This is a genomic window from Streptomyces sp. NPDC046881 (genome assembly GCF_040645015.1).
Classification (GTDB): domain Bacteria; phylum Actinomycetota; class Actinomycetes; order Streptomycetales; family Streptomycetaceae; genus Streptomyces.
Genome location: NZ_JBEYXJ010000036.1, coordinates 1 through 57,075 on the forward strand (window position 1 = coordinate 1; position 57,075 = coordinate 57,075).

50 protein-coding genes and 2 pseudogenes (1 of these 52 only partly in view) are annotated in these 57,075 nt (G+C 72.9%); 8 read left to right on the plus strand and 44 right to left on the minus strand.

What is annotated here, in order from left to right; translation table 11 throughout:
* Positions 1-192: 192 nt before the first annotated feature.
* From ABZ923_RS19120 to ABZ923_RS19175, 12 genes and pseudogenes are all read right to left on the minus strand, one after another.
* Complete coding sequence (locus tag ABZ923_RS19120; protein WP_361473008.1) at positions 193-1,119, minus strand: glutaminase; 927 nt, start codon at positions 1,117-1,119, stop codon at positions 193-195.
* A 120-nt stretch (positions 1,120-1,239) separates the two neighbouring features.
* Positions 1,240-2,652, minus strand: a complete 1,413-nt coding sequence (gene aspA, locus ABZ923_RS19125; protein WP_361472844.1) for an aspartate ammonia-lyase — start codon at positions 2,650-2,652, stop codon at positions 1,240-1,242.
* Between the two features lie 128 nt (positions 2,653-2,780).
* A complete protein-coding gene (locus ABZ923_RS19130; protein WP_361472847.1) occupies positions 2,781-3,797 on the minus strand; it encodes an asparaginase in 1,017 nt (338 codons plus the stop codon).
* A 40-nt stretch (positions 3,798-3,837) separates the two neighbouring features.
* Positions 3,838-5,277: an amino acid permease gene (locus ABZ923_RS19135; RefSeq protein WP_361472850.1), complete on the minus strand. Its 1,440-nt coding sequence runs from the start codon at positions 5,275-5,277 to the stop codon at positions 3,838-3,840.
* Positions 5,274-5,951 (minus strand): FadR/GntR family transcriptional regulator, encoded by a 678-nt coding sequence (locus tag ABZ923_RS19140; RefSeq protein WP_361473011.1) that lies wholly within the window; start codon positions 5,949-5,951, stop codon positions 5,274-5,276. Before ABZ923_RS19140 ends, ABZ923_RS19135 begins: the two co-directional genes overlap by 4 nt.
* Before the next feature lie 172 nt (positions 5,952-6,123).
* A complete protein-coding gene (locus ABZ923_RS19145; protein WP_361472853.1) occupies positions 6,124-6,960 on the minus strand; it encodes an undecaprenyl-diphosphate phosphatase in 837 nt (278 codons plus the stop codon).
* Positions 6,961-7,035: 75 nt separating this feature from the next.
* A complete protein-coding gene (gene crcB / locus ABZ923_RS19150; protein ID WP_361472856.1) occupies positions 7,036-7,410 on the minus strand; it encodes a fluoride efflux transporter CrcB in 375 nt (124 codons plus the stop codon).
* Positions 7,407-7,787, minus strand: a complete 381-nt coding sequence (locus tag ABZ923_RS19155; protein ID WP_361472859.1) for a DUF190 domain-containing protein — start codon at positions 7,785-7,787, stop codon at positions 7,407-7,409. Before ABZ923_RS19155 ends, crcB (ABZ923_RS19150) begins: the two co-directional genes overlap by 4 nt.
* Positions 7,784-8,245 (minus strand): fluoride efflux transporter CrcB, encoded by a 462-nt coding sequence (gene crcB, locus ABZ923_RS19160; RefSeq protein WP_361472861.1) that lies wholly within the window; start codon positions 8,243-8,245, stop codon positions 7,784-7,786. The genes ABZ923_RS19155 and crcB (ABZ923_RS19160) overlap by 4 nt, the downstream gene beginning before the upstream one ends.
* Before the next feature lie 67 nt (positions 8,246-8,312).
* The gene (locus tag ABZ923_RS19165) at positions 8,313-9,272 is read right to left on the minus strand and encodes an SMP-30/gluconolactonase/LRE family protein (RefSeq protein ID WP_361472864.1); all 960 of its coding nucleotides are present in this window, start codon (positions 9,270-9,272) and stop codon (positions 8,313-8,315) included.
* A 65-nt stretch (positions 9,273-9,337) separates the two neighbouring features.
* Positions 9,338-9,625, minus strand: coding sequence for an ArsR family transcriptional regulator (locus ABZ923_RS19170; protein ID WP_361472867.1), 288 nt, complete (start codon positions 9,623-9,625; stop codon positions 9,338-9,340).
* A gap of 190 nt (positions 9,626-9,815) precedes the next feature.
* A pseudogene (locus ABZ923_RS19175) lies at positions 9,816-10,007 on the minus strand (glycosyl hydrolase 53 family protein); the annotation flags it as partial.
* Here ABZ923_RS19175 and ABZ923_RS19180 point away from each other — a divergent pair.
* Positions 10,003-10,510: pseudogene (locus ABZ923_RS19180) on the plus strand (substrate-binding domain-containing protein); the annotation flags it as partial. The pseudogenes ABZ923_RS19175 and ABZ923_RS19180 sit on opposite strands and share 5 nt — an antisense overlap.
* Here ABZ923_RS19180 and ABZ923_RS19185 read toward each other — a convergent pair.
* From ABZ923_RS19185 to ABZ923_RS19195, 3 genes are read right to left on the minus strand one after another with little or no spacing between them, the layout of a single operon-like run.
* On the minus strand, positions 10,491-11,207 hold the full coding sequence (locus ABZ923_RS19185; protein ID WP_361472870.1) for a hypothetical protein: 717 nt from the start codon (positions 11,205-11,207) through the stop codon (positions 10,491-10,493). The pseudogene ABZ923_RS19180 and the gene ABZ923_RS19185 overlap by 20 nt on opposite strands.
* Positions 11,208-11,254: 47 nt before the next feature.
* The gene (locus ABZ923_RS19190; protein WP_361472873.1) at positions 11,255-11,962 is read right to left on the minus strand and encodes a response regulator transcription factor; all 708 of its coding nucleotides are present in this window, start codon (positions 11,960-11,962) and stop codon (positions 11,255-11,257) included.
* Positions 11,959-12,834: a histidine kinase gene (locus ABZ923_RS19195; protein ID WP_361472876.1), complete on the minus strand. Its 876-nt coding sequence runs from the start codon at positions 12,832-12,834 to the stop codon at positions 11,959-11,961. The genes ABZ923_RS19190 and ABZ923_RS19195 overlap by 4 nt, the downstream gene beginning before the upstream one ends.
* Before the next feature lie 139 nt (positions 12,835-12,973).
* On the opposite strand from ABZ923_RS19195, the gene ABZ923_RS19200 reads away from it, so the two are divergent.
* From ABZ923_RS19200 to ABZ923_RS19215, 4 genes are all read left to right on the plus strand, one after another.
* Positions 12,974-13,681: an ABC transporter ATP-binding protein gene (locus tag ABZ923_RS19200; RefSeq protein ID WP_361472879.1), complete on the plus strand. Its 708-nt coding sequence runs from the start codon at positions 12,974-12,976 to the stop codon at positions 13,679-13,681.
* Positions 13,678-15,987 (plus strand): FtsX-like permease family protein, encoded by a 2,310-nt coding sequence (locus tag ABZ923_RS19205; RefSeq protein ID WP_361472882.1) that lies wholly within the window; start codon positions 13,678-13,680, stop codon positions 15,985-15,987. Before ABZ923_RS19200 ends, ABZ923_RS19205 begins: the two co-directional genes overlap by 4 nt.
* Positions 15,988-16,094: 107 nt before the next feature.
* Positions 16,095-16,445 (plus strand): VOC family protein, encoded by a 351-nt coding sequence (locus ABZ923_RS19210; RefSeq protein WP_361472885.1) that lies wholly within the window; start codon positions 16,095-16,097, stop codon positions 16,443-16,445.
* A 72-nt stretch (positions 16,446-16,517) separates the two neighbouring features.
* Positions 16,518-16,916: a MarR family transcriptional regulator gene (locus tag ABZ923_RS19215; protein WP_361472888.1), complete on the plus strand. Its 399-nt coding sequence runs from the start codon at positions 16,518-16,520 to the stop codon at positions 16,914-16,916.
* Between the two features lie 12 nt (positions 16,917-16,928).
* Here ABZ923_RS19215 and ABZ923_RS19220 read toward each other — a convergent pair whose 3' ends face one another.
* From ABZ923_RS19220 to ABZ923_RS19245, 6 genes are all read right to left on the minus strand, one after another.
* On the minus strand, positions 16,929-17,756 hold the full coding sequence (locus ABZ923_RS19220) for an MBL fold metallo-hydrolase (RefSeq protein WP_361472890.1): 828 nt from the start codon (positions 17,754-17,756) through the stop codon (positions 16,929-16,931).
* A gap of 169 nt (positions 17,757-17,925) precedes the next feature.
* Positions 17,926-18,324 (minus strand): SseB family protein, encoded by a 399-nt coding sequence (locus ABZ923_RS19225; RefSeq protein ID WP_361472893.1) that lies wholly within the window; start codon positions 18,322-18,324, stop codon positions 17,926-17,928.
* A gap of 173 nt (positions 18,325-18,497) precedes the next feature.
* Entirely contained in the window at positions 18,498-19,205 is a 708-nt protein-coding gene (locus tag ABZ923_RS19230; RefSeq protein WP_361472897.1) for a GntR family transcriptional regulator, read from the minus strand.
* On the minus strand, positions 19,202-19,753 hold the full coding sequence (locus ABZ923_RS19235; protein ID WP_361472899.1) for an isochorismatase family protein: 552 nt from the start codon (positions 19,751-19,753) through the stop codon (positions 19,202-19,204). The genes ABZ923_RS19230 and ABZ923_RS19235 overlap by 4 nt, the downstream gene beginning before the upstream one ends.
* Positions 19,754-19,793: 40 nt before the next feature.
* Complete coding sequence (locus tag ABZ923_RS19240; RefSeq protein WP_361472902.1) at positions 19,794-21,224, minus strand: cytosine permease; 1,431 nt, start codon at positions 21,222-21,224, stop codon at positions 19,794-19,796.
* 653 nt (positions 21,225-21,877) lie between these two features.
* The gene (locus ABZ923_RS19245; RefSeq protein WP_361472905.1) at positions 21,878-23,098 is read right to left on the minus strand and encodes a PP2C family protein-serine/threonine phosphatase; all 1,221 of its coding nucleotides are present in this window, start codon (positions 23,096-23,098) and stop codon (positions 21,878-21,880) included.
* Positions 23,099-23,663: 565 nt separating this feature from the next.
* Here ABZ923_RS19245 and ABZ923_RS19250 point away from each other — a divergent pair.
* The gene (locus ABZ923_RS19250) at positions 23,664-24,119 is read left to right on the plus strand and encodes a VOC family protein (protein ID WP_361472907.1); all 456 of its coding nucleotides are present in this window, start codon (positions 23,664-23,666) and stop codon (positions 24,117-24,119) included.
* A 187-nt stretch (positions 24,120-24,306) separates the two neighbouring features.
* Here ABZ923_RS19250 and ABZ923_RS19255 read toward each other — a convergent pair whose 3' ends face one another.
* Entirely contained in the window at positions 24,307-26,751 is a 2,445-nt protein-coding gene (locus tag ABZ923_RS19255; protein ID WP_361472910.1) for a SpoIIE family protein phosphatase, read from the minus strand.
* Between the two features lie 301 nt (positions 26,752-27,052).
* Here ABZ923_RS19255 and ABZ923_RS19260 point away from each other — a divergent pair, with 301 nt between their 5' ends.
* Entirely contained in the window at positions 27,053-28,027 is a 975-nt protein-coding gene (locus ABZ923_RS19260) for a CorA family divalent cation transporter (protein ID WP_361472913.1), read from the plus strand.
* Between the two features lie 41 nt (positions 28,028-28,068).
* Here ABZ923_RS19260 and ABZ923_RS19265 read toward each other — a convergent pair whose 3' ends face one another.
* A complete protein-coding gene (locus ABZ923_RS19265) occupies positions 28,069-29,331 on the minus strand; it encodes an Ig-like domain-containing protein (RefSeq protein WP_361472916.1) in 1,263 nt (420 codons plus the stop codon).
* 220 nt (positions 29,332-29,551) lie between these two features.
* On the opposite strand from ABZ923_RS19265, the gene ABZ923_RS19270 reads away from it, so the two are divergent.
* Positions 29,552-30,205, plus strand: coding sequence for a phosphatase PAP2 family protein (locus ABZ923_RS19270; protein ID WP_361472919.1), 654 nt, complete (start codon positions 29,552-29,554; stop codon positions 30,203-30,205).
* Between the two features lie 34 nt (positions 30,206-30,239).
* On the opposite strand, the gene ABZ923_RS19275 is transcribed toward ABZ923_RS19270, so the two are convergent.
* From ABZ923_RS19275 to ABZ923_RS19375, 21 genes are all read right to left on the minus strand, one after another.
* Positions 30,240-31,565, minus strand: coding sequence for a glutamate-1-semialdehyde 2,1-aminomutase (locus ABZ923_RS19275; RefSeq protein ID WP_361472922.1), 1,326 nt, complete (start codon positions 31,563-31,565; stop codon positions 30,240-30,242).
* A 7-nt stretch (positions 31,566-31,572) separates the two neighbouring features.
* Positions 31,573-32,124: a dTDP-4-dehydrorhamnose 3,5-epimerase gene (rfbC, locus tag ABZ923_RS19280; RefSeq protein ID WP_361472924.1), complete on the minus strand. Its 552-nt coding sequence runs from the start codon at positions 32,122-32,124 to the stop codon at positions 31,573-31,575.
* Entirely contained in the window at positions 32,124-33,341 is a 1,218-nt protein-coding gene (locus tag ABZ923_RS19285; protein WP_361472927.1) for a polysaccharide pyruvyl transferase family protein, read from the minus strand. Before ABZ923_RS19285 ends, rfbC begins: the two co-directional genes overlap by 1 nt.
* A complete protein-coding gene (locus ABZ923_RS19290; RefSeq protein ID WP_361472930.1) occupies positions 33,338-34,285 on the minus strand; it encodes a glycosyltransferase family 2 protein in 948 nt (315 codons plus the stop codon). Before ABZ923_RS19290 ends, ABZ923_RS19285 begins: the two co-directional genes overlap by 4 nt.
* Positions 34,282-35,580 (minus strand): hypothetical protein, encoded by a 1,299-nt coding sequence (locus tag ABZ923_RS19295; protein WP_361472933.1) that lies wholly within the window; start codon positions 35,578-35,580, stop codon positions 34,282-34,284. Before ABZ923_RS19295 ends, ABZ923_RS19290 begins: the two co-directional genes overlap by 4 nt.
* Entirely contained in the window at positions 35,577-36,860 is a 1,284-nt protein-coding gene (locus ABZ923_RS19300; RefSeq protein WP_361472936.1) for a DUF4910 domain-containing protein, read from the minus strand. The genes ABZ923_RS19295 and ABZ923_RS19300 overlap by 4 nt, the downstream gene beginning before the upstream one ends.
* Complete coding sequence (locus ABZ923_RS19305; RefSeq protein WP_361472939.1) at positions 36,848-37,873, minus strand: SDR family oxidoreductase; 1,026 nt, start codon at positions 37,871-37,873, stop codon at positions 36,848-36,850. Before ABZ923_RS19305 ends, ABZ923_RS19300 begins: the two co-directional genes overlap by 13 nt.
* 3 nt (positions 37,874-37,876) lie before the next feature.
* A complete protein-coding gene (locus ABZ923_RS19310) occupies positions 37,877-38,524 on the minus strand; it encodes a PIG-L family deacetylase (protein ID WP_361472942.1) in 648 nt (215 codons plus the stop codon).
* Positions 38,521-39,315, minus strand: a complete 795-nt coding sequence (locus ABZ923_RS19315; RefSeq protein ID WP_361472945.1) for a sugar phosphate nucleotidyltransferase — start codon at positions 39,313-39,315, stop codon at positions 38,521-38,523. Before ABZ923_RS19315 ends, ABZ923_RS19310 begins: the two co-directional genes overlap by 4 nt.
* The gene (locus ABZ923_RS19320; RefSeq protein WP_361472948.1) at positions 39,312-40,547 is read right to left on the minus strand and encodes a class I SAM-dependent methyltransferase; all 1,236 of its coding nucleotides are present in this window, start codon (positions 40,545-40,547) and stop codon (positions 39,312-39,314) included. Before ABZ923_RS19320 ends, ABZ923_RS19315 begins: the two co-directional genes overlap by 4 nt.
* The gene (locus ABZ923_RS19325) at positions 40,544-41,785 is read right to left on the minus strand and encodes a glycosyltransferase (RefSeq protein ID WP_361472950.1); all 1,242 of its coding nucleotides are present in this window, start codon (positions 41,783-41,785) and stop codon (positions 40,544-40,546) included. The genes ABZ923_RS19320 and ABZ923_RS19325 overlap by 4 nt, the downstream gene beginning before the upstream one ends.
* 2 nt (positions 41,786-41,787) lie before the next feature.
* On the minus strand, positions 41,788-43,020 hold the full coding sequence (locus tag ABZ923_RS19330; protein ID WP_361472953.1) for an O-antigen ligase domain-containing protein: 1,233 nt from the start codon (positions 43,018-43,020) through the stop codon (positions 41,788-41,790).
* Position 43,021: 1 nt separating this feature from the next.
* Complete coding sequence (locus ABZ923_RS19335) at positions 43,022-44,557, minus strand: right-handed parallel beta-helix repeat-containing protein (RefSeq protein ID WP_361472956.1); 1,536 nt, start codon at positions 44,555-44,557, stop codon at positions 43,022-43,024.
* A gap of 9 nt (positions 44,558-44,566) precedes the next feature.
* Positions 44,567-46,534: an alginate lyase family protein gene (locus ABZ923_RS19340; protein ID WP_361472959.1), complete on the minus strand. Its 1,968-nt coding sequence runs from the start codon at positions 46,532-46,534 to the stop codon at positions 44,567-44,569.
* Positions 46,531-48,723 (minus strand): bi-domain-containing oxidoreductase, encoded by a 2,193-nt coding sequence (locus ABZ923_RS19345; RefSeq protein WP_361472962.1) that lies wholly within the window; start codon positions 48,721-48,723, stop codon positions 46,531-46,533. Before ABZ923_RS19345 ends, ABZ923_RS19340 begins: the two co-directional genes overlap by 4 nt.
* Positions 48,724-48,739: 16 nt before the next feature.
* A complete protein-coding gene (gene asnB, locus ABZ923_RS19350; protein ID WP_361472965.1) occupies positions 48,740-50,674 on the minus strand; it encodes an asparagine synthase (glutamine-hydrolyzing) in 1,935 nt (644 codons plus the stop codon).
* Between the two features lie 3 nt (positions 50,675-50,677).
* The gene (locus tag ABZ923_RS19355; RefSeq protein ID WP_361472968.1) at positions 50,678-52,231 is read right to left on the minus strand and encodes a Wzz/FepE/Etk N-terminal domain-containing protein; all 1,554 of its coding nucleotides are present in this window, start codon (positions 52,229-52,231) and stop codon (positions 50,678-50,680) included.
* Complete coding sequence (locus ABZ923_RS19360; protein WP_361472970.1) at positions 52,228-53,580, minus strand: Wzz/FepE/Etk N-terminal domain-containing protein; 1,353 nt, start codon at positions 53,578-53,580, stop codon at positions 52,228-52,230. The genes ABZ923_RS19355 and ABZ923_RS19360 overlap by 4 nt, the downstream gene beginning before the upstream one ends.
* Positions 53,577-54,842, minus strand: coding sequence for a glycosyltransferase family 4 protein (locus tag ABZ923_RS19365; protein WP_361472973.1), 1,266 nt, complete (start codon positions 54,840-54,842; stop codon positions 53,577-53,579). Before ABZ923_RS19365 ends, ABZ923_RS19360 begins: the two co-directional genes overlap by 4 nt.
* The gene (locus ABZ923_RS19370) at positions 54,832-56,148 is read right to left on the minus strand and encodes a nucleotide sugar dehydrogenase (protein ID WP_361472976.1); all 1,317 of its coding nucleotides are present in this window, start codon (positions 56,146-56,148) and stop codon (positions 54,832-54,834) included. The genes ABZ923_RS19365 and ABZ923_RS19370 overlap by 11 nt, the downstream gene beginning before the upstream one ends.
* A 73-nt stretch (positions 56,149-56,221) precedes the next feature.
* Positions 56,222-57,075, minus strand: the 3' portion of a protein-coding gene (locus ABZ923_RS19375; RefSeq protein ID WP_361472979.1) for a sugar transferase. 625 nt of this gene lie beyond the right edge of the window; 854 of the gene's 1,479 nt are visible here — the last part of the coding sequence; its start codon lies beyond the right edge, outside the window; its stop codon occupies positions 56,222-56,224.

Consider the following 57,075-nt stretch of genomic DNA (forward strand, 5'->3'; position numbering starts at 1 on the left):
GAGCGACGCGTCGTGAGCCCAGGCCGACCGCCGGACCCGGGCCGGGTGTGAGCGACGCGTCGTGAGCCCAGGCCGACCGCCGGACCCGGGCCGGGCGTGAGCGGCGCGTCGTGAGCCCAGGCCGACCGCCGGACCCGGGCCGGGTGTGAGCGGCGCGTGGTGAGGCCGGGCCGGCTCCGGTGGTGCTGCTCCTCAGAACACCGACAGGCCGGTCAGGGTCGTGAAGCGGTCCAGGGCCGCTACACCCGCCACCGAGTTCCCGCGTTCGTCCAGGCCCGGGCTCCACACGCACAGCGTGCACCGGCCCGGTACGACGGCGATGATCCCGCCGCCGACCCCGCTCTTGCCGGGCAGGCCGACGCGGTAGGCGAAGTCGCCGGCCGCGTCGTACGTGCCGCAGGTCAGCATGACCGCGTTGACCTGCTTGGCCTGGCTGCGGCTGAGCAGCCGGCTGCCGTCGGCGCGGATGCCGTGCCGGGCGAGGAAGCCGGTGGCGAGGGCCAGGTCGGCGCAGGAGGCGGCGACGGAGCACTGCCGGAAGTACTGGTCGAGCAGGACCGGCACCTCGTTGTCGATGTTGCCGTAGGACGCCATGAAGTGGGCGAGGGCGGCGTTGCGGTCGCCGTGCGCGGTCTCGGAGGCGGCGACCTCCAGGTCGAAGTCCAGCGCGGGGTTGCCGCTCTCGGCGCGCAGGAACGACAGCAGCTCGCCGGCCGCGTCTCCGGTACGGGTCTGCAGGCGGTCGGTGACGACCAGGGCACCCGCGTTGATGAAAGGATTCCGCGGGATGCCGTTCTCGTACTCCAGCTGGATCAGCGAGTTGAACGGGTTGCCGGACGGCTCGCGGCCGACGTGCTCCCAGAGTTCGTCGCCCTCGCGGGCCAGGTCCAGGGCGAGCGTGAAGACCTTGGTGATGGACTGCGTGGAGAACGGCTGCCGCCAGTCCCCCACCCCGTACACCGTGCCGTCCAGCTCGGCGACGGCCATGCCGAAACTGCGCGGGTCGCGTGCGGCGAGCGCCGGGATGTAGTCGGCGGACCGGCCGCGCCCGGGAGTGCGTTCGATCTCCGCCAGGATGCTGTCGAGGACCGGTTGGAACTGCGAGGACATGATCGTCATCATGCCGCACCGCCGCCGTCGGGGCGCCTCGGGGGCGGCGGGCCGGGTGCGGGGGTGACGGCACCCGCGTGGCGGCCCCGGCCGGCGGTCCGGAGCGGGCGGCACGCGGGTGCCGTGGCGTCAGAGCACCTGCGGGGCCCCGTTGCCGGCGAGCACCTCCGGGCGGAGCAGCGCCGTCAGCCGTTCGGCGGGCAGCAGGCCCTTCTCCAGCACCAGCTCGGCGACGCCGCGGCCGGTGCGCAGGGCCTCCTTGGCGATGTCGGTCGCCGCCGTGTAGCCGATGTGCGGGTTGAGCGCGGTGACCAGGCCGATGGAGTTCTCCACGGTGGCGCGCAGCCGCTCGGTGTTGGCGGTGATGCCGGACACGCAGCGCTCGGCGAGCGTGAGGCAGGCGCTCTGCAGGTGCGTGATCGACTCCGACAGGGAGTGCAGGATGATCGGCTCGAAGGCGTTGAGCTGGAGCTGCCCGGCCTCGGCGGCCATGGTGATGGCGACGTCGTTGCCGATCACCTCGAAGGCGACCTGGTTGACCACCTCGGGGATGACCGGGTTGACCTTGCCCGGCATGATCGACGAGCCGGCCTGCACCGGCGGCAGGTTGATCTCGCCGAGCCCCGCGCGCGGGCCGGAGGACAGCAGGCGCAGGTCGTTGCAGCTCTTGGAGAGCTTGACCGCGATCCGCTTCAGGACGCCGGACATCTGGACGAAGGCGCCGCAGTCCTGGGTGGCCTCGACCAGGTTGGCGGCCGTGACCAGGGGCAGGCCGGTGATGGCGGACAGGTGGCGGCGGGCCGCCTCGGCGTAGCCGGCGGGCGCGTTGAGGCCGGTGCCGATGGCCGTGGCGCCGAGGTTGATCTCATGGATCAGCTCGACGGCCTCGGCGAGCCGGCTGCGGTCCTCCTCGATCATGACGGCGAACGCGGAGAACTCCTGGCCGAGCGTCATCGGCACGGCGTCCTGCAACTGGGTACGGCCCATCTTGAGCACGTCACGGAACTCGACGGCCTTGCGGGCGAACGCGTCCTGCAGTACGGACATCGCCTTGAGCAGGCCGCGTACCGCGAAGACCGTCGCTATCTTGACGGCGGTCGGGTAGACGTCGTTGGTCGACTGGCCGAGGTTGACGTCCTCGTTGGGGTGCAGATACGCGTACCGGCCCTTGGCGTGGCCGAGCAGTTCCAGCGCGCGGTTGGCCACGACCTCGTTGGCGTTCATGTTGGTGGACGTGCCGGCACCGCCCTGGATGACGTCCACGACGAACTGGTCGTGCAGCTTGCCGGCGCGGATCTCCCGGCAGGCCGCGACGATCGCCGCGGCCTTCTCGGGCGCCAGCAGCCCGAGTTCCTCGTTGGCGAGCGCGGCCGCCTCCTTGACGGCGGCCAGGGCGTCGATCAGATGCGGGTACGCGGAGATCGGGGTGCCGGTGATGGGGAAGTTCTCCGTCGCGCGCAGGGTGTGGACACCCCAGTACGCGTCGGCGGGGACGTCACGGTCGCCGAGCAGGTCGTGCTCGCTGCGGGTGGCGGCGGTCATGAGGGTTCAGGTCCTCTTTCCGGAGGTTGGGGGTCAGGGCCCCGAAGGGGCGCGGGGAACTGCGCGACCGGCGACGAACGGCCCGCGGACCGGCGACGGCCCGCAGTCCCCCTCGGAACGCGGCGGAACTAGGCGCAGGAGGTGACCGGAACGGGATCCAGCGCACGCACGGGGCGCACGCAGCCCACCGGCTCCCCGCCCCCGAGCAGCGGCTCCCCAGCGAACTCCGTCAGCAGCGCGGGGTCGACGCCGGCGCGGGCCAACGCGGCCGCCGCCACCGGTATCCGCGCCCGGTTCGCCCCGTCGGCGATCTTCACGGCGACGGCCGTGCCGTCCGGCAGCGCGGCGACCTGTACGCCCTCGAAGCCGTCCTTGGCGAGCAGCCCGGGCACGGCCCGCATGAGCGCGGCCACGTCCCGGCCGACGCCGGAGGCCATCTCGGCGTGCTCGCGCATCGCGTCGGCGACCCGGGCCTCGGGGGTGCCGGGCTCGGCCGAGGTGATCCGGGCCAGGGCGCGGGCGAGGCCGTGCAGGGAGATGGAGAACAGCGGGGCGCCGCAGCCGTCCACGGTGACCCGGGCGACGCGCTGGCCGGTCAGCTCCTCGACGGTCTCGGCTACGGCCTGCTGCAGCGGGTGCGCCGGGTCCAGGTAGTCCTCCAGGGACCAGCCGTTGACGCGGGCCGTCCACAGCATGGCGGCGTGCTTGCCGGAGCAGTTCTGGGCGAGGCGGGAGGGCTGCCGGCCCTCGCGGACCCAGGCGTCCCGGACGGCCGGGCCGAACGGCATGTCGGGCACGTTGCGCAGGTCGGCCTCGGTGAGCCCGGCGAGTTCGAGGATGCGCCGGGTGCCGGCGAGGTGGCGTTCCTCGCCGGAATGGCTCGCCGCGGCCAGCGACAGCAGGGCGCCGTCGAGCGGCAGCCCGGCCCGCAGCATGGCCACGGCCTGCACGGGCTTGAGGGCGGAGCGCGGGTAGAAGGCCGCCTCGATGTCGCCGAGCTGGAACCGCACCTGCCCGTCGGCGCCGAGGACGACGACGGAGCCGTGGTGGACGCCCTCGACGACCCCGCCGCGGATGAGGTGGGCGACGGGGGCGTGGAGGGGTTCGCGGACGACGGGGGCGTCGGCGGGGGGACTGCTGTACATCACTGCCTGATCACGGGGTCGGGGTCGGCCGGTACGCGGGTCACGCGTCGGCGCCGGTGGACGTGCGGGACATGCGGGCGCGGATGGTGTACCAGCCCGCGACCAGTGCTGCGACGATCAGCGGCAGGCACAGCACGGTGGTGCGTCCGGCGCCGCCGTCGGCGTACATGAGGACCAGGACGGAGGCGAGGAACGCCAGCGTCACGAGTTCGGTCCAGGGGGAGCCCGGCAGCCGGTACGACGGCCGGGTCAGCTCGCCGTTGCGGGTCTTCCGCCAGAAGAGCAGGTGACAGAGCATGATCATGCCCCAGGTCGCGAGGATGCCGATCGCCGCGAAGTTGAGGACGATCTCGAACGCGTCGGCGGGGACGACGTAGTTCAGGCCCACGCCGAGGACACAGATACCGCTGGTGAGCAGGATCCCGCCGTAGGGGACCTGGCTGCGGCTCATCCGGCCGGTGAACCTCGGGGCCGAACCGCTCATCGCCATGGAGCGCAGGATGCGGCCGGTGGAGTACAGGCCGGAGTTCAGCGACGACATGGCCGCGGTCAGGACGACCAGGTTCATCACGCCGCCGGCCGCCGGGACGCCGATGTTGGACAGGACGGTGACGAAGGGGCTCTCGCCGGCGGAGTACTTGCTCCACGGGAGCAGCATCGACAGCAGGACGACCGAGCCGACGTAGAACAGGCCCACGCGCCACATGATCGAGTTGATCGCCTTCGGCATGATCTTCTCGGGGTTCTCGGTCTCGCCCGCGGCGACGCCGACCAGCTCGACCGAGGCGTAGGCGAAGACGACGCCCTGGATGATCAGCAGCATGGGCAGCAGACCGTTGGGGAAGACGCCGCCGTTGTCGGTGATCAGGGACGGCCCGGGGTGGTGGCCGGCGACCGGGTGCTGGGTGACCAGCAGGAAGATGCCGATGCACATGAAGACCACGAGCGCGCCGACCTTGACGATCGCGAACCAGAACTCCAGCTCACCGAATATCTTGACCGAGATCAGGTTGACCGTCAGGACGACCGCGAGGGCGATCAACGCGATCAACCATTGCGGGATGTCGGAGAACATGCCCCAGTAGTGCGTGTACGTGGCGACGGCCGTGATGTCGGCGATGCCGGTGGTCGCCCAGTTCAGGAAGTACATCCAGCCCGCGGTGTAGGCGCCCTTCTCGCCCATGAACTCCCGGGCGTACGACACGAAGGCGCCGGAGGACGGGCGGTAGAGGACGAGTTCGCCGAGGGCGCGCACGACCAGGAAGGCGAAGACGCCGCAGACGGCGTACGCGATGAACAGGGAGGGTCCGGCGTCGGCGAGCCGGCCGCCGGCGCCGAGGAAGAGGCCGGTGCCGATGGCGCCGCCGATGGCGATCATGTTGACGTGCCGGTGCTTCAGGCCTTTGCTGTAGCCGGCGTCTCCGGCGTCGACATGGCCGGACGAGGGGCGCGTCTCGTCTTTGAGGTGCTGCTCGCTCACGCCTCGGGTCCGCCTTCCGTAGGGGGGTCCGTCCGCTGGGGACGCACGATGTCGGTGAGGGTCGTCTCGACGCGGTCCAGGTGGTGGCTCATGGCCTCCACCGCGTCGTGCTCGGAACCGTCGACCAGCGCCTCGACGATCGCCCGGTGCTCCCGGTTGGACTGCTCGCGGCGTCCGCCCAGCTCGTTGAGGAAGGCCGACTGACGCGCCAGTGCGTCGCGGATCTCCTCGATGACCCGGCGGAAGACCGGGTTCTGGGCGGCCTCGGCCACGGCGAGGTGGAAGAGGGTGTCCATCGCGACCCAGGCGGTGGTGTCCGTCTCCCGCTCCATGCGGTCGAGCAGGTGGGCCAGGTGGTCCAGGTTCTCCGGGGTGCGGCGCGCGGCCGCGTACCCGGCGACCGGGATCTCGATGTGCCGGCGCACCTCCAGCAGGTCGCTGGCCGCGTAGTCGCCGAAGGTGGGGTCCTCGACGGTGTTCGCGACGACGAAGGTGCCCTTGCCGGTCCTGGAGACCGTGAGGCCCATCGTCTGCAGCGCGCGCAGCGCCTCGCGCAGCACGGGCCGGGACACCTCGAGGGTGCGGCACAGCTCGGCCTCGGAGGGAAGCTTGTCGCCGATGGCGTACCGGCCGCGCTCGATGGCGCCGCGGAGGTGGTCGAGCACCGCTTCCATGGCGCTCACGCGCCGCGGGACCGGACCACCTGTCTGGCTGTCTGACAGGTTCACGGGAGCGATCCTGCGGGGTGCGGGCGGGGAGTGTCAAGAGATGGGGTAAGGAGACATTCACGGGGTGCGGCGCCTGAATGCAGGCATCCGCACCCCGCGGGTGATCAGCGGCTTTCGTTCAGCTGCTGAGCGTGCCGGTGGCGAGCAGGCCGAGCAGGCCCACGCCGATGACGATCCGGTAGATCACGAAGGCGTTGAAGGAGTGCTTGGCGACGAACTTGAGCAGCCAGGCGATGGAGGCGTAGGCGACCACGAACGACACGATCGTGCCGACGGCCAGCGGAGCGGCGCCGACGCCCGCGCCGAGGGCGTCCTTCAGCTCGTACAGGCCCGCGCCGGTCAGGGCCGGGATGCCCAGGAAGAACGAGAGCCGGGTGGCGGCGACGCGGTCCAGGTCCAGGATGAGGGCGGTGGACATGGTGGCGCCGGAGCGGGAGAAGCCGGGGAAGAGCAGGGCGAGGATCTGGGAGCAGCCGACCCACATCGCGTCCTTGAAGGACGTGTCGTCCTCACCGCGCTTGTGCCGGCCCATCTGGTCGGCGGCCCACATCACGCCCGAGCCGGCGATCAGCGAGCCGGCGACCACCCACAGCGAGGCGAGCGGGCCGTCGATCAGCGGCTTCGCGGCCAGGCCCACGACCACGATCGGGATGGTGGCGGCGATGACCCACCAGGCGAACTTGTAGTCGTGGTGGTAGCGCTCCTCGCGGTGGGCCAGGCCGCGGAACCACGCGGAGACGATCCGCCTGATGTCCTTGAAGAAGTACACGAGCACGGCGGCGATGGCACCGACCTGGATGACGGCGGAGAAGCCGACGACGGACTTGTCGTCGACGGGGATGTCCATGAGCCCCTCGGCGATCTTGAGGTGGCCGGTGGAGGACACGGGGAGGAACTCGGTCACCCCCTCGACTACTCCGAGGACGATGGCCTGACCGACGGAGATGGCGCTCATGGGATCCAGTTCTGAGGAAGGTTGGTCGACATTGCTGTAGACAGTACTCACTGTGCCCGGCCGGGTGGCAAGCGCTCAGGCCCACAGGGCGCCGGCGAGTGCGGCCCCGGCGAAGGCCGCCGCGAGCCCCGCCACCACGCTTGCCGCGACGTTCAGGGCAGCGTAGAGCCCGGAGCCGGCCTCGGTCAGCCGCAGGGTCTCGTAGGAGAACGTCGAGTACGTCGTCAGCGCGCCGCACAGCCCGGTACCCAGCAGGAGCTGGAGGTGCGGCCCCGCGGCTCCCGCGGAGACGGCGCCGGTGAGCAGCCCGAGGACCAGGCAGCCGACCACGTTCACCACGAAGGTGCCCCACGGGAAGAGCGAGTCGTGGCGGGCCTGCACGGCGCGGTCGGTGAGATAGCGCACGGGGGCGCCGACGACGGCTCCCGCGACGACCAGCAGCCAGTTCACAACGACTTCTTACCCTCCGGGTCCGTTTTGTCCGGACCGGGGGTGGGTCCCGCGTACCGGACCACCTCGCACTCCTCCACGGTGACGAGGGCCCCGCCGGCCAGTTCCTCCAGCTGCGGCAGGAACGCCCGGATCCGCTCCTCGGCGTCCACCACGACCACGGCGACCGGCAGGTCCTCGCTCAGGGACAGCAGGCGGGAGGTGTGGATGTGGGAGGAGGCGCCGAAGCCCTCCACGCCCCGGAAGACGCTGGCCCCGGCGAGCCCGGCGGCGTGCGCCCGGTGCACGATCTCGGTGTAACGGGGCCGGTGGTGCCAGGTCTCGTTCTCGCCGAGGTAGACGGTGAGCCGGAGGGCACGGTCGGTACGGAACGTCATTGCCGCCTCCAGGTCAGCAGCCGGCGGGCGGCCACCGAGGCGAGCCACACCGCCGCGAGGGCCGCGCACAGGGTCGCGGCGAGATAGGCCAGGGCCGTGCCGGGGCGGCCGGCGTCCGCCAGTCCGCGGATGTCGACCGCGTAGGTGGAGAAGGTGGTGAAGCCGCCGAGGACGCCGGTGCCGAGGAACGGGCGCAGCAGGCGGTGGGCGGCCCACACCTCGGTGACGAGCACCATGAGCACGCCCATGGCGGCGCAGCCGGAGACGTTGGTCCAGAAGGTCGCCCACGGGAAGCCGCCGGCGGGGGTCGGCAAGGCGAGCGTGAGGGCGTAGCGGGCCGTCGCGCCGAGCGCGCCGCCGGCCGCCACGGCCGCGACGACGGGCGCCTGGGCACGCCACTCGGTCCGCCGCGCGGGCGCGGGGCGGTCGCCGCGGGTCTCGGTCTGCGGGCCTGTCATCCTGGTGGGTCTCCTGTTCGGCCCCTGTCCCGGCGGGGATCAAGGCCGGGACCAGGGTACCGCCGCCTCAGCGCGCGGCAGGGCGGGCGCAGACCGCCACACCGGACTCCCAGAGGCTGCCCAGCACCAGGTGGTCACCGGTCGCGCACACGCTGGTGACCATGCGGAAGCCGGAGCGCCGGCGGGTGAGGTGGTGGAGGGTCCGGCCCCGGTCGTCCACGGCGACCACGGCGGCGGTCCGGCTCGGCCGGTACGGCGCGCGTACGGCGGCCCGGGCGGCGCCCCGGCGGACGGCCGGCGGGGCTCGGTGCAGCAGGTCCAGCGGGGGGACGCGGGGACTGGCCAGGGCGACCCAGACCGGGCCGTCGGGTCCCGCGCGCCAGAGGTTGTCCGGCATGCCGGGCAGCTCGGCGAAGGGCTCGGCGCGGCCCGCGCGGGGGCCGGTGAGCCGGAAGCGGGTGAGGCGGCAGGAGCCGGTCTCGGCGATCACCAGGAAGGAACCGTCGGCACTCGCGGCGAGCCCGTTGGCGAACTGCAGCCCGTCCAGCAGGACTTCGGGTTCCCGGTCCTCGGGGGCGAGCCGCAGCAGGCGCCCGGTGCCGGTGTGTTCGACGATGTCGCCGATCCACCGGCGGAGGGGGTGGCGGCGGCTGGAGACGGTGAAGTACACGGTGCCGTCCGGCAGGGCGACGGCGTTGCTGCAGAAGCCGAGCCGCTCCCCCGCCACCGAGTCCGCGAGGACCCGGACGGTGCCTTTCCCGGTGTCCACGCGCAGCAGGCCGCGTTCCGCGTCGCACACCAACAGGCCGCCGTCCGGCAGGAGTTCGAGCCCGAGGGGCCGGCCGCCGGTCTCGGCCAGCACCTCCGTGCGGGCCGTGAGCGGGTCGCCGAGGTGGTGGACGCGCAGGATGCGTCCGTCCGCCACTCCGGTCAGCACCCGCCCGTGCGGGTCGGCGACGACGTCCTCGGGGCCGCGGGCGCCCAGGGAGACGTAGTGGAGCGGCACGAGTGCCGTCGGTCGGTCCATGTGCGTCCCTTCTCCGTCGGGGCGCCCTCGCCCCCCTGCCCACGGTCCCCCGCGGCCGTGGTCCGTCACCACCCCTTCTCGAACATCCGGGCCACCTCGGCGATACGGATCTCGTCGCGCCGGTAGTAGGTGCGGCAGCGGATCCGGCGGGTGCGCAGCAGGCCGAGGCGGGTGAGGAGGTCCAGGTGGGCGACGGCGGTCCGGCGGGGTACGCCCAGCTTGTCGGCGACGGCCCGCGCGGTGACGCCCGTCCCGGCGGGATCGCCGCGGCGCGCGGCCGGGAAGTGGGCCGGCGGGTCCTTGAGCCACTCCAGGATGGTCTGCCGCATCCGGCCCGAGGGAGTCCCCGTCATCCGTCCGCCCTCCCGTCCCGGCCTCCTGATACGCAGTGTTCCCACTGTCGCGCGGGCGACGCCGTCCCGTCCGGGACTCGACGGCCGTTGTCCGGTACCGGACGGCCGTGCGTCCCAGGAGGTGTCCAGCGGGCCCGGGATCACGGCGGGGGACGGGCCGCCTGGTGCGGCCGGGCCCCGTGCGGACGGTTCAGCGGTGGCCGAACCACGTCAGGGAGGAGAGCGCCTTGTCGTCGTAGCCGAACAGGGCCTGGTTCTCCCGGCCGTTGCCGGAGGCGGCGTCCGCCGGGTCCCAGCCGTTGCCGTCGACGGCGGTCCAGGTGGCCTCCCAGTAGAAGACGCCGAGCCCGCGGCCGTTCGGGACGGCCTCCACGATGCTCGCCGACCGGGACGGCGCCCGGGACATGGTCCGGCACCTGCTGTCGCTGGGCCGGCGCCGGATCGGCGTGGTGACCGGACCGCTGGACACTCCCGGTGGGGTGGAGCGGCTCGCCGGGTACCGGGAGGTGCTCGCCGAGGCGGTCATGGCGGCCGACGAGCGGCTCGTCGTCTCCGGTGACTACAGCCGGGCCAGCGGGGAGGCGGGCGCGGAGCGGCTGCTGGCGCAGGCGCCGGACATGGACGCCGTGTTCGTCGCCTCGGACCTGATGGCGCGTGCCGGCGGTCCTGCACCGGGCCGGCAGGCGGGTGCCGGACGACGTCGCCGTGGGCGGCTTCGACGACTCGCCGGCGGCGACCGCCGCCACCCCGGCACTCACCACGATCCGGCAGCCGTGGGACCGGATCAGCAACGAGATGGTGCGGGTGCTGCTCGCCCAGATGGGCGGGGAGGACCCGGCGGCGGTGATCCTGCCGACGGAGCTGGTCAGGCGCGACTCGACGTGACGTCGGGTGCCTTGGTCCGCCGGACGTCACGGCACTCGACCTGCGACGCGCCGCCGTACGGCGTGACGGTGGTCCGGGTGCCCGTGACGGTGCCGTCCAGGCAGAGCCGGCCGTCCATGATCCGCAGGTCGAGCGTGAACGTCGTGCTCCGGCCCGTCCTGTCCGGGCCGTCGATGCGCTCGTCCAGGTAACCGAGGCCGCGCAGCGCGTCCCTGACCTGGTCGGGTGTGGGATCGGGCGTCTTCTCCAGGGCGTCGCCGATCCGCCGGGCGTGGACGCGGGCCTCGCACTTCTCGACGCCGGTCAGCGCCACTTCTGCGCGGGGGTCGGCCGGCGTCCCGGACGTCTCGGGAGCCGGCCTGCTCGGGAGCGTGGGCAGCCGCGTGGGCGCGGTGCGCGGCTTCCCGGGCTCGGACGGCTCGGGCGGGACGGTGGCCGGTGCCTGGGGCACGCACGGCTCGGCGAGCGAGGTGAGCAGCTCCATGAACTGGACGAACTCCGGTCCCTCGGAGTGCGTGCGGGCGGTCACGGACCGGCTGCCGGCACCTTCGCTCCCGGTCTGCCCGCCGCCCGCCCGCTCGCTGCCGCAGGCGGACAGGACCAGCGCGCACAGGGCGAGGGGCACGGCCCGGTTCCGGACCCGGGCGAGCCGAACCGCCCGGCCGCCAGGAGAAGTTCCGCTGAGGAGTGGCTTCATGGATGCAGTCTCGGGTGCGTGCGGCGGCCGGGCATGAGTACGGCTACTCAGTTTCCCTCCGCGCGCCGGCGCGGTGGGTCGCCGGGTGTCACCAGCCCCGTCTCGTAGGCGAGGACCACCGCTTGGGCGCGGTCGCGCAGGCCGAGCTTGGCGAAGATGCGGGCCACGTGGGACTTGACCGTGGCCTCGCTCAGGACCAGGTCGGCGGCCAGTTCGCCGTTGGACAGGCCGCGGCCCATCAGCGTCAGCACCTCCCGCTCGCGGGGGGTGAGGGCGGCCAGGCCGTCGGGTAGGGATGGGCGGGTCCGCTCGGCCTCGGCCGCGTACCGCTCCACCAGGCGCCGGGTGATCTGCGGGGCCAGCAGGGCGTCGCCGGTGCCGACCAGCCGTACGGCCGCCGCCAGGTGCTCCGGGGTGACGTCCTTGAGCAGGAAGCCGCTGGCCCCGAGCGACAGGGCCGTGTACACGTACCGGTCCAGGTCGAAGGTGGTCAGCATGAGCACCCGGCAGCCGGGGGCGTCGGCCAGGATGCGCCGGGTGGCCTCCAGGCCGTCCATGACCGGCATGCGGATGTCCATGAGGACGACGTCCGGCTTCAGTTCGCGGACCGCGGCGACCGCCTCGGCGCCGTCGGCGGCCTCGCCGGCCACCTCGATGCCCCGGGCGGTGAGGATCAGCCGGAAGCCGGTCCGGATCAGCGTCTGGTCGTCGGCGATCAGGACGCGGGGCGCCCGCTCGGGCGCGTTCGCGGTCACGGCCGGTCCAGGGGGATGCGGGCGCGGACGCGGAAGCCGCCGCCGAGTCTGCGCCGGGCGTCGAGGTCGCCGCCGTAGACGGCGACCCGTTCGCGCAGGCCGAGCAGGCCGCGTCCGGTGCCCTGGCCGTGCGGTCCGGGGCCGGTCGGCGCGGTTCCGGTTCCGGTTCCGTTGCCGGTGAGCACGCTGGGGCCGGTGTTGAGGATCTCGACGCGCAGGGCGTGGTCGGCGTAGCGCACGGTCACCTGCGCCCTGCCGCCGTCGCCGTGCCGGAGCGCGTTGGTCAGGGCCTCCTGGACGATGCGGTAGGCGGTCACGTCGACGCCCTGCGGCAGCGTCCGCAGCTCGCCCGAGACGCGGACCTCGACGGGCAGCCCGGCGAACGATATCCGGTCCACCAGCGGGCCGAGGCGGTCGAGGCCGGGCTGCGGGGCGAGCGGCGTACGCGCTGGTGCCGCGCCCGGTTCCGCCTCCGGCCCCGGGTCGCCGTCCGTGCCGTCCTGCGCGGGGGCGAGCAGGCCCAGCAGGTGCCTGAGGTCGGTCATCGCGCCCCGGCCCGCGTCCTCGACGGCCCGCAGCGCGGTCGCCGCCTCGTCCGGCATCGTGCCGAGCACCTCGCGGGCGGCGCTGGCCTGGACGACCATCAGGCTGACGTTGTGGCTCACGATGTCGTGCAACTCCCGGGCGATCCGGTCGCGTTCGGCCGCGATCGCGGCCTCGGCCGCGCTCTCCCGCTCGCGCTCCAGCAGCCAGCCCCGCTCCCCCACCGCCGCCTGCCAGCGGCGCCGGGTGCGCACCAGCGCCACGGTCAGTCCCAGGACGGCCGCGCACGCCACCGCGAGCAGCGCCGTCAGCATGTCGTACTCCCCCATGGCCCCACTCTCGCAGACGGCACCGACAGCCGCATCGACCTGGGGATCCACCGCACTGCATCTCCGGGATGAGTCCTGCGGCCGAGTGCCGTCCGGGGACGGATGCCGGGGACGCCGGCCCCCGTCTAGCGTCCTGCCCATGGTCACTGAGGTGAGAACGGAAGACGTCGTCGTACGGCTCGACGGGGTGCGCAAGGAGTACGGCGAGACGGTGGCGCTCGACGGGGTCTCGCTGGACATCCGGGCCGGGGAGGCGGTCGCCGTGATGGGCCCCTCCGGGTGCGGCAAGTCCACGCTGCTCAACATGATCGCGGGCCTCGACCGGCCGTCGGCCGGCCGTGTCCTGGTCCACGGGGAGGACGTCGGGGAGTTGGGCGAGAAGGGTCTGGCGCTGTACCGGCGGCGCCGGATCGGCATGATCTTCCAGTTCTTCAACCTCATCGACGACCTGTCGGCCCTGGACAACGTGGCGCTGGCGGGCCAGCTGACGGGCACGCCGGCCCGGCAGGCCAGGCGGCGGGCGCTGGAGCTGTTCGAGGAGCTGGGCATCGCCGGCCGACGCAACGCCCACCCGGCGGTGCTGAGCGGCGGCGAGCGGCAACGGGTCGCGGTGGCACGGGCGTTGATGAACCGGCCCGCCCTGCTGCTGGCGGACGAACCGACCGGCGCGCTGGACAGCCGGGCCGGGGAGCAGGTGATGGACCTGCTGATCGATCTGAACCAGATCGGCCAGACCCTGGTCATCGTGACGCACGACGAGCATCTGGCGCAGCGCTGCGCGAGCCGTCTGGTGCTGGTGGCCGACGGCCGGGTGACCGGCGAGCACACCCTGGAGCCGTCGGTATGAGGGCGGTGTGGCTGGCCGCGCGGGCGGCCGTCCGCAGGCGGCTGCTCCAGACGCTGGTGATCTGGCTGGTCACGCTGGTGTCGACCGGGTCGCTGGTGGTGGCCCTGGGCCTGGTGGACGCCGCCTCGGCACCGTTCGACCACGCCTTCGAGAGGCTGCACGGGCCGCATGTCGTGGCCGCGTTCGACAGCGGCAGGGTGTCGGACGCCCGGCTGGCGCGCGCGGCACGGCGGCCGGGGGTGGAGGCGGTGGCGGGGCCGTTCCCGCAGGCAACGGTCGGCGTCCCGCGCGGTGCGGCGGACTTCGGTCTCGGCGGCCAGATCACGGTGGTGGGCCGCTCCGGTCCCGGCGGCCCGGTGGACCGGGTGGACCTGTGGGCGGGCCGGTGGCCCACCCGGCCGGGCGAGATGGTCCTCAACCGGCAGCGGGACTGGACCGCCGACGACCTCGGCAGGACGTTCCGGGTGCCGTCGGGCCCGAAGCTCACCATCGTCGGGTTCGCGTTCGACCTGAGCCACACGGCGGACGTCTGGGTCGCCCCGGCGCAGATGCGGGCGCTGCATCCGACCGGCCGGCAGATGCTGTTCCGGTTCCGCGACGCGTCGACGGAGGACGGGTTGCGCACGGAGCTGTCCGAGGTGACGCGGGGACTGCCCCGGGGGGCGCTCGCCGGGTCCCAGACGTACCTGGCGCTCAAGCACCGGATCGGCAGCAACGCGCGCGCGTACGCGCCGTACCTGATGGCGTTCGGCGTGCTCGGCGTCCTGGTGGCGGTGCTCATCGTCGCCAACGTGGTCGGCGGGGCCGTGGTGTCCGGGTTCCGGCACATCGGCATCCTGAAGGCGGTGGGCTTCACCCCGGGGCAGGTACTGGGCGTCTACTTGACGATGATCTCCGTGCCGGCCGTGCTGGGCTGCGCGCTGGGCACCTGGGCCGGCAACCTGCTGGCGGAGCCGTTCCTGCGGTTCGTCTTCAGCGGGCCGGCGTCGGGGGTGCTGCACGGCAGCCTGGGGATCGCGCCCTGGGTGAACCTGCTCGCCCTGCTCGGCATGCCCCTGGTGTGCGTGCTCGCCGCGCTCGGCCCCTCGGTGCGGGCGCGACGGCTGCCGGCGGCGCGGGCCATCAGCGCGGGCAGTGCCCCGCGAGCCGGACGGGCGCTCGGCGTCCAGCGGCGCCTGGCGGGCGCCCGGCTGCCCCGGTCGGTGAGCCTCGGCATGGGGCTGCCGTTCGCGCGGCCCGCGCGCAGCGCGCTCACGCTGGCCGCGGTGGTCCTGGGCGTGACGACGGTGACGTTCGCGGCCGGCCTGGCGGCGACGCTGAACAGCTACGGCACCGGCGATCGCGCCACCTACGACGTGACCGTCTACGTGGGTGCCTTCCGGCACGGCAAGGAGGTCCGGCCGGTGCACGGCGACCGTGAACTCCAGTCGCTGCTGGGGTCCTTGCCGGGAGCGAGCCATGTGACGGCGCGGTCGGACGACGAAGCGGTGCTGGTCGGCAGCACGCAGGTGGTCATGTTCGAGGGCCGGCGCGGCGGCCGGTCCCTGGACAGCGTGCTCCTGAAGGGCCGCTGGATGCACCGGACCGGGGAGGTCGTGGCCGGGTCGCCGTTCCTGCGCCGCAACGGAGTGCGTCTGGGGGACCGGATGCGGCTGCGCAAGGACGGCCGCGAGGAGCAGGTGACCGTCGTCGGCGAGACGATGGACACCGACGACCGGCTGGTGGTCGGCGACTGGCCGACGGTCACCGCGCTGATGCCGGGCGTGCGGCCCATCGCCTATCACGTCAAGCTGCGCGCGGGCACGGACGAGAGGACGTACGCCCGCGCGGTGGAGGCCGCCGACCCGGGGCTGTCGGTCCAGCTGAGCGGTTCGAACAGCGTGACGGGAACCATCGTGGGCTCCGCGACGGCTCTCACCCTCATGCTCGCCCTGGTCGCCTCGCTGGGCGTCTTCAACACCGCCGTTCTCAACACCCACGACCGGCGTCGCGACCTCGGCATGCTGAAGTCGATCGGCATGACGCCGCGCCAGGTCACCGTGATGACGGTGACGTCGATGGCCGTGCTCGGCGCGCTGGGGTCGCTGCTAGGCGTCCCGCTGGGCATCGCCGCCCACCGGGTGGTGGTGCCGCGCATGGCGGCCGGGGTCGACATCACGCTGCCCCGCTCGATGACGGACGTCTGGCACGCGCCCGTCCTGCTCCCGGCGGCGCTCGCGGGGGTGGTGATCGCCGTCCTGGGCGCGCTGGTCCCCGCCCGCCGGGCCGCCCGCCTCACCGTCGCCGAGGTGCTGCACAACGAGTGACGGCGCCAAGTGGTCAGGATCGGAGAAGCCGTCGTGGGTGTCCCGGCCCTAGCGTGGGAGCACCGACGGGGACCCGTCGGGTTCCGCACCGCGAAGGAGTGAGCGACATGACCGCCGGCCTGCAGACGATCATCTACCCGGTGAAGGACCTGGCGCGTGCCAAGGCCCTGTTCGGCGCGCTGCTGGGCGTCGAGCCGTACGCGGACGAGCCGTACTACGTCGGTTTCAAGGCCGCCGGCCAGGACGTCGGCCTCGACCCGAACGGGCACGCCAAGGGCATGACGGGGCCGGTGCCGTACTGGCACGTGACGGATCTGCGGGAGCGGCTCGCGACGCTGCTCGCGGCGGGGGCCGAGCTGCTCCAGGACGCGCAGGACGTCGGCGGCGGCCGGCTGATCGCCTTCGTGAAGGACGCCGACGGCAACCTCGTGGGGCTGCTGCAGGACCCGTCGGCCTGAGGCCGGTGCGCCGTCCACCGGGCCACTGATTGCACACTCAATGACTGGCCGGATCGGTGCTACGGTGCGGTCATGGCAGTCACGACGGCCGACACCCGGCTCGAAGAGCGCTGGCGGGACATCCTCACGGTGCACGCGCACACGATGTGCGAGATCGACCGGGCCCTGCATCCGCACGGGCTCGGGGCCAGCGACTTCGAGGTGCTCGACATCCTGGCGGCCGAGTCGCCCGCGCCGGGCGAGCAGTGCCGGGTGCAGAACCTGGTCGGCCGGGTCCATCTCAGCCAGAGCGCGCTGTCCCGGCTGATCGGCCGGCTGGAGAAGGACGGTCTGGTGGAGCGCTCGGTGTGCGTGGAGGACCGCCGCGGGGTGTGGGTCGCCCTCACCCCCAAGGGCCGCACGCTGCACGCCGAGGTGCTGCCGGTCCAGCGCGCGGTCCTGCGCCGCATGCTGGCCGGGCAGGAGGACTAGGGCTTCGCCCCCCTAGAGCACCAGCTCGGCCCCGTCCGGCAGGATCTCGGCGCCGTGCTCGGTCACGCGTGCGCGTGCGGGCGAGCCGGGGTCGAGGAGCGGGTTGCCGTCGGCGAGGTGGGTGTAGATCCGGCGCGGGCCGGGATGCCGGGCCAGTGCCGCGAGGGAGCCGTCCGGGCCGCCGACCGGAAGATGGCCGGCCTGCCCGGCGCCGGAGCGCACCGCCGCGTCCGCCTCGCCGGCGGTGAGGAACGTGCCGTCCAGCAGGACGCAGTCGGCGTCGGCGCACAGTTCCTCCAGGACCGGGCTCCAGGCGCCGACGCAGGGCGCGTACACCAGCACGCCCCCGCTGGCCAGGTCCTCGACGCGGTACGCCGTCCACCCCGGCCCGGCGGGGAGGGTCGCGCCCACCGGATGGGCGGTCACCACGAGGCCGCCGGCCAGCACGAAGCCGCCGTCGGCCAGGCTGTCGGCCCACTCCCAGGCGGCGTGCCGGTCGAGGGCGGCGCGCACCGGCGGCGCGGCGTAGATCTTCAGGCCCGCCGCTGCGCGCAGCTCGGCCAGGCCGGTGGCATGGTCGGCCTCGGCGTCGGTGAGCAGCACGCCGCGCAGCGGGGTGTCCCGGGGGCCGGGCCACAGGGCCGGGGTGGCGGCGAGCTGTGCCCGCAGGTCGGGCGAGGCGTTCAGCAGCCACCAGTCGCGGCCGTTGCCGGTGACGGCCGCGCACTCCCGGGTCCGGGCGGGCAGTCGGCCGTCGCGGGCGGCGGTGCAGAGCGCGCAGGCGCAGTTCCAGCGCGGGAAGCCGCCCCCGGCGGCGGTGCCCAGCAGGACGACCCTCACGACCATCGGCTCCTTCGCACTCGCCCGGACCTGCCTCCGCTGGGATCTTCCCGCCGCGACGGCCGGTGACTACCGGCGGCGGGGGGCAGATCCGGCCGTCCTTCCGGCGGGAGGGTCCGGGCGGTACGCGGGCACGGGTGGTGCGTGTTCCGCTCGCCGGGCGGCCCGGTCAGCGGACCAGCAAGGTGCGCACGCCCTGTGAGGTGAGGGTCAGCGCGTGGGCGGAGCTGCCGTCGATGGCGAGGGAGAGGTCCTCCGCGGGCCACTGCTCGGCGAGCGCGGCGAGCGGGATCAGGCGGTAGCGCGAGACGAACGGCAGCAGCTCGGCCATCTCACCCTCCGTGGTGAACACCGGGACGACGTGGTCGCCCCCGGGCTGTTCCAGGACGGGCAGGGCCACCGTCGTGGCGTCGGCGCCCTCGCCGTCCACCGCGTCGTCCGGTACCGGGACGAGTACGTCACTGTGGGCGAGGGTGTCCAGGGCGGCCTGGTCCTCGGCGTTCTCGGCCAGCGCGTCCAGTGCCTGCTGGGCGGGCGTCGGCTGGGCCTCGTGTGCGGGTGTCTCCATGGCTGATCCCCAGGTTGCGGTGGTCGTACGGGCCGCCCGGGCGGGCTGGTGCCCGGGCGGGCTCCCGCCACGCGTACCCGGTGGGGTGCCGGGCATGCGTGACGATCGGCGGGAGGTCCGGTGGGGAGGCGGTGCCGACGGCGGAGGCCGGCGCCGCGCCCGGCCGGGCCGGCTCAGCCGACGGTGAGGGCCAGTTCGACGTGGTCCGGGTCGAGGAGGCAGACCACGTGCTCGGCGAAGGAGCCGTCGGCGGCCCGGCTGGTGCGCGTGACCGCGAGGAACCACTCCCCCGGCGCGCGCCGCAGCAGCCCGGCCTCCCGGGCGTCGATCCTGCGGCCGGAGATCCGCTGCTCGCCGTGGTCGGGCCGCAGCCCGGCCCGCCGCAGCACCTCGGCGGGCGACTGCCGGCCGATGCCCCGGGCGGGCAGCTCACGGATCCCCGGCACGGGCGGCAGGAAGCAGCGCTCGTACGACAGCACGGTCCCGTCCGCGGCCAGTTCCCGGGTCCGCTCCACGCACACGAAGGTGTCCTTCGCCAGGCCGAGTCCGGCGGCCAGCGCGCTGTCGCGGGTCTCGCGGACGGCGAGGGTCCGCACGGTGCTGTCCGCGTCCCGCGGGGTGAGGGGCCGGGCCCAGCCGAGCCGGTCGTCCGGCGGGCGGCCGTCGAACCGGACGTAGGAGCCCTTGCCGGTGCGGGTGGTGATCAGGCCCTGCTCGGTCAGTTCGGCGAGGGCCGCGCGGACGGTCGTACGGCTGACGCCGAAGCGCTGGGCGAGGGCGTGTTCGCCGGGCAGCCGCTCGCCGGCGGGGCGGCTGCCGGTGCGGATCTCCCGGGCGAGGATGCTGCTGATCCGCTGGTGCTTGAGCGGGACGCCGGTCACGGCTCGGTCTCCGCGAGCAGGTCGGCCAGGGTGGTGACCCGGACCAGCGGCCGGTACAGCTCCATCACCTGCAGGGCCCTGACGTGGGAGTCGTCGTCCACGCCGGCGCAGGCGTCGGCCACGACCAGCACCTCGGCACCGGCGTCCGCGGCGGCCAGGGCGGTGGACAGCACACAGCAGTCGGTGCTGACGCCGGCCAGGACCAGACGGCCGTCCGGGCCGACCCGGTCGGCGAGTTCCGGGGTCCACTTGCCGAACGTGGTGGTGTCCACGACGTGGTCGGCGAGCGCGGCGAACTCGTCCGTCAGCGTCCAGAGGTCGGCGTCCGGCGGCCGGCGGGCGAAGGGCCACTGCGCGTAGTAGGCGCGCCAGGCGCCGGCCGGCTGCTCGGGGGCCAGGAAGCGGGTGAAGGTGACCCGGCCGGCGAAGGCCGGGAGCAGGGCGCGTACGCCCGCCGCCGCGTCGGCGTAGCGGGGGGCGGCCCAGGGGCTGTCCGGGTCGGCGAAGACGCGCTGCATGTCGATGACGGCGAGGTGTGCGCTGCTCATGTGCGGGGCGCCCCCTCCTGGACGGCGTGGCGGGCGGTGCTCACGGGTTCAGCACCCCCTCGTCGAGCGCCGGGCTCGGCGCCTGGGCCTCCTGGGCGCGCACCCGGCCCCGGCCCAGCAGCAGCGTGCCGAGGAAGGCGAGTGCCAGGGCGGCCAGGACGCCGAGGTTGGCGTAGGCCCAGGCGCCGGTCCTGCCGCCGAGGCCGAACGGCTCCAGCAGATAGCCCTGCCAGGTCAGCCAGCTCGCGGCGGTGTTGGTGACCAGGCCCCAGCCGACGGCGGTGGCGGCGAGGGTGAGGAACAGCGGGAGGAGGGGGACGTCGCCGTAGCGGCCGTGCGGGCGGAACAGGTCGCCCTCGTCGTAGTCGCGGCGGCGCAGGGCCAGGTCGGCGAGCATGACGCCGGCCCAGGCGGCGATGGGCACGCCGAGGGTGGTGAGGAAACCCATGAACTGGCCGAGGAAGTCGTCGGCGAAGAACACGATGTAGACGGCGCCGGCGATCATCAGTACCCCGTCGAACAGCGCGGCCAGGTAGCGGGGCACGCGCAGGCCGGCCGAGAGCAGGGCCAGTCCGGAGGAGTAGATGTCGAGGACGGCGCCGCCGACCAGGCCGAGGACGGCGACGACGGCGAACGGCACCAGGAACCAGGTGGGCAGCAGGGTGGTCAGCGCGCCGATCGGGTCGGCGGCGATCGCCTTGCCGAGCGTGTCGGAGGAGCCGGCCAGCAGCAGGCCGAAGAGCAGCAGGACCAGCGGGGCCAGGGAGGCGCCGAAGGCGGTCCAGCCGATCACCCCGCGGCTGGAGGAGCCGCGTGGCAGGTAGCGGGAGTAGTCGGCGGCGGCGTTGACCCAGCCGAGGCCGAAGCCGGTCATCATGAACACCAGCGCGCCGACGAACTGCTGTGCGGAGCCGGCCGGGAGGGCGCCGACCGCGCTCCAGTGGACGTGGTCGGCGACGAGGGCGATGTAGACGATCGTGAGGACGCCCGTGATCAGGGTGATCCAGGTCTGCAGCCGCATGATCAGGTCGAAGCCCATGACCCCGCCGACGACGGTCAGCGCGGCCACCACCATGAGGGCGACCGCCTTGGTCTCGGTGCCGCCGCCCCAGCCCAGGCTGGTGAAGACGGTCGCGGTGGCCATCGTGGCGAGCGCGGTCAGGACGGTCTCCCAGCCGACGGTGAGCATCCAGGAGACGACGGACGGCAGCCGGTTGCCGCGTACCCCGTAGGCGGCCCGGCTGAGCACCATGGTGGGTGCCGAGCCGCGCTTCCCGGCGACCGCCGTGAAGCCGCACAGCAGGAACGAGACGGCGATGCCGAGCACGCCGGCGGTGAGGGCCTGCCAGAAGGAGATGCCGAAGCCCAGGACGAAGGCGCCGTAGCTGATGCCGAGGACGGAGACGTTGGCCCCGAACCACGGCCAGAACAGGGAGCGGGGGGTGCCCCGGCGCTCCGCGTCCGCGATCACGTCGAGCCCGTGCGCCTCCACCTGGAGGGGGCGGCCGGCCGCCCCCCCCCCCCCGGACGTCCCCGGGGGCGGGCGGCAGGCGGGATGCTGCAGCCTCGAGGCAGGCACGCTCCAGCCCGTACCGCGCCGGTCCGGCACGGTCTGCGGATCCGGTCCCGGCTGCGTTGCCCTACCCTGGAAGCATGGTTGCGGACAGCCGCTTCCACTTGGATCAGGAGGGCCACTCGATCACGGTCCAGTTGTCAGGTGCCTCCGGTTCGGTCGAGGTGCTCGTGGACGGAAAAGTGGTCGCCAGGGGCCGTGCCTCCCGGGCCGGCAGAACCACCCTTCACGCCGAACTGCCCGGAGACCCGGCACGCCCCCTGAGCGTCACCCTGGGGGACATGGGTGACGCCTTTCTGTGCCAGATGGACCTCGGCGGCGCGTGCTATCTCATGCCGCGGGTACCGCTCTGCCCGAATCGGCCGGCCGGGGGGCGTGCACCGCTGCATCCCGGCCGGCGGATGCGCCTGTGGCTGCGGCGTGCGATACGTCGCGCCCCGGCCGCCGGCCGGGTACGCCGACCTCGCTGATCCTCTCCGCATGGGGCATGTCGTCGAAGCGGAGGCTCGGCGAAGACCCCGGAAGAGGTTGACACCGGGATGGGTCCGGCGTCACGGATGCTGCGGGCGCCATTCGAAGAGCAGGATGGTCGTGTCGTCCCGGAGCTGGTTGCGCTGGTAGTCGAGGACGGCGTGGATGAGCAGCCGCAGTACCTCGGCCGGTCGCTGGCCGGCGGCGTTGGAGCGGATGATGAAGTCGGTGAACCGGTCGAGTCCGAACTCCGCACCGTTTTCGTCGCGCGCCTCCACGACGCCGTCGGTGTACAGCAGGACACAGTCACCCGGTTCCAGCTTCGTCTCGTTGACCTGCCGGGCTGCCGGGAGGAGCGGGCCGGCCAGGCCGATCGGCGGTTGCGGGTGGCTGTCCAGCGCTCCGGCGAGCACCCGCTCGTCACGGATCAGCAGCGGTGCGGGGTGACCGCAGTTGATCCAGCGCAGTACCCCGGTCTCCGTGTCGAGCCGGCACAGGACACCGGTGCAGAAGTGGTCGGGCAGCCACTCGGCGAGCGCCTGGTCGACGGCGCCGACGACATCGGTCAGGTCACCGCCGCCGCGGCGGGTGTTGCGCGCCGCGGCCATGGCGACCGACGTGGTCAGGCCGGCGGTCAGATCGTGACCCATGCCGTCGAGGATCATCGTGTGCAGCACATGCTTGACCACCGAGTGGTCGAAGGCGTCGCCGGCGATGTCGTACGCCGGTTCCAGGGCCGCGGTCGAGACGCACCTGCTGCTGCCGATGGTGCGCGGTGGCAGGAATGCCCGCAGCATCTCGGTGGGCAGCCGCATCGGTGCGGTGCGTGTGCGGGCGGCGAGCCAGTCGCTGTAGGCGCGCTTGGAGGTGATCAGCATGGCGAACAGATGGGCCAGCATCCGGCTGCGGCGCATCAGCGGCCCGTCCAGCGAGGCGGTACGTACCCCCAGCACGCCCAGCCGCTCCGCGCCGTCGACGAGAGGCATCCAGACGATCAAGCCGTCATCGGCATCGACCACCCTCGGGGCGACCGTGCGGTACGCCCAGCCCGCCGACGAGTGGTCCACGGAGAGCGGTTCCATGGATTCGTCGAGTGGTATGAGCTGCCACTGTTGCAGGTCGGCGAGGTAGATCAGCGCGGAGCCCAGGCCGAGAGCCGAGGCGCACCGGTCGGCCAGTGCGGGCAGTTCCACCGGCAGGGCTGTCTGCGCCCGCGATATCAACTGTTCGAGCCGATGCTCGTCGACGGCGGGGTCGGGATCGGGAGCGCGGTCGGCGTGAGCGTGTGGCGAGTCCGGCACGGGGATCACCCCTTCCTCGCCCAGTCTCACATTGATCCCGCTGTCCCTCACGTGCGCGCTGGGACAGCGGGAGCGGGGCCGCACGCGCAGCCCGCCTCGCCAACGGCAGGTGCCGCACGGGCTGACCGACGCCGTACCGTCCGTCGTGCTGCCCGTCAGGCCCCGTCCCGACCGATCAGCGTCTCCATAGGAACGCAGCGCCGGTCACCGCGCTGGAAACGAGGGCCAGGAACCGCACCGGGATTCGATCGGAGGTGGCGTGGAAGCCGCCGATGCGGAGCTCGAAGTAGGGCCTGGAACGTGGTGTCTGTGGCATCTGTGTACCTCCCCGCCTGAGGGGCTGGTGATGCAGAAGCCCTGCATGATCCCATTTTGCGCTTTCAGGAGCCCTTTGCACGCACGACACAGCCCAGCGGGGGAGGAGAGTGTCGGGAAGGCGTGGAGACCGGAACAGGCCCCAGTCGCAGAGCCGGCCCGGGCCAACTCGCCCTCATCGGTGCCGGACGGGACCAGGGCCCGTTGCGAGAACAGATCGTCTGTCAGTCCCGTCTGGGATGCTCCGCGCATGGAGATGACGGTGCAGCTGACGATCGACTGTTCCGATCCGCAGGCTATGGTGACGTTCTGGGCCGAGGCTCTGGGCTACGTACCTGAGCCTCCGCCGAGCGGGCACGCCACGTGGCGTGCTTACTGGGCGGCGATGGGTGTGCCCGAGGCCGAGTTGCCGGCCGGTGCCGGAGATGTTCCCGAGTCGATCGTCGATCCCGCGGGACGTGGACCGAGGGTGTGGTTCCAGCAGGTTCCGGAGCCGAAGGTCGCCAAGAACCGGTGGCACTTCGACCTGAAGGTCGGTGGGGGACGTGACGTCCCACTGGACGTCCGCACACAGCGGGTCGAGGTGACGGTGGCACGGCTGGTCGGAGCCGGTGCCACCGTGTTGCGGATCAGGGATGAGCCGGACGTGGGGCTGTACGCCGCCGCCCTGCAGGACCCCGAGGGCAATGAATTCGACGTCGTCTGAGGGCCGTTGCGGCAGTGCTGGTCACGCTGGAGAGGTGTTGCCGACGTCGCCTGCGCCGCAGTGCTCGACCGGGCTCCGGTCCGTCCGCAGCAGCAACTCCTCCGGTGCAGCTTGCACGTTGCAGTAGTTCTGGGTGCACGTCAGAGCGCCGCAGACCCGCCGGGGGACGGTTGCCGTCCCTCGCCGCTCACGGACCCGGGAGGGACAGTTCCGCCCAGATGATCTTGCCGTCTTGGGTGTAACGGGTTCCCCAGCGCAGAGCGAGCTGGGCGACCAGGAACAGGCCGCGGCCTCCCTCCTCGCCGGCCTTGGCCCGTCGTAGGTGCGGGGCGGTGCTGCTGTGGTCGGACACTGCGCAGACGAGTCGGTTCTCGGTCCGGATGAGGCGCAGCTCGACGGGGGCGCAGGCATGGCGGATGGCATTGGTGGCCAGCTCGCTGACGATCAGTTCCGCCGGGAAGGCCAGTTCGTCCAGGTGCCACTGGGCAAGGCGCTCCTCGGTCAGCATGCGGGCCTTGCGCACGGACGCCGCCTCGAAGTCCAGGTCCCACGTGGCGACGTTCTCGGGGGGCAGCGGCCGGGGCCGGGCGACGAGGAAGGCGACGTCGTCGCGGGGGCGGTCGGGCAGCAGGACGCGCTCCACGGTGCCGCAGATGTCCTCCAGGGGGCGGTCGGGGTGGGCGAGGGCGAAGCTGAGCCGTTCGAGCCCGGTGTCCGTGTCACCGTCGGAAGCCGTCAGCAGGCCATCGGTGTAGAGGGCCAGAACGGAGCCTTCCGGAATCTCCACCTCCGCCGACTCGAACGGCAGCCAGCCCATGCCCAGGGGCGGTCCGGCCGGTATGCCGAGGAACTCCACCGGCTGGCGCAGGTGGGCGAGAGCCGGTGGCGGCTGGCCTGCGCGGGCGAAGGTGGCGCACCGGGTGACGGGGTCGTAGACACCGTACAAGCAGGTGGCGCCGACCACGCCCTCGACTCCCGACGGATGTGCTTCCTCCGCCTCCGCGGCCAGGCGACTGACCAGGTCGTCGAGGTGGGAGAGCAGTTCCTCCGGCGCCGGATCGAGGTCGGCCAGGGTGTGCACCGCGGTACGCAGGCGCCCCATGGTGGCGGCGGCGCGGATGCCGTGGCCGATGACGTCGCCGACGACGAGTCCCACGCGGCCGCAGGCGAGGGGCAGCACATCGAACCAGTCGCCGCCCACGCCTGCCTCGGTGTCCGCGGGCAGGTAGCGGTAGGCCGCTTCCACCGCCGCATGAGTGGGCAGTTTCGAGGGCAGCAGGCTTCGCTGCAGGGTGAGTGCGGACCTGTGCTCACGGTGGAACCGGCGCGCGTTGTCGATACAGACGGCGGCGCGTCCCGCCAGCTCTTCCACGAGCAGCAGGTCGTCGGAGGCGAAGGCGCGAGGATCACGCCAGCGCATGAGGGTGGCCACGCCCATGGTGACTCCTCGGGCGCGGAGCGGAACCACCATGTGGGAGTGGATGCCCAGCGTGTGCATGCGCGCACTGCGTACGGGGTCGTCGCGCAGCCAGGGTCCGGCCGGGTCCAGGACCGCGTTCAGCACCGGCTTCCCGGTCGACAGGCACTGCCACTGCGGTGAGCCCTCGGGGTAGTCGGCCCGGTGTCCCGGTACGACGACGGCTTCGGGCAGGTCCTCCCGGACCGAACGGTGGACGACCCGGCGCAGGTCACCGGACCTGGCGTCGGGTTCCCTGCCGGCCAGTACGGCGCCCATCAGGTCCACGGCGGTGAAGTCCGCGACCCGTGGCACCAGGACCTCCGCCAGTTCCTGCACCGTGCGTTCGAGGTCCAGCGTGCTGCCGATCACGGAACTGGCCTCGTTCAGCAGGACCAGGCGCCGCTGGGCGTGGTGAAGGTCGGTGACGTCCACGGATTCCTCGCAGACGCCCAGCGGCCGTCCCTCCTCGTCCTCCAGCCGGTAGTAGGAGAGCGACCAGACGTGTTCTCGGTCGGGGTCCGCCGGGGGACGGCCCCGGTAGTGCAGATCCACGACGGTCTGCCCCGTGTCGAGCACGGTGCGCATGACCTGGGTGACGGAGGGCGGGTGCTGTGCGGAGAGCACCTGGCTTCCCGGGTACAGCTCGTCCTCGCTGCGTCCCAGATACTGCGCGAAGGGCCCGGGCAGCTCCTGCCGGGCCGCGTGGTTCGCCCATGCGACACGCAGATCGGTGCCGTAGATCGTCAGGGCGACCGGGGACTGCGTGGCCATGCCGTGCAGCATCGCCTGCTGCAGCTGCCACTCCGCGAGCAGCTCGGCGTCCGTCAGCAGCAGCAGAGTGGCCGGGCCCGCGACCGTGTCGGGAAGGCTGCGGCACTCGGCGGCCACCCGCACGAGACGCCCGGAGCGGTGGCGCAGAGTGACCTCACGGACGCGATGGGAGGAGCAGTGAGGGTTGAGCCATGCTTCGCCGTCCTCCGCGGTGGACCCCGCCGACACGGCGTCGACCGGACGGCCGAGCATCTCCTGCGCCCGGTAGCCGAGCAGTCGATCGGCCTCCGGACTCCAGCCGGTCACCACTCCCTTGTGATCCAGTATGACGGTGGCGGCCCGGATGACCCTCAACGGGTCACTGAGGCCGTCGGCCCCGGGCCCGTTCGATGGTGTCTTCATCTCACGTCCGTTCTAGCGAGACCCGGTGCCTGGCACACGCCCTCCCCTCCTCAAGCATCGACCCGCAGCGGGTGCGGCACAAACGCCCCGCACAGAGCGGTCGAGGGACCGTGCCGGTGCACGGGCGGGTGGTTCAGGGGAGTGTGCCGCTCGGCGACGCCGGTGTACCGGCCGGTGGCGCGCTGCGGGCCCGTCATCCGTTCGGCGGTCCTCCGACGGCGCGCGCGAGTGGCCAGGGATGCGCGAGCGCCGCCGCGCGTCGATGCTCGAAGCCAAGGGTTCGGGACGGACGGCGAGGACGATGATCGTAACGGTGGTGTCGATGCCGGAGGCGACCGTCGTCCGTACGGACGTCGCGGGGGCCCGGGAGCGGATGGCCGTGGACCGGTTCCTGCTCGTCGACATCGAGCTGCCCCGGGACGCGCCGGCGCAGGACACACCGCTGGCCGAGCAGCTGGGCCTCGACGCGGAGGAGCTGTACTGGTTCGGCAGGGAGGGTGAGCCCGCGCGCGCCGACTTCGAGGGAGACTGGGCCGGTTTCGTGGTGCCGGTGGTGCACGGCGAGGAGATCACCGACGTCCACGCGGTGGTGACGGAACGGACCCTGGTCACCGCGCACCGCGGCCAGGCCGGGCTGGCGCGGAAGGTCGCCGCGGCGCTGCGGCACGACCGGCCGTCCGACGCCGTGACCTTGTTCTTCCTCCTGCTCCAGGAGGCCTTGGGCACCTTCCGCCAGGCCGCCGTGCACAGCCTGCTGCGGACCGAGGAACTCGAGGACGACATGTTCGACGGCCGCCACCCGCGGCAGATCTACCTGCTGGCGCAGCTGCGCAGGCGCTCCGCACAGCTGCACCACGCCCTGCTGCCCTACCTCCAGGTCACCGACGCCGTCCTCACCCGGCGGATGATGAACCCGTCCTTCCCCGAGGAGCGACGACGGTACGCCCGGGGGTTCCAGACCGCCGGACGGCTGGTGCTCGCCGACATCGAGTCCTTCCAGGACGCCACCCGCCGGGCCTTCGCCAGCTACTCCTCGCTCGTCGCGGGCGAGCAGAACGGCGTGATCAACCGGCTGGCGATCGTGTCGGTGATCTTCCTGCCGCTGTCGTTCCTCACCGGGTTCTTCGGTATGAACTTCACGTTCCTGACGGACAAGCTGGAGAGCAGGGACGAATTCTGGCTGCTGGCGATCGGGCTGCAGGCCGCCGTCCTGCTGGGCTCCCTGTACGTGCTGCACCGCACCCGCATCTGGCGCCGGCTGCTGGACGAACACTAGGGCCGGCGCGGAGCACCCCGCCCGTAGGACGGGGTGTGGCGTCAGCCGGTCGGGCCGCCCGCGACCCACTCGCTCCACGGCATGTTCCAGTCGCTCAGGCCGTTGTCCGGGGCCACCTTGGTCTTGTCGTCGGAGTTCTTGACGATCACGACGTCGCCGATCATCGAGTGGTCGAAGAACCACGCGGCGGGCTTCCTGCCGTCGCCACCGCCCCTGACGTCCTTCAGGCCCACGCAGCCGTGGCTGGTGTTGGCCTTGCCGAAGACCGAGTCGGCACCCCAGTAGTTGCCGTGGATGAACGTGCCCGAGTCGGTCAGGCGCATGGCGTGCGGTACGGCCTTGATGTCGTACGAGGGCTTGCCGTCCTTCTCGGTGAGGCCGACGCTCGCACCGTTCATGTGGATCTGCCGGAACTTCTCGGAGATCACCATCTGGCCGTTGTACGTCGGGTGCTCGCGGCTGCCCGACGAGATCGGGATGGTCTTGATCGTCTTGCCGTCCCGGACGACGGTCATCCGCTTGGTCTTCGCGTCGACGGTGCTGATCTGGCTCCGGCCGATCTTGAAGGTGACCGTCTTCCGGATGCCCTGCCGGTCGAGCGTGACGGTGACGGTGGAGCCGGGCTTCCAGTACGTCTCGGGACGGAAGTCCAGGCGGCGGTCGTTGAACCAGTGCCCGACGACCTGCTGGCCGCTGCTGGAGCTGACCCGGATCTCGGACTCGACGGCGGCCTTGGAGGTGATCGCCTTGTCGAAGGTGACCGACACGGGCATGCCCACGCCGACGGTCGAGCCGTTCGCGGGGGAGACGTGCCCGATGAAGTCGTTGGCCGGGGAGACCGTGGTGATCGTGGCGTTCCCGGACGCGGAGCGGCCCTCGGCGTCGTCGGCCTCCGCGGCGATCTGGTACTTGGTGGCACGCTTCAGCGGACCGTCCGGCTTCCAGGAGGTGCGGTCCGCGGACAGGGTGCCCGGGACCTCGGCACCGGTCGCGACGGCGGTCATGGTCACCTTGGTGAGCTTGCCGTCGTCGACGGTGACACCGACCGGGTCGTCGATCCCGACGGCGTAGGCACCCTGCCCGGGCGTGATCGTTATGCGGGCGTCGGAGGCGTCCTGCGACGGGGCGTCGGAGGCGTCCTGCGACGGGGTGTCGGAGGCCTCCTGCGACGCCGAGGTGTTCCCGGCCCCGTTGCCGTCGCCGGCGGCGATGCTCGTGCCGCCGAGGGCCGTGACCGAGAGGACGCCGCCGAGTACGCCGGCCGCAGCCACCAGTCCGGTGCGTCGTTTACTCAGCGTGGTCAAGTGCTTTCTCCCATGTCATCGCTGGTCATGTGCATTCCTGCGCGGATCGCCGAAGGAGTGCGATCAGCCATAAAACCACTTATCGACATATCTCTGTCCAGAAATGGGCAGATTGTGGGGGAGCCCACGCAGGGTCGAGCGTGCATGGTTCGTGGCTTGCCGGTTGGTTAAGGTGGCGGGCACAGACTGGTGCCGATCGGACACGACGGGGGGCTCCTTGGTGGCGAGGAGCGGGCGGGGGCTCGGGACGGTCGCGACGCTCGCCGCGCTGGTGGTCGTCGTGCTCGGGGTCCGGTACGCCGGCGACGGCACGCCCGGCAGGGCGGACGCGCGGATCTCGGCAGTGGTGGACGGCGTGGGGCCGCCGTGGCGGCACGTCGCTCTGGCCCTGGACTTCCTGGGCGAGCCCGCCGGATCGACGCTGCTGATCGTGGCCGTCGTGACGGGCTGCCTGCTGCTTCGGCGGCCGCGCGCGGCGGTGCTCGTCGTCGCCGGCGTCGGCGTGACCGTGGGGACGGCGACGCTGCTCAAGCACGTGGTGGGACGCACCATCCACGGCGCCGGGAACCTGTCCTATCCGAGCGGGCACACCGCCTTCCTCACCGCGCTCGCGCTCATGGCGGCGCTGCTCGCCACGCACCGGCTCGGCCTCGGCGGGGCGGCCGGCACGCTCCTCGTGCTCTGCGCGGCGCTGGTGGCCGGCGCCGCCATGGGCTGGGCGCAGGTCGCCCTGGGCGCGCACTACCCGACCGACGCCCTCGGCGGCTGGTGCACGGCGCTGGCGGTGATACCGGTGACCGCGTGGCTGGTCGACCGGACGGCCGACCGGCTGCTCGACCGGCCGGCCGACGCCGGTCGGCTGGAACGCCGCTGACCGCGCGGCCCGTCACGTCACACGGTCACCTCGGTCACGCGAGGCGGCGGAACACCGGCTTCACCGGTCGTCCGGCCAGCCACGGGGTGGGGTCGGCGGCGTCCAGAGCCTTTCGGTACACCGCACACGCCTCGGCCACCACGTCGACGGTGTGATCGATGTCGGCGTCGCTCAGCGCGCTGCTCACCACGAACGACGGGGCCAGCACCCCGCCCGCGAGGAGCCGGCGCAGGAACAGGGTGCGGTACTGCTGCGACGGCTGCCGGTTCTCGTCGAGGGTGGCGAAGACCAGGTTGCTGGCCCGGCCCCGGACGACGATGTGGTCGCCGACGCCCAGGGCGGCCGCGGCCCCGCGGACGCCGTCGGCCAGCCGTTCGCCGAGGGCGTGCAGCCGCGCGGTGACGCCCTCCTCGACGTAGGTGGCGAACACGGCCATCGCGGCCGCCAGGGAGTGCGTCTCCGCCCCGTGCGTGGTGGACAGCAGGAAGACCCGGTCGCCGGAGTGACGCAGCCCGCCCAGCTCCATCAGCTCGCGGCGCCCGGCCAGCGCGGAGACGGCGAACCCGTTGCCCAGCGCCTTGCCGAACGTGGAGAGGTCGGGAACGACGCCGTACAGGCCCTGGGCGCCCGCCTCGGACCAGCGGAAGCCGGTGATCATCTCGTCGAAGACCAGGACGCAGCCGTGCCGGTCGGCCAGCTCGCGCAGGCCGGTGAGGTACCCGGGCGGCGGCTCGGTGTGGGTGGCGGGTTCCAGGATCAGGCAGGCGACCTCGTCCTGGTACCGGGTGAGCAGCTCCTCCGTGGCGGCCAGGTCGCCGTAGGGGAAGGTCACGGTCAGCTCGCTGGTCGACTCCGGGATGCCGGCGGACATCGGCGTGGTGCCGATGAACCAGTCGTCGACGGAGAAGAACGGATGGTCGGCGCAGAGGGCCACCCGCGGGCGCCCGGTGGCGGCGCGGGCGAGGCGCACCGCGGCGGTGGTGGCGTCGGAGCCGTTCTTCGCGAACTTCACCATCTCGGCGGTCGGCACGGTGGCCAGGAAGCGCTCCGCGGCTTCCAGCTCCACGACGGACGGCCGGACGAAGTTGCTGCCGCGGTCGAGTTCCCGCCGCACCGCCTCGGTCACCCGGGGGTGGGCGTGGCCGAGGCTGACCGAGCGCAGGCCGGAGCCGTACTCGACGTAGCGGTTGCCGTCGATGTCCCACACGTGGGCACCGCGGCCGTGGCTGATGACCGGGGCCAGGTTCTCGGGGTACTGGTCGTCCCCCTTGGCGTAGGTGTGCGCGCCGCCGGGGATCAGGCTGTGCAGGCGTTCGTTCGCCGCCCGCGACCGGGGCAGGTGGAACTCTTCCGTGTCCAAGCCGACCTCATCCTTCCTGGCGCTTGAGGACCTCGGCGAGGCTCGGCGCCTCCCGGTCCCGCTGGGACATCGAGGTGACCGGCAGCGGCCAGGGAATGGCGAGCCGCGGGTCGTCGTGGGCGATCGTCACGTCCTCGGCCGGATCGTGCGGGCGGTCGATCCGGTAGGAGGTGTCGGCGGTGTCGGTCAGCGCCTGGAAGCCGTGGGCACATCCCGCCGGGATGTACACGGTCTTCTGCGTCTCACCGGACAGCTCGAAAGAGGCCCAGTTGCGGTACGTCGGAGAGTCCGGGCGCAGGTCCACGACGACGTCGAAGATCTTCCCGTACGAGCAGCGCACCAGCTTGGCCTCGCCCGCGCCGGAGCGCAGGTGCAGGCCGCGCAGCACGCCCCGGACCGAGCGGGAGACGCTGTCCTGGACGAAGGCATTCGGATCGAGGCCCACCGACCGGACCACGTCGGCGTCGAAGGTGCGGCAGAAGAAACCGCGTTCGTCGGCGTACGGCGTGGGCTCGAACAGGTACGCGCCGGCGATCTCCGGGACTTCGGTCGCTTTCATCAAGCCTTCCGCAGGGTGTGAGAGGGGTCGGTCGTCGGGAACAGGGCCGCGGTCAACGCGGTGAACTGCTCGGCGAGTTGCTCTGCCGCGGCCTGGTTGCGCTCGGTGAGGACTTGGCGCAGCTCTCCCGATCGCTTCTCCAGCGTCCGGAACTGTTCGAGCAGCCGGTCGGCGTCGACCTCGCGCGCGGGGTGGCAGAAGGCCCCCAGGCCCATCCGGTCCATGAGCGCATCGCTCTTGGCCGCATAGCTGAGGGCGAGCACCGGGGTGCCGGTCTTCAGCGCGCAGATGAGGTTGTGGTAGCGGACCGCGACCACGGCGTCGGCCGCCGCCATCTCCTTCATCAGGTCGGCCAGTGACGCCGGTTCGGCGGCGGTGACCAGCGGCGAGTCCACCGCGTCGAGGATCGCCTCGACCACCGCCACATCGCACTGGTCACCGGTGAGCAGCCGGACGGGCCTGCCCTCCTCGACCAGCGTGCGGACGAAGCGGATCGTCCCGTCGAGGTAGCGCCGGTAGATCTCGTCGGCCCGGGCGCGGTCGTCGTTTCCGCCGTGGAAGTCCATGACGCCCAGGCAGACCGTGCCCGGTGAGCCCGAGGGTGCGCTCGCCGTCGGCGTCGGCAGGGAGAACGCGAGGTCCGGATAGACCTCGTCGCGTGCGGTGTCCACGCCCATCGCCCGCATCGCGTCACGGGACTGGGCGTCCCGGTAGGAGCGGTACGCGGCCAGCCGCGCCGACCAGCGCACCAGGGCCCGGGTGGGCCGGTTGCGGATCTCGGCGGCGCCGACGCCGACCAGGGCGACCCGGGTGCGGAGCAGCCGGCCGCTCGCGCAGAGCAGGAACAGCGAGTACGGGAAGCCCCAGGGCCGCAGCGGCAGCGTGGCCTCCAGGACGCCCATGCCCGGCACGATCACCACGTCGTGCCGGCGCACCCACGCGGCGGTGCGGAAGACGTCGACGAGTTTGCCGATGCCCTTCGACGCGATCGCGCCCGCGCGTGACGCGGTGCGGTACTCCGCGCGGTTCCAGTGCAGCCGTGTGGCGGGGATCCCGAACCGGGTCGTCACGGCCTCGGGCCCGCCGCACAGGGCGTCCACGGCCGCGTCCGGGTGCTCGGTGCGCAGGTATCCGAGTACGGCTTCCAGCGAGCCGTCGTTGCCGAGGTTGCCGGAGCCGAGGAGGCCGAACACGCCCACCCGTGGTGCCGTCTTCATGGCCGCCGCCCTTCGCGGCCCGCGACGAGGGCGTCGACGGAGACGCCGAGCGCTGCCGGGTCGATCGGGGCGCGGTCCTCGACGCGCTCGCCGGCGCCCGGCCGGACCCGGCTGGTCATCCAGGCGCCCATGTGCCGGTAGCACTCGCGTCGGTCGGCCGGGGACAGCGGCGCCCGCCGGATCGCCGCGGCGAAGCCCCAGATGTACTCGGCGAGCAGCCGGGGCGTCGGGTGCAGCGGGCCCGCCCGGCGCGGGTCCAGGTTGACGCACCGGGCGCGCTTGGACGGGTTCGCCCGCTCGGCGCGCTTGGGGTGGTCGCGGCGGAAGTACAGCAGCTCCGGCACCTGGTGGAAGCGCCCGTGCAGGGTGATCTCGGCGACGAAGGTGCGGTCCGCGTGGTGGTAGCTGTCGAGCGGCTTGACCCGGCGCAGCATGTCGGCCCGCATCACCCCGTAGAAGTCGTCGCCGCCCGGCTCGAACAGCAGACTGCGGAAGCGGTCCGGCGCGTGCGGGGAGTCGGTGGCGAGCGTGTACTCGTAGGGCACCTTTACCTGGCCGTCGCCGTCGATGACGGCCTGGTCGGCGTGGGCGAGGATGACGTCGGGCTGCTCGTCGAGGGCCTCGATGCAGCGCCGCAGCAGGTCGCGGGCGTAGAGGTCGTCGTGCGAGGCCCACTTGAACAACTCGCCGCGGGACTGGGTGAAGACGTAGTTGTGGTTCGGCGTGGCCCCGACGTTGCGGGGCAGCCGGATGTAGCGGATGCGGGAGTCCTGCGCGGCGTACTTGCGGCAGATGTCCTCGGTTCCGTCGGTCGAGGCGTTGTCGGAGACGACCAGCTCGAAGTCCTCGTAGGTCTGCCCGAGCAGGGCGTCGAGCGACTCGGCGAGATACTCCTCGCCGTTGTACACGGGCAGGCCGATGCTCAGCCTGGGTCGGTCGGTCATGCGGTCCTCACTTCGGGGATCAGGTTCCGGTGGTGCTCGCGCAGGGCGGACCGCAGGTGCAGCCACCACACGGCCGAGCCGCTGACGGTCGCGGCGGCGACGCCCCAGGCCGAGCCGACCGTGCCGGCCGCGGCCGCCCCGCCGAGCCCGCCGCCGACGTAGCAGGCGGAGGCGAACAGCTGGCAGCGCAGGCTGCGCCGGGCCGCGCCGAGCGCGCGCAGCCCGGCCGCCGCGCCGGTGCCCAGGCCCGCGCCCGCGACGCCGAGGGTGATCGGCATGATGAGCTGCGAGGCGGAGTGCCAGACGTCGCCGAGCACCAGCTCGCCGAGCCGGCCCGGCATCAGCAGCAGCGCCCCGCCCCAGCACAGCGCGGCGGCGGCCTGCCCGCCGCCCAGCAGGAGGCAGAACGAGCCGAGCCGCTGCGGGGCCTGCCGCAGCACCCGTGCCGCCTCCGGGACGGTGACCAGCGACAGCCCCATCAGCACGGCGAGGAACGGGCCCATCAGGAGTTCGGCGCCCCGCACCGCGCCCACCGCGCCGACCCCGACGATCGCACCGAGCCCGTAGGCCCGCAGCTGGCTGGCGCCGCTGAGGCTGACGTTCTCGACCAGGTACCGGTAGCCGAGATCGCGCTGCTCGCGGAGCCACCCCCGCGCCCCGGTCGGGCGGGGGCGGACGCCGGACTGGAGGCAGCCGTAGGCGGCGGCCACCGCGGCGGACGCGCCCCAGGCGAGCACGAAGGCGGCCACGCTGCCCACCCGGGCCGCCACGACCATGGCCGGGACGAGCGCGACGCCCCACACGAGGTCGTTGACGAACGCCTTCCGCCCGGCGCCGGCGGCGAAGAACGAGAACCGCCAGGCGTCCTGCAGCAGCAGCCCCGGCAGCGTGACGCCGAGGCAGACGAACGCGGGCCCCACCCGGCCGCCCAGAGCCGGCCCGACCACCAGGCACGCCGCGCCGATGGCCGCGCCGACGCCGAGCGCGGTCCCCGTCGAGCGGACCACCGCCCCACGCCAGGAGGTGTCCGGCACACCGCTGAAGCGCACCACGAGCGGGTCGGTGGCCAGCCCGCGGGAGACGTTGAGCACCACGCCGTACGTCACCCAGGCCAGGCTGAACACGCCGAACGCGGTCACCCCCAGCGAGCGGGCCACGTAGACGCCCACCACGAAGTTGCTGATGCTGGAGGCCGCCTGGTCGGCCAGACCCCAGGAGAGCCGGCCGGCGAGGGCCCGCCGGGTGGATCCGGCGGTTGCCGTCGTCTTCTCCCCCTCGGTGGTCACCGGCGTCATGCCTTGATCAGCCCGGCGCCGTGCAGGGCGCCGGCCGCGGCGGCGACGGTGTCGAACGGCAGCCCGGACCGCTCGGCGACGTCCAGCAGACCGTGCTCGCCGTCGGAGAGGCTGAGCACCCAGAGCATGGCCATCTGGGCCTGCTTGGTGTCGCTGCGGCCGCCGAGCGCGTCGTACAGCCCACGCCGGCCCAACTGCGGCTCGCCGTAAGGGCTGAGGTTGACGTACCGCCGGTTGCGGTCCAGCACGGCGAACGCCTCGCGGCAGACCGCGAGGGTGTCGGCCATCGCCTCCGGGGAGACGAAGTCCAGGTTGTCCGCCGAGGTGTGGTACTCGGGATAGCCGGCGTACGGGGTCCGGCTGAGCGAGCCCACGCCGAGATCGAACCCGGGCGAGCAGAACTGCCGCTCGTCGTAGCCGTACGGAGTGAACTCGGTGACGCGGTGCGGGCGTTCGGAGGCGGCCAGGACGTGCCGCATCACCCGGTCGATCTCCGCGTCGCCGCGCCGGCTCTGCTTGTACGTCAGCCGGCCCCGGTCCCCGGCGCAGGCCAGCACGAGCCCGTGCTTGACCCGGTCCACCCGCTCCGCGTTGCGGGCCAGCCAGGTGATCGCCCCGATGGTGCCGGGCGCGAAGAGGAACCGGTAGGTGTAGTACGGCGTCTGCTCCGCCAGCGCACGGGCCAGGTACGTCGCCACCGCGATGCCGGCCAGGTTGTCGTTGGCCAGCGACGGGTGGCAGACATGGCAGGAGACGATCACCTCGTCGGGGACCTGACCGGGGATCACGTGCTCGGCGTAGGTGAGGTGGCCGTCGGCGAGGGTGGAGTCGATGCGCACCTCGTACTCGCCGTCCGGCAGCGCGTCCAGGGTCTCCTGGGCCAGGCAGAACCCCCACTCCGGCTGGTAGTAGCTGGTGCGGTACGGCACCCAGGACGGGTGGTCCGGCAGCGTGTGCAGGTGTGCGCGCAGCTCGGCCAGCGGCATGGTCGCCGACACCGGCACGCTGTAGCCGAGCACGTGCAGACTGGACGCGGCGAAGTCGACGACCCGCCGGCCGGCGGAGTCGGCGATGTACGCGTCCCGGATGTTCCACTCCTGCGGCACCGTCCAGTCGAGCACCGGGGTCCCGGTCGGCACCTCGTGCACCCGCAGCGGCACGTACTCGCCGACGATCTCCAGGGTGGCGCGCACCCCGTCGCCGGTGATGCTCCGGCACAGCGGGTACAGCCGCTCCACCAGCCGGTACATCTCCTCGCCGGCCGTCGTCATCGGCGCCACCGCAGGGTGTCGTCCACCGCGCCGGCGTCGGACGCGGCGCGCAGCACGGCCAGCCGGGTGAAGCGCCGGTCGAAGTCCTCCCGGGTCAGCCCGTGCGTCCGGTAGGCCTCGGCGAGTTCGAGCGCGCCCTGCTTCACCGTCCACTCGCAGTCGAAGCCGGGCACGGCGGCACGGAACCGGGAGAAGTCCACCCGGTACGACCGCGGGTCGGCACCGGTCTCCCCGGTGATCACCACCTTGGCGCCGGGCACCGCCTCGGCGACCTGCTCGGCGATCTCCGCGACCGTGACGTTGTTGACCTCGCTGCCGATGTTGAACGCCCGGTCGTGCACCGCTTCCCGGGGCGCGGTCAGCGCGGCCGCGAAGGCCCGCGCGATGTCGGCGGCGTGCACCAGCGGGCGCCAGGGGGTGCCGTCGGAGAGCACCAGCACCTCGCCGGACAGCAGGGCGTGGCCCACCAGGTTGTTCAGCACGATGTCGGCGCGCAGCCGCGGCGAGTAGCCGAAGGCGGTGGCGTTGCGCAGGTACACCGGGGTGAAGTCGCCGTCGGCCAGCCCGTGCAGGTCGTCCTCGACCCGCACCTTGGACTCCGCGTACGGCGTCACCGGGCGCAGCGGGGCGTCCTCGCCCACCAGCTCGTCGCCGCCTGCGGCGCCGTAGACCGAACACGTCGACGCGTACAGGAAGCGCCGCACCCCGGCGTCGCGGGCCAGCCGGGCCAGCCGTACGGAGGCGTGGTGGTTGATGTCGTAGGTGAGTTCCGGCGCCAGCGAGCCCAGCGGGTCGTTGGAGAGGGCGGCCAGGTGGATCACTGCGTCCACGCCGGCCACGTGTTCGGCCGTGACGTCGCGCAGGTCCACCCGGTGCCCCTGCGGGTCGGCGGGTGGCTCGCCGAGGACGGAGTCGGCGAACAGGCCGGAGTCCAGGCCGACGACCTCGTGTCCGGCGGCGGCGAGGACCGGGGCCATCACGGTGCCCAGGTAGCCCTGGTGTCCGGTAAGGAGTACGCGCATGGTTCAACCCCCCAGGTTGAGCGTGAGTTTGGTGACGGCGAACGCCTCGGCGTATCGCTCGTGGCATTCGATGCCGCGGATTCGCGCAAGACCGAGGAAGGCTTCGCGGTCGTACCAGGGCCGGTGGCGCTGCGAGGGGTAGTGCTCCTGCAGCAGCCGTACCTTCTGTTCGGCGACCTCCGGCGACAGCGGCTGGTAGGCCGCCGGACGGCCGAGATCACCGTCCCACTTGACGATCTCGTAGCCGAGGACCAGGTGGTCGCGGAACGCGGTGGGTATCAGCTTCGCCAGGCCGCGGTGGTCCTGGTGGGCGTCGTCGGCGCGCGGGGCCAGGATCAGATCCGGCTCGGTCTGCGCGCGCAGTTCCTCGACGGCGGCCTTGGCCTCGTCCCAGTGCACGGGCAGCCGCCCGTCGGGCAGCTTGTGCACGGTCAGCCGCAGGTCGGCACCCGGACAGAAGGCGGCGAGCGCGGCCCGCTCCTCCTGCTCGCGCTCGCCGCCACCGCCGGAGAGCACCAGTGCGTCGACGCGGAGACCCGGCCGCGCGTGACACAGCGTCAGCAGCGTGCCGCCGGCGCCGATCGCGATGTCGTCGCAGTGCGCGCCCACCGCGACGATCCGGTCCGGCCGCCCGGCGCCCAGGCGGATCACGCGTGCACCCCGGCATTGTCCCGTTCCCACACGGCCCACGGACGGTCGCCCCGGGCGTAGGCCTCGTCGAGCGCGGCCCGCTCCTTGACGGTGTCGGTCGGCTTCCAGAAGCCGCGGTGCTGGTGCGCCACCAGCCGCCCGCGCTTGGCCAGTTGGGCGCACCCGTCGGCGACCAGGTCCCCGCCCTCCGGGATGTGGTCGAAGACCTCCTGGCGGAGCACGAAGTAGCCGCCGTTCTCCCACAGCGGCAGTTCGCTCACCGCGGTGATGCCCCCCACCAGGCCGTCCTCGCCCAGGTCCACGCAGTGGAACGAGGACTGCGGCGGCACCACCATCATCGACGCGCCGGCGTCGCGCCGGGCGAAGTTCTCGATCATCTCCGGCAGCGGCGCGTCGGTGAGCACGTCGGCGTAGTTGGCGAGGAACATCTCGTCACCGTCCAGGTGGTGCCGCACCCGGCGCAGCCGCTCCCCGATCGGCGACTCGATGCCGGTCTGCGCGAACGTGATCGTCCAGTCCGCGATGTCGGTGGACAGCAGCTCGGTCCGCCCGCCCCGCAGCACGAAGTCGTTGGACGTCGTCTCCTCGTAGTGGAGGAAGAAGTCCTTGATGTGGTGCGCCCCGTAGCCGAGGCACAGGATGAACTCCGTGTGCCCGAAGTGCGCGTAGTAGCGCATGACGTGCCAGATCAGCGGCCTCGGGCCGACCATCGCCATCGGCTTGGGCACGTCGTCGGAGGTTCCGTTGCGCATCCGCATCCCGTAACCGCCGCAGAACAGAACGACCTTCATGGCTTGACCTCGACAATGCTCAGTTCCGGGATGGGAAAGACCAGCCGGCCGCCCCACTCGTGCACGAAGGACAGCTGCTCGACCAGCTCGGCCCGCAGGTTCCACGGCAGGACCAGGACGTAGTCCGGCCTGTCGGCGTCGATCTGCTCGGGCGGCAGGACCGGGATGCGGGTGCCCGGGGTGAACCGGCCGTGCTTGTAGGGGTTGCGGTCGACCGTGTACGGGAGCAGGTCGGGCCGGATGCCGCAGTGGTTGAGCAGGGTGTTGCCCTTGCCCGGGGCGCCGTAGCCGACGACCGTCTCGCCGCGCTCGGCCGCCTCGATCAGGAACCGCAGCAGGTCCCGGCGCACCTTGGCGACCCGGGCGGAGAACTCGGTGTACCCGGACAGCTCCTGCAGCCCGGCGGCCTTCTCCCTGGCCAGCACGTCGGCCACCCGCTGGGTCGGTTCGCCGGCCACCTCGGCGGGCCGGGCCCACAGCCGGATGGAGCCGCCGTGCGTGGGCAGCAACTCCACGTCGACCAGCGCGAGTCCGCCGCTCGCCAGCGCCCTGATCGCGGACGCGACCGTGTAGTACTGGAAGTGCTCGTGGTAGATCGTGTCGTACTGGTTCTCCTCGATCAGGGTCAGCAGGTGCTGCACCTCGATGGAGACCCAGCCGTCGTCGGCGACCAGGGCGCGCAGCCCCTGGGTGAACCCGATCACGTCGGGGATGTGCGCGTACACGTTGTTGGCCACGACCAGGTCCGCCGGACCGTGCTCGGCGCGGACGGCCGCACCGGTGTCCGGGGAGAGGAACTCCGTCAGCGTGGGCACGCCCGCGTCCCGTGCCGCCGCGCCGACGTTCACCGACGGCTCGATGCCCAGGCAGCGGATCCCCCGGTCCACCACGTGCCTCAGCAGGTACCCGTCGTTGCTCGCGACCTCGACCACGAAGGCGTCGGGGCCGAGACCCACGCGCCGTACGGCGTCGGCGACGAACGTGCGGGCGTGCTCCACCCAGGAGGTCGAGTACGAGGAGAAGTACGCGTACTCCTTGAACGTCTCCTCCGGCGTGATCAGCGGCGGGATCTGCGCCAGCCAGCAGTCGGTGCAGACCCGCAGGTGCAGCGGGTACGCCGGCTCCGGCTGGTCCACTTGGTCCGCGGCGAGAAAGCTCTCGCACGGTGGCGTCGCCCCGAGATCGACGACGCTCGCCATCGCCTCCGAGCCGCACAGTCGGCATCGTGTCATCTTCCGTCCCCATCCCCCCCGCTCGCGCGGGTGTCCCCGCCGCGAGCCAGTGCTGACCGACCCGCGATCGCGGTGCGGTACTCCTCCACCAGGCGCTCCAGCCCGACGGCCGGGCTGAAGTCCTGTTCGTAACGGCGCCGGGCCGCCTGCCCCATCTCCCGGTTGCGGGCCGGCCCGTCCGTGATCCGGCGCAGGCAGGACGCCAGCGAGGCGGCCTCGCCCGGCCGGTGCAGCAGCCCGGTCACCCCGTCCTCGACGAGTTCCACGAAGGCGCCGTGACCGGCGGCGACGACCGGGACCCCCGCCGCCATCGCCTCCACGACCACCAGGCCGAACGCCTCCAGCCACGTCGAGGGCGCCACCACGGCGACCGACCGCGCGACGGCCTGCCGGCACTGGGCCGTGTCGTACAGGCCGGCGTAGCGCACGTCGTCCCGGCCCGCCGCCCAGGCGGTCACCTCCCGCTCCAGCGGTCCCGTGCCGGCGATCACGAGCGGCACGCCGACACCGCCGTCGGCGGCGATCTCGTCCCACGCGGCCATCAGCAGCCGCACACCCTTGGCCTCCGCGAGCCGGCCGAGATAGAGCAGATGCTCGCCGGCGCCGGTCCGGCCGGCGCCCGGTTCGGGCACGAAGTTGTGCTTCACCGCCAGCCGTTCGGCCGGCATGCCGGCCCGCACCAGGACGGCGCGCTGCGCCGCGGAGATGCAGAAGAACCGCTCCACGCCGGACCACCACCGCCGCCGGTTCACCGACAGGCTCACCGCGAGCGGTACCGTCGCCAGCCGGGAGCCGCGGTAGCAGCCGTGCCGGACGGCGGGCAGCGGCGCGGACCCGACGCACTCGGTGCACGGCCCGCCGCCCCGCTGCAGCGTGCCGGGCGGGCAGATCTGGGTGTAGTTGTGCAGCGTGGCGACGGCGGGCACCCCGGCGTCGGCGCAGGCGGCCAGCACCGCGGGCGACAGCAGCGGGAAGACGTTGTGGACGTGCACCACGTCCGGCCGCTCGGTGCGCAGCCGGGCGGCCAGCTCCGCGCGGACCGCCGGGTTCCACGGCACCAGCAGCGGCAGTGCGGCCTTGCCCAGCAGCGACCGGCCGGCGATGTCGTCGCTGCGCCGCTCGAACACCTCCACCCGGTGGCCGGCCCCGCGCAGCAGCGCCACCTCCTGGTCGACGACCTTGTTCTCCCCGCTCGGCTGCGCCGAGGCGTAGCGGTTGTGCACCACGAGGACGTGCATGCTCAGGCCACCTCCGATGTCTGGGCCCATCGCGGCGCGCGCCGCCGGCGGACTCCGGGCGCCGGCGGGGGAGCGGCGGCGACAGGCGCCGCCAGCAGCGAGGCGGCCACGGTGAGATGCAGCAGGTACGGCGAGGCGTCGCCCAGCCCGGCCTCGGTGTACGACGCGATCGCGCAGTAGCTGATCAGGAAGATCGCGCAGGCCCTCTCCAGGGACGGTGGCCGCAGCAACGCGACACCGCCCAGCACGATGATGATCGCCGCGACCAGCGTGACACCGATCAGACCCTGCTCGTTGTAGACGGCCAGCCAGCTGTTGTCGATCGGCAGCCCGCCGAACGACTTGTCGCCCAGGCCCACGCCGAACAGCTGCTCCGGGGTCGACCGGGGCGCGGCCAGCAGGGCGTCCCAGACCTTGGCCCGACCGGTGAGGTTGGAGAAGTTCTCCTTGCTCTGCCCGCGCAGGAACCACGCCTGCAGCGCGGAGGCGAACCCCACCGCGGCCACCACGACGCACAGCACCGCCCAGGTGAAGAACCGGCGGGCCGCGGCGCTGGTCAGGATCAGCGAGCCGATGCCCAGCGCCAGCCCGATGAGCAGGCCGAGCGTGGCCGTGCGGGTGTGGGTCAGCGCGAGCAGGACGAGTGACGGCACGATGACGACCGCCGCCCCGGCCCTGTCGGTCCGCCGGCCCAGGACGAGCAGCACGGTGAGCCCGGTGATCACCGCGGCGTACTGCCCGATCTGCGGCGGTGTGAGCGGCCACAGCGCGCCGACCAGCCGCCCGCCGTAGAGGTCGGGCAGGGCCGCGCCCGGTGAGATGACCAGCCCGGCGGCCACCGACCCGAGCACCGCGAAGTACATCCGGATGTGGTGCCGGACGAACGTCGGGCTGCCGTCCCACCAGCGGCTGAGCAGCCACAGCGTGCCGACGAAGAGAGCCAGCCGGGCGCAGCGGAACAGCGCGCCGAACCCGGACTCCAGGTGCACGCTGGAGATCACGCTCATCGCCAGCAGCAGGGTCAGCAGGAGCAGGAAGGCGCTGGCCCGGATGCGCAGCCGGAGGTTGAGCGCGAGCGCCAGCACGAACGCGGCGACCAGCGCGCCCATGGTGACCATCTGGATGAGGGAGCGGGGCAGCGGGACGATGGTCTTCGCCCCGGCGGAGCCGAGCGTGTTGAGGACCAGCAGCCCCCAGACCGTCCCGACGATCTTCGCCGTGGGATCCGCGCGCATCTCAACCACCGTCCCGTGCACCGAAGGTGCTCCCCGCGTCCTGCCGGTACGGCGTGCCCTGCCACTGCCCGGACTCCAGGACCCGGCTGGGGTCGTGGGCGACGAACTTCCACGGTCCGACGTAGACGTTGTCGTGCCAGCGGTTGTGCTGCCTGCCGGTGATCGCCTCGGCCACCCGCTCGCCCTTGTACGGCGACCAGTCCGGGTAGGTGCCGTAGTTGGCCAGCACCGCCATGCGGTCGCACTTCACCGTGCAGTCGACCACCGACTTGTCCAGCACGAAGCGGTTGCCGTGGATGTCCACCCGCTGGGTCTTCCACCGGCAGTCGGAGTAGAGCGGCGGCCGGGCGATCGCCGGCTGTGCGCAGCGCTTGGTGTTCTTCACGAGCAACGTGCAGTCACCGGACGAGGTGTTGGCCGGGCTGTTGCAGAACCGGTCGGCGTTCTCCCACAGGGTGATCCCGGACCAGTTGTCCTCCAGCACGTTCCGGTAGATCTCGATCCTGTCGGTGCGGGCCGGGATCCGCGGTTCGCCGCCGGACTCGGACAGGTAGACGGTCGCGAACGGGAAGTTGTCGCCCTGGTCGGCGTACCTGCGGCCCTCCACCCAGTTGTTGCGCCGGATCGTGTTGTCGCGGATGACCGCGTTGTAGCTGGTCTCGTAGATCAGCGCGGCACCGTCGTTGGACTCCAGCACGTTGTCCTCGATGCGGAAGTCGTTGTTGTTGGTGTCCGCCCACATCCCGGTTCCGCGGTTGCCGTGCACCCAGTTGCCGCGGATGTCGGCGCCGTCGACGGCCCAGAACTTGACGCCTCCGGTGCAGCCGCAGCCCGGCCGCCGCCGCTCCCAGTCGTCCCTGTTGTTCCCGGCGATCTCGTTGCCCTCGACCACCAGGCCGCCGATACGGCCGCCGGACTTGTACGCGTTCATTCCGTACTGGCCGTTGCCGCGCAGGCAGCTGGCGCGGACCTGCTGGCGGGCACCGGCCATCAGCCCGGCGCCGGAGTTGTTCTGGATCGTCGCGTGTTCGATCACCCAGCCGTCGGCCGAGTCGTGGTTGACCACGCCCTCGTTCTGCGGCGCCACGAAACCCTGCACGGTCAGATAGCGGATGGTGACGTCGCGGGCGGTGCCCCCGAACGCGTACTGGTTCTTCTTCCGGCCGTCGAGGACCGCGTCCGGCGCGGCGAGGTAGGTGTCCCCCTTCTTGGGGACGACCTGGGCGTAGCGGTCCGGGTCCAGCCTGTGCCTGCCCGGGCGCAGCCAGAACGTGGTGTTCGGGGGGCTGCTCCTGGTCTTGGCCGCCAGGTCACCGACCACCGCGGGGTCGACCGTCACCGCGCCCGCCGGTGCCTTCGCCGGCCCGGCCGCGGGTCTGGCGCACACCTGGGCCACGGAGCGGGCCGCGGACGTGGACGGCGCGGCGGTCGGCTCCGCCGCACGGGCGCCCGGCGTGCTCTCGCAGCCGGTCACCGTCAGCAGGGCCAGCGCCAGCGGTGCCGCCGCCCACGCCCGGTGCCGTCTGTTGATCCCCACGCGCCCCCCCTAGCCGCGGAACCCGAGCACGGTGGTGAAGCCCTCCGTGCCGCCGGTGAAACCGGTGCCGACCAGCGTGGTGGCGGGTTCCTTCCGCCCGAAGCCGGCGGAGTACCAGCCCAGCGGAGGGTCGGTCTCGCCGCGGTGCGCCCGCCAGGACAGCTGCCCGGGCAGGTCGAGCACGGCGGAGCGGTCCTCGCCGTCCCGGGCCCAGGTGAGCACGGCCCGGTGGCCCGCCAGGTCCGCGGTGACGGCGGGGCCGAGGTGGAACGCCAGCCGCACGGCCCGGCGCGGGCCGGACACCTCGTCGACCACCCTCAGCTCCCGGCTCGACGCCGTCAGCTCCACCCGGCGGCGGTGCACGGAGGGCCCGTAACCGTCGTGCTCGGCACACCAGCGGGCCACGTCCTCGCCCGAGGTGTCCGCGACCAGGACGCGGCTCCCGGCATGCCGGGTCCACAGGAACGGGCCGCCGGAGACGGACTGGTCGGCGCCGTCCAGCTGCAGGGTGTTGTGGCCGAGGGTCGACCGGAAGTACTGCCGCCACTCGGGCTGCCCGTGGTAGCAGAACGTCCCCGGGTCGGCGAGCACGTCGACCCCGTCGTGCCGGACCTCGACGGAGAGCGCGTCCGCGTGGGCGTGCGCGGCGATGGACAGGAAGCCGTGCGGACCGCCGTCGCAGCGGCACCAGATCTCCTCCGGACCGCGCAGGATGGTGAGCCCCGCGTCGGCGAAGTGCGCCGGACGGCGCGCCGGGCGGGACACGGCCGGGGCGGTTCCGTTCTTCCCGTACGGCCTCATGAGCGCGGCCAGCAGCGGGGTGCGCACGTCGGTGCCGGTCACCGCCGGCCACCAGGCGAGCCGGCCGAACACTTCGTCCCCGGTGGCCAGCAGCGAGGCCCAGCGGTCGGTGCCCGCGCCGTCCACGACCAGACCGTGCCCGTCGTCCGCGTCCCCCTGGCGCGGCGGCCGCAGCCGGCTGTCCACGACGGCCGCGAGCGCGTCGGTCATCCGCAGCAGCACCAGCCGGACCGACGCGGGGACCGGCACGCCGGCGGTGTCCGCCTCGGCCACCGCGGCCAGGCCCAGCTCCAGCACGAGTCCGTGGTACTCGGTGGCCAGCTCGCGGTTGAGGCCGGAGGGGAAGGTGTTGCCGCGCAGGTGCCGCTCCAGCGACCGCAGCGCGTCGGCCCGCCAACGCGCCGACGTGGGGAACCACCCGAACGCGCAGGCCGCGGCGAACTGCCCGGCCGCCTCGGCGATGATGTGGTTGTTCGCCGAGGACCCCCGGCTGGGGAAGGCGGCCAGCCAGCGCTGGTGGTGCCAGATCTGGCGCAGCGCCACCGGGTTGTCCTCGAACAGAGCGGCCGCGCCCGGCCAGCCGTCGAGCAGCCGGCGGATCCACACCCAGGACAGCAGCCGGATGCCCAGCTCGATGCCGCTGGTCCAGTGCACTCCGCGCAGCGGCGCGTTGCCCGCCCACCACGACCGCAGGTGCTCGGCCACGCGCTCGGCGTACCGCTCGTTCCCGGTGACCGCGTAGGCGGCGGCGAGCACGGTGAGGTACTGGTGCCGGGACGGCTCCCAGATCTGCTTGATGTCCCCGACCGCGTCCTCGTCCCGGTACGGCACGTCGAAGGCGTAGCCCGACGGGGCCCGGCGCCCGGTCTTCGGGTCGTACCACCAGTCCGGGTCGGCCAGGTCGTCGCGGACCACCCCGAAGTACTCGGCGTGCCCGGACATCAGCCGGTCCGCCTCGGCGACGAGCCGTTTGGCGGCGTCCGGCGGCACCGCGCCGATCGTCCCCGCGGGCAGCAGCGCGGTGAACCGGGCACCGGTCACGCGCGGGCACTCCGGCCGCACCGACCGCCACCGCCGCCTGCGCACCGCGTCGCCCACCCGGCCGCCGACCTCCCGCGGCCCCATCCGGGACAGCCGCCGCAGGTACCAGCCCGCACTCCCCGAACGCACGGTCATCGCGTCCTCGCCAACGTCACCGGCGCCCCGGCGGCCAGGCCGGCCTGCACGGCGAGGGTGGCCGCCGTGGTGGCGACCAGCGACTGGAGCGGCACCGGCATCGGCCCGCCGGTCCGCACGGCCTTCACGAACGCGGCCAGCTCGGCGGACTGGCCCTTGTCCCGGGCCTTGGGCAGCCGCGAACTGACCCACCGCTTGCGGCCGTACACCGAGGCACGGACGAAGTCGTCGAGCCGCAGCGCCTTGCCGTCCGCGACCAGGTCCAGCGTCTCCTTCGGGAAGCCGGCCGGGCCGCTGGTGACGTAGCTGATGGTGGCGGTGGACCCGTCCGGGTAGCGCAGCACGACCTGCAGGTCCTCGGTGCCGGACGAGGCGAGCGCGTACACCGAGACCGGATCGGCGCCGAGCAGCCAGCTCGCCGTGTCGATGAAGTGTCCGCCCTCACCGGCGAACCGCGAGCCCTCGGTGCCCTGCTGGAGGTACCAGCTGCCGTGGTCCAGCCGGCCCGCGTTGACCAGGTAGCGCAGGTTCGCCGGACCGGTCCGGGCGCCGAACCGCTGCCTGGCCTCCCGCAGCAGCGGCGCGAACCGGCGGTTGAAGCCCACCTGCAGCCGGTCGTTGCCGGACTCCTCCACCGCCGCGAGCACGCCGGCCAGCTCGTCCTCGGTGAGCGCCAACGGCTTCTCCACGAACACGGCCTTGCCGGCCAGCAGCGCCTGCCGGGTCAGTTCGGCGTGCGAGCTGTGCCGGGTGACGACGAACACCGCGTCGATGGACTTGTCGCCGAGCACGGCGTCCAGATCGGTGGTCGCCTCCTCGAAGCCGAACTTGCGCTGCGCGTTGGCCGCGGACAGCGCCGTCGTGGTGACGACGGTCGACAACTGCACGCCCTCGCGCTGGGCCAGGTGCGGCAGCAGCATCGAGGTCGCGTAGTTGCCCGCGCCGACGAACGCCAGACGCACCGGCGTCCCGGCGGCCCGGGCCGGGGCGGGCACGTGGCTGCCGCGTGGCGTCACCGCGGGTACGGCCACCGCCGGGGCCGGTGCCTCCTCCGGCTCCTGGCCGTCCCCGGGATACCGGAACAGCACGGCCACGGCCTTCAGATCGCCGTCCTTCAGACGCTGGTACGTCTCGACGGCGTCGTCGAAGTCGGCGACGTGGGAGACCAGGGGCTCCACGTCGACGCTGCCGCGGGCGAGCAGATCGAGGAAGCACGCCAGGTTGCGCCGCTCGGTCCAGCGCACGTAGCCGATCGGGTAGTCACGCCCCTCCAGCTCGTACTCCGGGTCGTAGCGCCCGGGGCCGTAACTGCGGGAGAACCGGACGTCGAGCTCCTTCTCGTAGTACGCGTTCCACGGCAGGTCCAGGCGGCACTTGCCGATGTCGACGACCCGGCCGCGGTCCCGGCAGAGCCGGGCGGCCAGCTCGACGGGCTGGTTGCTGCCGCCGCCGGCGGCCAGGTACACCTGGTCCACGCCGTGACCGCCGGTGAGCTCGGCGACGGCGGCCTCCACGGCCGCGGACGCGGGCTCGCCACAGGCCGCCGCGCCCAGGCGCTCCGCCAGCTCGCAGCGCCCCGGGTCCGGGTCGGCCCCGACGACCCGGACACCGGAGGCGGCCAGCAGCTGCACCACCAGCTGCCCGATCAGCCCGAGGCCGATGACCAGCGCCACCTCGCCGAGCCGTGACTCGCCCTGGCGGACGCCCTGCAACGCGATCGACCCGACGGTGCCGAAGGCCGCGTGCCGCGGCGCGAGACCGTCCGGCACCCGGGCGTAGAGGTTCCTCGGCACCCAGTTCAACTCGGCGTGCAGCGCGTGCTCGTTGCCGGCGCAGGCCACCAGGTCGCCGACCGCCACGTCGTCGATCCCGGCGCCGACCTGCTCGACCACCCCGCACAGCGAGTAGCCCAGCGGTGTGTAGGAGTCCAGCTTGCCCATCACCTTGCGGTAGGTGGCGGGCACCCCGTTGGTGGCGACGCTCTGCACGACCTTGGCCACCTGGTCCGGCCGGGAACGGGCCTTGCCCAGCATCGACATGCCGGCCTCGGACACCTTCATCAGCTCGGTCCCGGTGGAGATCAGCGAGTAGGCGCTGCGGACCAGCACACCCCCCGGCTTGCACCCCGGCACCGGCACGTCGAGCAGCGCCAGCTCGCCGCTCTTGTAGTTCTGCACTACCTGTTTCACCTGAAGTCCTTTGTCTCTACGCCGTCGTGGGGGAGTGCTGGCCGGACCGGGAGGTCGCGCTGCGGTACCAGTACTCGAGGGTCAGCACGTGCCACAGATGCTTGGAGAAGTCCCGCTGCCCGGCGGCGTCCTCGGCGACGAGCCGCGCCAGTGCGTCGCGGCGCAGGAACCCGGAACGGACCAGCTCGCCGTCGTCGACCACCTCACGCACCAGCGGTGCCAGGTCCCGGCTCATCCAGGCGCGCAGCGGGGCGCTGAACAGGCCCTTGGGTCGGTAGACGATCTCCCGGGGCAGGATCGAGGTGGCCGCCTCCTTGAGGACGGCCTTGCCCTGCCGTCCGACGATCTTCCGGTCACCGGGTACGGCGAACGCCGCCCTGACCACCTCGACGTCCACGTACGGCACCCGCACCTCGGTCGACGCGGCCATGCTCGACCGGTCCGTGTACGCGAGGTTCAGACCCGGCAGGAACATCCGGGCGTCGGTCAGGCACATGCGGTTGACGAAGTCGTCGAGGTCGTTGTCCCGGTAGGTGTCCGCGTGCTCGGTCAGCACGTCCTCGACCGTCCCGGCCAGGTCCGGATGGAGCAGGTCGAGCAGCTCGCCCCGGTCGTACATGGTGTAGCTGCGCCGGAACGCGGTCTCCTCCGGCAGGTCGGCGAAGGAGAGGAACCGCTTGGCGAAGCGCACCGACCGGTACCCCCGGCGGCTCGTGGCGACCGGCAGCCGGTCCACGGCCGCGGACATCCCGCGCCGCAGGGGCCGCGGGACCCGCTGGTAGCGCAGGGCGATCAGGTTGGCCAGGTGCTTGCGGTACCCGGCGAACAGCTCGTCGGCGCCCATCCCCGACAGCATCACCTTGACCCCGGCCTCCCGGGCGGCCGAGCAGATCAGGAAGGTGTTGATCGCGGCCGGGTCGCCGATCGGCTCGTCCAGGTGGTACGTCATCCGCGGCAGCAGGTCGAGCACGTTCGGGGCGATCTCGATCTCGTGCAGGTCGACGCCGAACCGCTCGGCCACCTGCCGGGCATAGCGCAGGTCGTCCGGCATCGCCTCGAACCTGGCGTCCTCGGCGCGGAATCCGATCGTGTAGGCGGAGATCCCCGGTTGCCGGCGGGCCGCCAGCGCGGTCAGGTAGCTGGAGTCGAGGCCGCCGGACAGGAAGGTCGCCACGGGCACGTCGGAGAGCAGGTGACGCCGGGTCGACTCCTCGACGACGGCGGCGATGTCCGGCTGCTCGCCGGCCCGGGCCCGCTCCCGGCCCTCGGCGGCGACGTCCTTCAGGTTCCAGAACCGGCCGCGCTCCACCCGCCCGTCGGGCCGGCACCTCAGCCAGCTGCCCGGCGGCAGCTTCTCCGCCTCGCGGAACGCGCACCGCGAGTCCGGCACCCAGTAGTACAGCAGCGAGGCCACCAGCGCCGCGGGGTCCACCTCCAGCGACCCGCCGGTCACGGCGGCGAGCGCCTTGAGCTCGGAGGCGAACACCAGACCCTCGCCGCGCCGGACCAGGAACAGCGGCTTGATGCCGAGCTGGTCGCGGGCGAGCACCAGCTCACCGGTGCGCTCGTCGAAGATCCCGAACGCGAACATGCCGCGCAGCCGGGGCAGGCAGTCCGTGCCCCAGCGCCGCCAGGCCTCCAGCAGCACCTCGGTGTCGGAGGTACCGCGGAAGTGCACCCCGGCGGCGGTCAGTTCGGCCCGCAGCTCGGGCGCGTTGTACAGCTCGCCGTTGTACGTCAGGACCAGGCCGCCCGAGACCATCGGCTGGGCGCCGGTCCCGGACAGGTCGATGATGGCCAGCCGGCGGTGCCCGAGGTGCACTTCGCCGTCACCGGCGGGGTGGCTGTACCGGCCCGCCCCGTCCGGACCGCGGTGGGCGAGGGTGTCGGTGAGCCGGTCGGTCACGGCCTTCCCGTCCGGCCACCGGTACGTGCCTGCGATGCCACACATGTGCTACCGCGCCTCCTGGTCGCTGTCCGGGATCCGTGCCGCCCGGATCGGCAGCCGTTCCGTCCGATGCCGGCCCTCTCCCACTGCCTGAACGGCGTGGGAGGTACCCCCACCGGTCTGCTGGGCCGGCAGCTCGTTCCTGCCGCGCGGCGCGGTGTGCGGCCCGTCCCACAGCGTGCCGTCGGTCCGGTCACGCGGATCGGGGTCGATCAGCACCACACCGGTCACCGCGATGCGCTGGTCCGCGAGCTGCCGCGCCACGGTGTGCAGCCAGGCCGCGCTGCCGTGCCCGGCACGCACGACGAGCACGGCGCGGGTGCCGAGGTACCGCAGGTCGGTCCAGGCCGTGCCGGGTGCCACCGAGCCGACCCCGATCCGGGACTCCTCGGGCGACAGGGCCGCGGCACGCTCGCCGCCCACCACCGTCGGATCCCCCTGCTTCGGGCGACGGCCCGCGAGCTGCTGTCCGGGCAGACCGTCGACGACGACCACCGGCCCCTCCGCCGCCAGCTGCCTGGCGAGGTCCAGGGCGATCGCGCTCGTGCTGCGCGCACAGCCCAGCTCCAGCAGCGACACCGGTTCCGCGGAGGAGCGCACGGTACGGGCCAGGGACGCGGTGAGCCGAGTCCGTGCCGACCGGATCCGTCGGCGCCGCCACAGCAGCGGCGACCGGCGGGGCAGCTCCGCGATGACCGAGGCACCGAGGTTCGCCGCGATCTCCCGGCGCAGCACGGGGCGGTCCGCCACCACCGCGCCGACCGCGGCCACCGCGAGCCCGAGGACGAGCCCGAGGACGAGCCCGATCACGGCGTCGGTGGCAGCCGTCTTCACGAGGGAGTGTCGCACCGCGTGCGGGGCGTCCACGATCTGCGTGCCGGCGATGAGCTGGGGCGTGCCGACGCGTGCCTCGGCGGCGCGCTGGGTGAAGTCGGCGATCCGCGAGGTGAGTTCGGCCCGCCGGGTGAAGAGCGACTCCAGGTTCGCCGCCGCCTTGGGCCCGGTCTGCGGCGAGCCGTCTCCTATCGCCTTGTTGACCTGGGTGAGTTCGCGCTGCAACCGGTCGCGCTGGTTCAGCAGGCTCTTGGCCTCGGCGTCCGCGGCGCCCTGCATCCGCTTGACGTGGTCCGCGACGAACGCGTCGGCCAGCGCCCCGGCGCGGGACACCGCCTCCGCGTCGCTGTCACCTGCCGCCGTGATCTGCAGCAGGTTGTTGGTCAGGCCGACGCCCCCGTAGTCCTGCATGAAGTCCTCCGGTTCCACCGGGGACCCGAGGGACTTCAGGGCCGCACCGGCGATGCGCGTGGTGTGCAGCAGCGCGACGTCGGTGCGGATCAGCGTTCCGGGGTCGTTCGGCTGGTCCTCCTGGTGCGCGACCAGCACCTTGGTCACCGCGCTCGGCCGCGGTGGCAGCAGGACGGCCACCGCCACGCCGACGAGCAGCCCCAGCAGCGCCGCGGAGCACCACAGGCGGCGCCGCCTGCGCACCGCCACCACCAGCGCCTGCAGGTCCAGCAGGGGAACGGCGGGCGACGGCTCCGGCGTCGTACTCGTCGTCACCTCGCGCCTCCCCTCGCGTCGGCGCCGACCGCGAGCGGCGGTTCGGCGGCCTCCCGCGGACGGCCGGCGGAGCGCGTCGGACCGACCCGGACCGTGCCGGCGAGGACGATGCCGGCGACCTTGTGCCGGGCGTCCGCGCACGCCTCGGCGACGCCGGCGAGCTCGCCGGCGGTCCAGCTGCCCGCGCTGAGCACGACCAGGACTCCGGACTCGTGCTCGCGGTCCGGCACCATCGGCTCGGACACCGAGACCCCCACCACCCGCAGCAGCGGATCGCTCCCGGCCTCGGCGGCGAGCTGCTCGGCGGCCCGGCGGGCGGTCTCGTCGCCGTCCGGGACGACGACCAGCAGCCGCCGGGGGGCCGGCAGCCGGTCCCGGAGGCGGGCGCACACCCGCCGGTAGCGGATCCGCAGGCCGGCCTCGTCGGACGTCTGCGGGGTGGGCGCGTCCCACCGGACGTCGGTGCCCAGCAGCCGGCGGACGGCGGCCCGCGGGCCACGGCCACCCGGCCGTTCACCCGGTACGTCGACGGTACCGAGCAGCACCGAGCCCAGCGCCGCGGCGATCTCCGGTTCGGTGCGCAGCCGGCGGCTCATCCGCGCGGCGGTGAGGTGGCCGATGACCGCGAGCAGGAAGAACAGCAGCGCTCCGCCGACGGCGAGCTGCGTCCGCGTCGGCGGTGCCTCGCCGGCCGGCCGGGGCGCCGGCCCCATGACGACCATGCCGGCCTTGTTGGCGACCGGGTCGGCCTGGTCCAGCTTGTTGATGGCCTCTTGCAGCGTGGTGCGCAGCTTCTCCAGGTCGGTGCGGGCCTGCACGCTCTCCACGGTCTGCCCCGGATCGGCCGCGTCGGCCAGCTCGGTGATGCGGCGGCCGGCGTCCTTCACCGTCTGCCGCAGCGCATCGAGCTGCGCCGCCGCCTCGGGGTCGGTGTTGTCGCCCACGATCTGCGTGGCGAACGCGACGAACTGCCGGGCCACCTGGTCGGAGAGCTGCTGCGCGCGCTTCGGGGTGTCGGCGGTGCCCGAGATCTTGATGATGTTGCCGTCGGAGGCCTGGGCGCTCACCCGGTCCCGCAGCTCCCTGCCGCCGACCCCGGCCCAGCCGAGCGTGGCGGCCGCGCGGTCGACCACCACCGAACTGGTCGCGATCTCCGTCTGCGTCAGCAGCTCGCGCTCCTCCCACGCACCCGGCAACAGCACCGATGCCGACGTCGTGTACCGCGGCGGGAACAGCAGCGAGGTGCCGTAGCCGACGAGCGCGCCCAGCAGGGTGAGGACGAGGAGGAGCCGCCAGCGCCGACGGAAAATCCGCCCGATCGTGACCAGGCGTATCGTGTCATCGCTCAACTGCGCTGCCTCTTCCCTGCGCGGTCCGGGTCGCCTGCCGGCACCGGAGCGTGGTCACGACAGGCAGCGGCGTAGGCGGCGAGCAGCGACGCCTGCGAGTTCCGCCAGGACAGCGGCCCGTTGACCCGCTCCCGGCCGGTCTCGCCCATCCGGGCCCGCTTCTCCGGATCGTCCAGCAGCAGCGCGACGAGCTTGGCGAACTCGGCCTCGTCGTTGGCGGGCGCGTAGACGGCGGCGCAACCGGCGGAGACGCGCGCCTCCTTCAGGTCGAACGAGACGATCGGCCGGCCCATCACCATGTACTCCAGGACCTTGTTCATGGTCGACACGTCGTTGAGCGGATTGTGCGGATCGGGGGAGAGGCACACGTCCGCGGTGGACAGGTAGCGCACCAGGTCGGCGTCCGGGATGCGCCCGGTGAACTCCACCTGCTCCGCGAGCCCGAGCCGCCGGGACAGCTCCACCATCGCGTCGAAGGTGTCGCCGGCGCCGACGAACACCGCGTGCCAGTCGGTCCGCCCGAACTCGGAGCGCAGCTTCGCCAGGGCCCGCAAGGCGTAGTCGACGCCGTCCTGCGGGCCCATCACGCCGAGGTAGCACAGCAGATGGGGCTTGCCGCGCTTCAACTCCGGCTCGGCCGGGACAGGACGGAACCGGTCGGTGTCGGGGGCGCTGCGCACCACGAACACGTCCTCCGGCCGCCGGCCGCCCCGGCGCACCGCGACGTCCCGGTAGCTCTCGTTCGTGGCGAGCACGACGTCCGCGGCCCGGTAGGTCAGCCGTTCCAGCGCGCACACGGCGCGGTAGAGCAGGTCCTCACCGCGGCCGAACCGGGAGAGGTACAGCTCGGGTACCAGGTCGTGCTGGTCGAAGACGAACCGCGCGCCGCGCCGCTTCAGCCACAGCGCCGGCAGGAACAGCAGGTCGGGCGGGTTGCAGGCGTGGACCACGTCGACCGGGCCGACCTTGCGGGCCAGCCGGGCCGTGTGCCACAACGCCGATCCGTACTCCCGCAGATAGCCGGCCGGCCCTCCGGTCGCCGCGCGCAACGGGTAGCGGTGGATCCGCACCCCGTCGATCTCCGCCTCCGCCTCCGTGTCCCGCTTCGTCCCCCGGGGGCAGATGACGTGCACCTCCCAGCCCGCGTCGCGCAGTGTCGTGCACTCCTGCCACACCCGCCGGTCGAACGGCACCGACAGGTTCTCCACCAGGACCAGCGCGCGCCGGGCCGGCCGGTCACCGCCGCTTCTCTCACCAAGCAAGGCCTATGTACCCCGGTTCGGCCCGGCGCGCGTCGGCGTCGGGAAGGCGGATGAGGTCGACGATCACCGGTCCGCTGCCATGGGGCAGCGCCGACAGCACGGCCGGGTCCCTGGTCCCGACCAGGCACACCTCGGCGTGCTCCAGCACCTCCTCGACGGACTCCGCGAGCAGCTGCGCGAGGTGCGGCAGCCGGGTCTCGATGTACTCGCGGTTCGCGCCGAGCAGCCGGGAGAGGCTCACGTTGGCGTCGTAGATCTTCAGGTCGTACCCCTTGCCGAAGAGCCGCTCCGCCAGCTCGACGAGCGGGCTCTCCCGAAGGTCGTCGGTGCCGGGCTTGAACGACAGCCCGAACAGGCCCACCCGGCGCCTGCCGGCGCGCTCGACCAGCTCCACCGCGCGCTGCAGATGGTCGGAGTTGGACGGCAGCACGTGGGCGAGGATGGGCACCGAGACGTCGGCCCGTTGTGCCGCGTGGACCAGGCTGCGCAGGTCCTTGGGCAGGCACGAGCCGCCGAAGGCGAAGCCGGGCCGCAGGTAGGCGGGGCTGATGTTCAGCTTGCGGTCGGCCAGGAACACGTCCATCACCTGGTGCGAGTCCACCCCGAGCGCCTGGCACACCGCGCCCAGCTCGTTCGCGAAGCCGATCTTGAGGCCGTGGAACGCGTTGTCCGCGTACTTGATGGCCTCGGCCGTCGGGATCGGCACCCGGAACACCTCGCCGGGCAGGCCGTCGTAGAGCGCCGCCACCGCGTCGCCGCTTAACGGGTCCAGCTCGCCGATGACGGTCTTGGGCGGGTCGAAGAAGTCCCGCACGCTCGTGCCCTCGCGCAGGAACTCCGGGTTGACCGCGATCCCGATGTCCACGCCGGCCGTGCCGCCGACGTACTTCTCCAGGATCGGGACCAGCAGGTTCAGGCAGGTGCCGGGCAGCATGGTGCTGCGGAACACGACGGTGTGCCGCCCGCCCCGCTCGGCGAGCGCGGCGCCGATCTGCTCGGTGACCCGTTCCAGGTAGGTGGTGCACAGGCTGCCGTTGGGCTCCGACGGCGTGCCCACGCAGACCAGCGACACCTCGCTGCCCATGACCGCCTCGCGGACGTCGCCGGTGGCGCGCAGGGCCCCGGTCCGCACGACGTCGGCGATGAGCCCGCCGATCCGCTCCTCGACCACCGGGGCCTTGCCGTCGTTGACCAGGTCGACCTTCACCTGGTTCACGTCCACCCCGATGACCTCGTGTCCCATGCTGGCCAGGCACGCGGCCGACACGCAGCCCACGTAGCCGAGCCCGAAAACGCTGACCTTCATGACTCGTTCCTCCCCCCAGGCAGGCCTCCTGGCCTGCGGTTCGCGCGCGGGGCCGGACGACGGCCCCCGCGCATCAGTAGGCGCCCTGCCCGTGGAGCACCGCCCGCAGCGTCTTCCACAAGATCACTGAGTCCAGGGCGAGCGACCAGTCCTCCACGTACCGCAGGTCCAGCCGGACCGCCTCCTCCCACGACAGGTCGCTGCGTCCGCTGATCTGCCACAGCCCGGTGAGTCCGGGCTTGACCAGCAGCCGCCGCCGGATGTCGGGGCCGTACGCGGCGCACTCCTCCGGCAGCGGAGGCCGGGGACCGACGAGCGACATCGATCCGGTGAGCACGTTGAACAGCTGCGGGAGCTCGTCGATCGAGTACCGGCGCAGCACCGCTCCCACCCGGGTCACCCGCGGATCCCGGCGGAGCTTGAACAGCGGGCCGGCGCCCTCGTTGCGGTCGGCCAGCGCGGCACGGGCCCGGTCGGCATCGGCGACCATGGTGCGGAACTTGAGGATGGTGAACTCGCGGCCGTCCTTGCCGACCCTGCGCTGGCGGTAGAACGCCCCGCCCCGGCTGTCCACCAGCACGAGCAGCCCGACGAGCGCCATCAGCGGCGCGAACAGCAGCAGCAGGACCGCCGCGCCCATCCGGTCGACGACCTCCTTGACCGCCCGGCGGCCCCCGGTGAAGGTCGGCATGCTGACCCGCAGCAGCGGTATCCCGAGCACCGCGTCGACGTGCAGTCGCGGGCCGGCCACCTCCATCAGCACGGGGGCCACGACCATCTCGGCCTCGCTGCCCTCGAGGTTCCAGGCCAGCCGCTGCAGCCGGTCCGGTGACCAGTGCGGGTCCGGTGTGACCGCGACGACGCGGTAGCCGTCGTGCCGCACGTGCTTGGCGACGTCCGTCAGCTGACCGACGACCGGCACTCCGT

Coding starts and splice junctions, on each gene's coding strand:
- ABZ923_RS19195 (WP_361472876.1), bottom strand. CDS start 12,834: ATGGGGGAGTACGACATGCTGACGGCGCTGCTCGCGGTGGCGTGCGCG.
- ABZ923_RS19290 (WP_361472930.1), bottom strand. CDS start 34,285: ATGACCGACCGACCCAGGCTGAGCATCGGCCTGCCCGTGTACAACGGC.
- ABZ923_RS19165 (WP_361472864.1), bottom strand. CDS start 9,272: ATGGACCGACCGACGGCACTCGTGCCGCTCCACTACGTCTCCCTGGGC.
- ABZ923_RS19295 (WP_361472933.1), bottom strand. CDS start 35,580: ATGACGCCGGTGACCACCGAGGGGGAGAAGACGACGGCAACCGCCGGA.
- ABZ923_RS19315 (WP_361472945.1), bottom strand. CDS start 39,315: ATGAAGGTCGTTCTGTTCTGCGGCGGTTACGGGATGCGGATGCGCAAC.
- ABZ923_RS19210 (WP_361472885.1), top strand. CDS start 16,095: ATGACCGCCGGCCTGCAGACGATCATCTACCCGGTGAAGGACCTGGCG.
- ABZ923_RS19260 (WP_361472913.1), top strand. CDS start 27,053: ATGATCGTAACGGTGGTGTCGATGCCGGAGGCGACCGTCGTCCGTACG.
- ABZ923_RS19185 (WP_361472870.1), bottom strand. CDS start 11,207: ATGAAGCCACTCCTCAGCGGAACTTCTCCTGGCGGCCGGGCGGTTCGG.
- ABZ923_RS19320 (WP_361472948.1), bottom strand. CDS start 40,547: ATGACACGATGCCGACTGTGCGGCTCGGAGGCGATGGCGAGCGTCGTC.
- crcB (WP_361472861.1), bottom strand. CDS start 8,245: ATGACAGGCCCGCAGACCGAGACCCGCGGCGACCGCCCCGCGCCCGCG.
- ABZ923_RS19285 (WP_361472927.1), bottom strand. CDS start 33,341: ATGAAGACGGCACCACGGGTGGGCGTGTTCGGCCTCCTCGGCTCCGGC.
- ABZ923_RS19120 (WP_361473008.1), bottom strand. CDS start 1,119: ATGACGATCATGTCCTCGCAGTTCCAACCGGTCCTCGACAGCATCCTG.
- rfbC (WP_361472924.1), bottom strand. CDS start 32,124: ATGAAAGCGACCGAAGTCCCGGAGATCGCCGGCGCGTACCTGTTCGAG.
- ABZ923_RS19235 (WP_361472899.1), bottom strand. CDS start 19,753: ATGAGCAGCGCACACCTCGCCGTCATCGACATGCAGCGCGTCTTCGCC.
- ABZ923_RS19155 (WP_361472859.1), bottom strand. CDS start 7,787: ATGACGTTCCGTACCGACCGTGCCCTCCGGCTCACCGTCTACCTCGGC.
- ABZ923_RS19140 (WP_361473011.1), bottom strand. CDS start 5,951: ATGGAAGCGGTGCTCGACCACCTCCGCGGCGCCATCGAGCGCGGCCGG.
- asnB (WP_361472965.1), bottom strand. CDS start 50,674: ATGTGTGGCATCGCAGGCACGTACCGGTGGCCGGACGGGAAGGCCGTG.
- ABZ923_RS19340 (WP_361472959.1), bottom strand. CDS start 46,534: ATGACCGTGCGTTCGGGGAGTGCGGGCTGGTACCTGCGGCGGCTGTCC.
- ABZ923_RS19255 (WP_361472910.1), bottom strand. CDS start 26,751: ATGAAGACACCATCGAACGGGCCCGGGGCCGACGGCCTCAGTGACCCG.
- ABZ923_RS19305 (WP_361472939.1), bottom strand. CDS start 37,873: ATGCGCGTACTCCTTACCGGACACCAGGGCTACCTGGGCACCGTGATG.
- ABZ923_RS19330 (WP_361472953.1), bottom strand. CDS start 43,020: ATGCGCGCGGATCCCACGGCGAAGATCGTCGGGACGGTCTGGGGGCTG.
- ABZ923_RS19225 (WP_361472893.1), bottom strand. CDS start 18,324: ATGGAGACACCCGCACACGAGGCCCAGCCGACGCCCGCCCAGCAGGCA.
- ABZ923_RS19170 (WP_361472867.1), bottom strand. CDS start 9,625: ATGACGGGGACTCCCTCGGGCCGGATGCGGCAGACCATCCTGGAGTGG.
- ABZ923_RS19370 (WP_361472976.1), bottom strand. CDS start 56,148: ATGAAGGTCAGCGTTTTCGGGCTCGGCTACGTGGGCTGCGTGTCGGCC.
- aspA (WP_361472844.1), bottom strand. CDS start 2,652: ATGACCGCCGCCACCCGCAGCGAGCACGACCTGCTCGGCGACCGTGAC.
- ABZ923_RS19130 (WP_361472847.1), bottom strand. CDS start 3,797: ATGTACAGCAGTCCCCCCGCCGACGCCCCCGTCGTCCGCGAACCCCTC.
- ABZ923_RS19145 (WP_361472853.1), bottom strand. CDS start 6,960: ATGAGCGCCATCTCCGTCGGTCAGGCCATCGTCCTCGGAGTAGTCGAG.
- ABZ923_RS19215 (WP_361472888.1), top strand. CDS start 16,518: ATGGCAGTCACGACGGCCGACACCCGGCTCGAAGAGCGCTGGCGGGAC.
- ABZ923_RS19325 (WP_361472950.1), bottom strand. CDS start 41,785: ATGCACGTCCTCGTGGTGCACAACCGCTACGCCTCGGCGCAGCCGAGC.
- ABZ923_RS19250 (WP_361472907.1), top strand. CDS start 23,664: ATGGAGATGACGGTGCAGCTGACGATCGACTGTTCCGATCCGCAGGCT.
- ABZ923_RS19200 (WP_361472879.1), top strand. CDS start 12,974: ATGGTCACTGAGGTGAGAACGGAAGACGTCGTCGTACGGCTCGACGGG.
- ABZ923_RS19205 (WP_361472882.1), top strand. CDS start 13,678: ATGAGGGCGGTGTGGCTGGCCGCGCGGGCGGCCGTCCGCAGGCGGCTG.